This is a genomic window from Pseudofulvibacter geojedonensis (assembly GCF_042675745.1).
In the GTDB taxonomy this organism is placed as follows: domain Bacteria; phylum Bacteroidota; class Bacteroidia; order Flavobacteriales; family Flavobacteriaceae; genus Pseudofulvibacter; species Pseudofulvibacter geojedonensis.
This window is the reverse complement of record NZ_JBHTJM010000003.1, coordinates 1-57,671: the sequence shown is the minus strand read 5'-3', so window position 1 is coordinate 57,671 and position 57,671 is coordinate 1. Positions and strand designations below refer to the sequence as shown.

Annotated in this window: 45 protein-coding genes (1 of these 45 running past the window's edge); 28 read left to right on the top strand and 17 right to left on the bottom strand. The window is 30.4% G+C overall.

The features are described from left to right. On the top strand, positions 1-650 hold the end of the coding sequence (locus ACFQ1O_RS03340; RefSeq protein ID WP_377713330.1) for a TonB-dependent receptor domain-containing protein. 1,717 nt of this gene lie to the left of the window's left edge; 650 of the gene's 2,367 nt are visible here — the last part of the coding sequence; its start codon lies off the left edge, out of view; its stop codon occupies positions 648-650. Positions 651-734: 84 nt separating this feature from the next. On the opposite strand, the gene ACFQ1O_RS03335 is transcribed toward ACFQ1O_RS03340, so the two are convergent. Then, positions 735-1,745, bottom strand: coding sequence for a 3-oxoacyl-ACP synthase III family protein (locus tag ACFQ1O_RS03335; protein WP_377713328.1), 1,011 nt, complete (start codon positions 1,743-1,745; stop codon positions 735-737). Positions 1,746-1,898: 153 nt separating this feature from the next. On the opposite strand from ACFQ1O_RS03335, the gene ACFQ1O_RS03330 reads away from it, so the two are divergent. Then, positions 1,899-4,334: a S9 family peptidase gene (locus tag ACFQ1O_RS03330; RefSeq protein ID WP_377713326.1), complete on the top strand. Its 2,436-nt coding sequence runs from the start codon at positions 1,899-1,901 to the stop codon at positions 4,332-4,334. A gap of 64 nt (positions 4,335-4,398) precedes the next feature. Here ACFQ1O_RS03330 and ACFQ1O_RS03325 read toward each other — a convergent pair whose 3' ends face one another. Beyond that, positions 4,399-6,804, bottom strand: coding sequence for a T9SS type A sorting domain-containing protein (locus tag ACFQ1O_RS03325; protein ID WP_377713324.1), 2,406 nt, complete (start codon positions 6,802-6,804; stop codon positions 4,399-4,401). Positions 6,805-7,016: 212 nt separating this feature from the next. Between ACFQ1O_RS03325 and htpG the strand changes: the two genes are divergently transcribed. The 10 genes from htpG (at position 7,017) to ACFQ1O_RS03275 (ending at position 21,050) form a co-directional block, all read left to right on the top strand. Beyond that, the gene (htpG, locus tag ACFQ1O_RS03320; protein WP_377713322.1) at positions 7,017-8,903 is read left to right on the top strand and encodes a molecular chaperone HtpG; all 1,887 of its coding nucleotides are present in this window, start codon (positions 7,017-7,019) and stop codon (positions 8,901-8,903) included. A gap of 199 nt (positions 8,904-9,102) precedes the next feature. Then, entirely contained in the window at positions 9,103-9,501 is a 399-nt protein-coding gene (locus ACFQ1O_RS03315) for a hypothetical protein (RefSeq protein WP_377713320.1), read from the top strand. A gap of 278 nt (positions 9,502-9,779) precedes the next feature. After that, entirely contained in the window at positions 9,780-11,636 is a 1,857-nt protein-coding gene (locus tag ACFQ1O_RS03310; RefSeq protein ID WP_377713318.1) for a M61 family metallopeptidase, read from the top strand. Positions 11,637-11,767: 131 nt separating this feature from the next. Further along, entirely contained in the window at positions 11,768-13,480 is a 1,713-nt protein-coding gene (locus ACFQ1O_RS03305; protein ID WP_377713316.1) for an OstA-like protein, read from the top strand. A gap of 8 nt (positions 13,481-13,488) precedes the next feature. Beyond that, the gene (locus ACFQ1O_RS03300) at positions 13,489-14,679 is read left to right on the top strand and encodes an aspartate aminotransferase family protein (RefSeq protein ID WP_377713314.1); all 1,191 of its coding nucleotides are present in this window, start codon (positions 13,489-13,491) and stop codon (positions 14,677-14,679) included. 206 nt (positions 14,680-14,885) lie between these two features. Then, entirely contained in the window at positions 14,886-16,277 is a 1,392-nt protein-coding gene (locus ACFQ1O_RS03295; RefSeq protein WP_377713482.1) for a tetratricopeptide repeat protein, read from the top strand. Positions 16,278-16,340: 63 nt separating this feature from the next. Next, complete coding sequence (locus tag ACFQ1O_RS03290) at positions 16,341-17,270, top strand: DUF368 domain-containing protein (RefSeq protein ID WP_377713312.1); 930 nt, start codon at positions 16,341-16,343, stop codon at positions 17,268-17,270. 15 nt (positions 17,271-17,285) lie between these two features. Continuing rightward, on the top strand, positions 17,286-18,299 hold the full coding sequence (locus ACFQ1O_RS03285; protein WP_377713310.1) for a DUF368 domain-containing protein: 1,014 nt from the start codon (positions 17,286-17,288) through the stop codon (positions 18,297-18,299). Further along, positions 18,274-19,026, top strand: coding sequence for a shikimate dehydrogenase family protein (locus tag ACFQ1O_RS03280; protein WP_377713308.1), 753 nt, complete (start codon positions 18,274-18,276; stop codon positions 19,024-19,026). Before ACFQ1O_RS03285 ends, ACFQ1O_RS03280 begins: the two co-directional genes overlap by 26 nt. 113 nt (positions 19,027-19,139) lie before the next feature. After that, positions 19,140-21,050: a DUF349 domain-containing protein gene (locus tag ACFQ1O_RS03275; RefSeq protein ID WP_377713306.1), complete on the top strand. Its 1,911-nt coding sequence runs from the start codon at positions 19,140-19,142 to the stop codon at positions 21,048-21,050. Between the two features lie 192 nt (positions 21,051-21,242). Here the strand turns inward: ACFQ1O_RS03275 and mazG are convergent, their stop codons facing one another. From mazG to ruvX, 4 genes are all read right to left on the bottom strand, one after another. Beyond that, positions 21,243-22,025 carry a nucleoside triphosphate pyrophosphohydrolase gene (mazG, locus tag ACFQ1O_RS03270; RefSeq protein WP_377713304.1) on the bottom strand — a complete coding sequence of 261 codons (783 nt, stop codon included), beginning with the start codon at positions 22,023-22,025 and terminating at the stop codon, positions 21,243-21,245. A gap of 69 nt (positions 22,026-22,094) precedes the next feature. Continuing rightward, entirely contained in the window at positions 22,095-22,508 is a 414-nt protein-coding gene (locus ACFQ1O_RS03265; RefSeq protein WP_377713302.1) for a DUF5606 family protein, read from the bottom strand. Positions 22,509-22,564: 56 nt separating this feature from the next. Then, a complete protein-coding gene (gene def / locus ACFQ1O_RS03260; protein ID WP_377713300.1) occupies positions 22,565-23,155 on the bottom strand; it encodes a peptide deformylase in 591 nt (196 codons plus the stop codon). A 3-nt stretch (positions 23,156-23,158) separates the two neighbouring features. Then, positions 23,159-23,569: a Holliday junction resolvase RuvX gene (ruvX, locus tag ACFQ1O_RS03255; protein WP_377713298.1), complete on the bottom strand. Its 411-nt coding sequence runs from the start codon at positions 23,567-23,569 to the stop codon at positions 23,159-23,161. 153 nt (positions 23,570-23,722) lie between these two features. On the opposite strand from ruvX, the gene ACFQ1O_RS03250 reads away from it, so the two are divergent. Genes ACFQ1O_RS03250 through ACFQ1O_RS03240 form a run of 3 tightly spaced genes read left to right on the top strand, consistent with a single transcriptional unit; the run spans position 23,723 to position 28,358 of the window. After that, positions 23,723-24,538 carry a 2,3,4,5-tetrahydropyridine-2,6-dicarboxylate N-succinyltransferase gene (locus ACFQ1O_RS03250; RefSeq protein WP_377713296.1) on the top strand — a complete coding sequence of 272 codons (816 nt, stop codon included), beginning with the start codon at positions 23,723-23,725 and terminating at the stop codon, positions 24,536-24,538. A 53-nt stretch (positions 24,539-24,591) separates the two neighbouring features. After that, the gene (locus ACFQ1O_RS03245) at positions 24,592-26,481 is read left to right on the top strand and encodes an LTA synthase family protein (protein WP_377713294.1); all 1,890 of its coding nucleotides are present in this window, start codon (positions 24,592-24,594) and stop codon (positions 26,479-26,481) included. Positions 26,482-26,486: 5 nt separating this feature from the next. Continuing rightward, positions 26,487-28,358 carry a glycosyltransferase gene (locus tag ACFQ1O_RS03240; protein WP_377713292.1) on the top strand — a complete coding sequence of 624 codons (1,872 nt, stop codon included), beginning with the start codon at positions 26,487-26,489 and terminating at the stop codon, positions 28,356-28,358. Between the two features lies 1 nt (position 28,359). Here ACFQ1O_RS03240 and ACFQ1O_RS03235 read toward each other — a convergent pair whose 3' ends face one another. From ACFQ1O_RS03235 to ACFQ1O_RS03205, 7 genes are all read right to left on the bottom strand, one after another. Continuing rightward, positions 28,360-29,115: a lipopolysaccharide kinase InaA family protein gene (locus ACFQ1O_RS03235; protein ID WP_377713290.1), complete on the bottom strand. Its 756-nt coding sequence runs from the start codon at positions 29,113-29,115 to the stop codon at positions 28,360-28,362. 15 nt (positions 29,116-29,130) lie between these two features. Beyond that, the gene (pseI, locus tag ACFQ1O_RS03230; RefSeq protein WP_377713288.1) at positions 29,131-30,147 is read right to left on the bottom strand and encodes a pseudaminic acid synthase; all 1,017 of its coding nucleotides are present in this window, start codon (positions 30,145-30,147) and stop codon (positions 29,131-29,133) included. Then, the gene (gene pseG / locus ACFQ1O_RS03225) at positions 30,134-31,606 is read right to left on the bottom strand and encodes a UDP-2,4-diacetamido-2,4,6-trideoxy-beta-L-altropyranose hydrolase (protein ID WP_377713286.1); all 1,473 of its coding nucleotides are present in this window, start codon (positions 31,604-31,606) and stop codon (positions 30,134-30,136) included. Before pseG ends, pseI begins: the two co-directional genes overlap by 14 nt. After that, the gene (gene pseF / locus ACFQ1O_RS03220; RefSeq protein ID WP_377713284.1) at positions 31,587-32,291 is read right to left on the bottom strand and encodes a pseudaminic acid cytidylyltransferase; all 705 of its coding nucleotides are present in this window, start codon (positions 32,289-32,291) and stop codon (positions 31,587-31,589) included. The genes pseG and pseF overlap by 20 nt, the downstream gene beginning before the upstream one ends. Then, positions 32,284-33,426, bottom strand: coding sequence for a UDP-4-amino-4,6-dideoxy-N-acetyl-beta-L-altrosamine transaminase (gene pseC, locus ACFQ1O_RS03215; protein WP_377713282.1), 1,143 nt, complete (start codon positions 33,424-33,426; stop codon positions 32,284-32,286). Before pseC ends, pseF begins: the two co-directional genes overlap by 8 nt. After that, complete coding sequence (pseB, locus tag ACFQ1O_RS03210; protein WP_377713280.1) at positions 33,426-34,457, bottom strand: UDP-N-acetylglucosamine 4,6-dehydratase (inverting); 1,032 nt, start codon at positions 34,455-34,457, stop codon at positions 33,426-33,428. Before pseB ends, pseC begins: the two co-directional genes overlap by 1 nt. 96 nt (positions 34,458-34,553) lie before the next feature. Next, positions 34,554-35,558 carry a polysialyltransferase family glycosyltransferase gene (locus ACFQ1O_RS03205; RefSeq protein WP_377713278.1) on the bottom strand — a complete coding sequence of 335 codons (1,005 nt, stop codon included), beginning with the start codon at positions 35,556-35,558 and terminating at the stop codon, positions 34,554-34,556. Positions 35,559-35,665: 107 nt separating this feature from the next. On the opposite strand from ACFQ1O_RS03205, the gene ACFQ1O_RS03200 reads away from it, so the two are divergent. Beyond that, the gene (locus ACFQ1O_RS03200) at positions 35,666-37,510 is read left to right on the top strand and encodes a DUF3413 domain-containing protein (protein WP_377713276.1); all 1,845 of its coding nucleotides are present in this window, start codon (positions 35,666-35,668) and stop codon (positions 37,508-37,510) included. Between the two features lie 8 nt (positions 37,511-37,518). Here the strand turns inward: ACFQ1O_RS03200 and ACFQ1O_RS03195 are convergent, their stop codons facing one another. Then, positions 37,519-39,471 (bottom strand): LTA synthase family protein, encoded by a 1,953-nt coding sequence (locus ACFQ1O_RS03195; protein WP_377713274.1) that lies wholly within the window; start codon positions 39,469-39,471, stop codon positions 37,519-37,521. Positions 39,472-39,569: 98 nt separating this feature from the next. Between ACFQ1O_RS03195 and ACFQ1O_RS03190 the strand changes: the two genes are divergently transcribed. The 7 genes from ACFQ1O_RS03190 to ACFQ1O_RS03160 all read left to right on the top strand — a co-directional run bounded on the left by ACFQ1O_RS03190 (position 39,570) and on the right by ACFQ1O_RS03160 (position 47,605). Then, positions 39,570-40,130, top strand: coding sequence for an L-threonylcarbamoyladenylate synthase (locus ACFQ1O_RS03190; RefSeq protein WP_377713272.1), 561 nt, complete (start codon positions 39,570-39,572; stop codon positions 40,128-40,130). A gap of 27 nt (positions 40,131-40,157) precedes the next feature. Further along, positions 40,158-41,579: a CCA tRNA nucleotidyltransferase gene (locus ACFQ1O_RS03185; RefSeq protein WP_377713270.1), complete on the top strand. Its 1,422-nt coding sequence runs from the start codon at positions 40,158-40,160 to the stop codon at positions 41,577-41,579. 60 nt (positions 41,580-41,639) lie between these two features. Next, the gene (locus tag ACFQ1O_RS03180; protein ID WP_377713268.1) at positions 41,640-42,668 is read left to right on the top strand and encodes a COX15/CtaA family protein; all 1,029 of its coding nucleotides are present in this window, start codon (positions 41,640-41,642) and stop codon (positions 42,666-42,668) included. A gap of 135 nt (positions 42,669-42,803) precedes the next feature. Then, on the top strand, positions 42,804-43,466 hold the full coding sequence (locus ACFQ1O_RS03175) for a response regulator (protein ID WP_377713266.1): 663 nt from the start codon (positions 42,804-42,806) through the stop codon (positions 43,464-43,466). A 167-nt stretch (positions 43,467-43,633) separates the two neighbouring features. After that, positions 43,634-43,900: a hypothetical protein gene (locus tag ACFQ1O_RS03170; protein ID WP_377713264.1), complete on the top strand. Its 267-nt coding sequence runs from the start codon at positions 43,634-43,636 to the stop codon at positions 43,898-43,900. A gap of 158 nt (positions 43,901-44,058) precedes the next feature. Beyond that, positions 44,059-45,804 carry an ATP-binding protein gene (locus tag ACFQ1O_RS03165; RefSeq protein ID WP_377713262.1) on the top strand — a complete coding sequence of 582 codons (1,746 nt, stop codon included), beginning with the start codon at positions 44,059-44,061 and terminating at the stop codon, positions 45,802-45,804. Between the two features lie 70 nt (positions 45,805-45,874). Next, positions 45,875-47,605, top strand: a complete 1,731-nt coding sequence (locus tag ACFQ1O_RS03160; RefSeq protein WP_377713260.1) for an ATP-binding protein — start codon at positions 45,875-45,877, stop codon at positions 47,603-47,605. A 1-nt stretch (position 47,606) separates the two neighbouring features. Here the strand turns inward: ACFQ1O_RS03160 and lysA are convergent, their stop codons facing one another. After that, the gene (lysA, locus tag ACFQ1O_RS03155; protein ID WP_377713258.1) at positions 47,607-48,836 is read right to left on the bottom strand and encodes a diaminopimelate decarboxylase; all 1,230 of its coding nucleotides are present in this window, start codon (positions 48,834-48,836) and stop codon (positions 47,607-47,609) included. A 207-nt stretch (positions 48,837-49,043) separates the two neighbouring features. Between lysA and sucC the strand changes: the two genes are divergently transcribed. The 5 genes from sucC to ACFQ1O_RS03130 all read left to right on the top strand — a co-directional run bounded on the left by sucC (position 49,044) and on the right by ACFQ1O_RS03130 (position 53,444). Next, the gene (gene sucC, locus ACFQ1O_RS03150) at positions 49,044-50,237 is read left to right on the top strand and encodes an ADP-forming succinate--CoA ligase subunit beta (RefSeq protein WP_377713256.1); all 1,194 of its coding nucleotides are present in this window, start codon (positions 49,044-49,046) and stop codon (positions 50,235-50,237) included. 88 nt (positions 50,238-50,325) lie between these two features. Next, the gene (locus ACFQ1O_RS03145) at positions 50,326-50,724 is read left to right on the top strand and encodes a TerB family tellurite resistance protein (RefSeq protein WP_377713254.1); all 399 of its coding nucleotides are present in this window, start codon (positions 50,326-50,328) and stop codon (positions 50,722-50,724) included. A gap of 110 nt (positions 50,725-50,834) precedes the next feature. Beyond that, entirely contained in the window at positions 50,835-51,122 is a 288-nt protein-coding gene (locus tag ACFQ1O_RS03140; protein ID WP_377713252.1) for a hypothetical protein, read from the top strand. A gap of 119 nt (positions 51,123-51,241) precedes the next feature. After that, on the top strand, positions 51,242-52,792 hold the full coding sequence (locus ACFQ1O_RS03135) for a SulP family inorganic anion transporter (protein ID WP_377713250.1): 1,551 nt from the start codon (positions 51,242-51,244) through the stop codon (positions 52,790-52,792). A gap of 22 nt (positions 52,793-52,814) precedes the next feature. Further along, positions 52,815-53,444 carry a carbonic anhydrase family protein gene (locus ACFQ1O_RS03130; RefSeq protein WP_377713248.1) on the top strand — a complete coding sequence of 210 codons (630 nt, stop codon included), beginning with the start codon at positions 52,815-52,817 and terminating at the stop codon, positions 53,442-53,444. A gap of 255 nt (positions 53,445-53,699) precedes the next feature. Here ACFQ1O_RS03130 and uvrB read toward each other — a convergent pair whose 3' ends face one another. Further along, positions 53,700-55,691, bottom strand: a complete 1,992-nt coding sequence (gene uvrB, locus ACFQ1O_RS03125) for an excinuclease ABC subunit UvrB (RefSeq protein WP_377713246.1) — start codon at positions 55,689-55,691, stop codon at positions 53,700-53,702. A 34-nt stretch (positions 55,692-55,725) separates the two neighbouring features. Beyond that, positions 55,726-57,528 (bottom strand): gliding motility-associated C-terminal domain-containing protein, encoded by a 1,803-nt coding sequence (locus ACFQ1O_RS03120; protein WP_377713244.1) that lies wholly within the window; start codon positions 57,526-57,528, stop codon positions 55,726-55,728. Positions 57,529-57,671: the final 143 nt, after the last annotated feature.

Genomic DNA, 57,671 nt, shown 5'->3' with positions numbered 1-57,671 from the left:
AATTAGGTTCTTTAACAACAGGTGTTTTCTACAGAAATATAAATGATGAAATTAATAGATCTGTAAGTATTCACCCAACTATTACTAATAAACTAATACTAACACACGAAAATTTTGATGACAACAACGCTTTTGGTTTTGAAGCATCTGCAAATTTACGTTTTGCTAAATGGTGGAATACCAATGCTAGTTTTGATATATATCATAAAACTGTGAAAGGTGTTGTTTCTAGTGAATCTACCACAAGTGGTTTTGAAGATGTTGAAATAGACAATACTTCTTTTAACACTAGAATTAATAATAACTTTAAAGCTACAAAAAAATTACGCTTTCAATTATCTGGTTTTTATAGTGCTCCTGATTTAGGTTTACAATTTCAAAGAAATGAAATGTGGAAAATAGATGCTGGAGCAAGCTATAATGTTTTCAAAGGAAAAGGAACTGTAAGTGCTAGAGTTAGTGATATTTTTAACTCCATGAACTTTAGTTTTGAAGGTTCTAAGCCTTACAGACAAGAAGGAGAGTTTAATTGGGAAAGTCAATCAGTTTATATCGGATTTAATTACCGTTTTGGTGGAGGCAAAAACAGAGCCTTACAGCGTAAACGAAGAGATAATAATGAAAAACGTAGTAGCGGAGGAATGATGTAATCAAACCCTACTATATAGAAGCTAAAAATCCGCTTGAATAGAATTCAAGCGGATTTTTAGTTTTTACTTATATCTGTAAATTAATTACCATTTTATAATCGCACTTCCCCAAGTAAACCCACTTCCGAAAGCTGCTAAAACAACCGTATTTCCCTCTTTTATTTTTCCTTCTTCCCAAGCTTCACACAATGCAATAGGTATAGAAGCAGCAGTTGTATTACCATACTTTTGGATATTGTTAAATACCTGATCGTTATTCAAGCCAAATTTTTTCTGAATAAACTGAGCTATACGCAAATTAGCCTGATGCGGAATCAACATGTCTATTTGCTCTTTATCTAAATTGTTCGTTTGCAACCCTTCCATAATCACTTCAGAAAAACGAACTACTGCATTTTTAAATACGAATTGTCCGTTCATGTACGGAAAATAACTTTCATCATCTGGATTATTGTCCTTTATAATATCATTCACCCATCTTTTACCCATTCCTGGAGCTATTAAAGCCAATTCTTCTGCATGCTGACCTTGAGAATGTAAGTGAGTAGATAGAATACCTTTACTGTTATCTTTCTCTCTTGTTAAAACTGCAGCTCCTGCTCCATCGCCAAAAATAACAGAGACACCCCTACCTCTTGTTGTTTTATCTAACCCGTGTGAATGTAATTCAGATCCAATTACAAGTATATTTTTATACATACCCGTTTTTATAAAATTATCGGCTACAGATATGGCATACACAAAACCTGAACACTGATTTCTAACATCTAAGGCTCCAACAGTTTTTATATCTAAAGCTTGCTGAACTTGAACACCAGGACCTGGAAAATAGTAGTCTGGACTTAGGGTAGCAAAAATAATAAAATCTATATCGTTCTTATCTATACCCGCTCTATTTATAGCTTGCTGCGCAGCTTTCACCCCCATTGTTGCAGTAGTATCTCCACTACCATCTTTTACCCATCTTCTTTCTTTTATTCCTGTTCGTTCCGTAATCCACTCATCATTAGTGTCCATAATTTTAGACAAATCATGATTGGTTACTACATTTTCTGGAACATACTTTCCTAATCCTATTATTTTTGAATTATACATACTTACTTGTTTAACTTAATTCAAAAGTAAGGTTTTATTCTATAGTTTTAATGGCACTCTACAGGATTACTTGCCATATTTAACACCTTTTTAATAAACACCTATTTTGAAATTAAGTAGTTTTACTTCAATTAACTAAACCTAAAAAACAATATGAAAAACTATTTCTTTTTAATTATTTTACTCCTAAGTTCTGCGCTAGTAGCTCAAGAAAATTTAGGGTATCAAACCCCACCTTCTGAAATACTACAGTTAGTAGATGCTCCTCTTGCACCATCTATAAGAATCGATAGTAAAGGTGAAAATATTGTATTTCTGTATAGAAGTAGTTTTAAAAACATTTCTGAATTATCTGAAAAAGAAATGCGTTTAGCTGGTTTACGAATCAACCCCAAAACTAATATTAATAGTAGGCAAAGTTATTTTACCAACATTAAAGTACGAATTGGAAGAAATGGAACAGAAGCTAGCATTAAAGGATTACCAAAAAATGGTTTGCTTGCTAATTTTAGTTGGTCTCCAGACGAAAACAAAATGGCCTTTACCAATACCGTAGCAAATGGTGTAGAATTATGGGTTTTAGACATCAATCAAAAATCTGCTACAAAAATAACAGACGCTAACCTAAACGCTAATACTGGTAGACCTTTTTATTGGTTTAAAAGCAATAATTCTCTTTTAATTAAAACTATTCCTAATAATAAAAAAGAATTAATTGACACCAAAACTGCTATTCCAACTGGACCAACAGTATCTGTTAGTGAAGCAGGTAAGAAAGCGCAAAATAGAACCTACCAAGATTTACTAAAAAACAAAAATGATGAACATAATTTCGAGCAACTTGCTCATTCAGAATTATATCGTGTAGACCTTAAAGGTAATAAGCAATTATGGATGAAAAGTGATATGTATAAAACCATCTCTTTCTCTCCTGATGGAAATTATGTAATGGTTTCTACCGTTCAAAAACCTTTTTCATATCTAGTTCCTTATAATAGATTCCCTTCTGAAACTAATATATACAATACTAAAGCAGAAATAATAACAGCAATAAATAAAGTTCCTTTATTAGAAGATTTACCAAAAGGTTTTATGGCTGTTAGAAAAGGTAAAAGAAGTATTTCTTGGAGATCTGACAAACCATCTACCCTATATTGGGCAGAAGCTTTAGACGAGGGAAATCCTAAAAATGAAGTTTCGCATAGAGATCAAGTTTTTGAGTTAGATGCCCCTTTTAAAGGTACGCCAAAACCTTTGCTTAAAACTATGGGTCGTTTTTATAGAATTCAATGGGGAAATAATAAAACTGCTATTGCTCATGATTACTGGTGGAACTCTAGAAACACTAAAGCTTATGTATTTAACCCGTCTATTAACAACAGTAATCCTAAAATTATTTTTGATAGGAATTACCAAGACAGATACAATGCCCCAGGTAATTTTGTAACCAAAAGGAATGAATTTGGAAGGTATATCTTAGATCTTACTGGCAGCAATGCTTATCTAATTGGAGACGGATACAGTAAGGAAGGAAAGTTTCCTTTTATTGATAAGTTTAACTTAAAAAATAAAAAAACAACTAGATTATATCAATCAAAATTAACTGATAAAGTTGAAAATCTTAGCTCTGCTTTAGACATGAATAAAGGTGAAATTTTGGTTCGTATTGAATCTAAAAATGAGTATCCTAATTACTACATTAGAAATGTAAAAAAGAGAATAGGGTTAATACCTGTTACTCAATTTAAGAATCCATATAGTAGCATCCAAAATGTTTCTAAAGAAGTAATTAAATATAAAAGAGAAGATGGTTTAGAATTATCTGGAACTCTATACTTACCTACTAATTACGAAAAAGGAAAAAAATACCCTATGATTATGTGGGCCTACCCGAGAGAGTTTAAAGATAAAAAGAGTGCCGGACAAAGCACTTCAAACTCTAACGAGTTTACCTACCCTTGGTATGGATCTCCTATTTATTGGGTAACTAGAGGCTATGTAGTATTAGACAATGCTTCCTTCCCTATAGTAGGTGAAGGAAAAGAAGAACCTAATGATACTTTTATAAAACAATTAGTTTCTAATGCTAAAGCAGCTATTGACGCCGTAGATAATTTAGGACATATTGATAGAAATAAAGTAGCCGTTGGTGGGCATTCATATGGAGCTTTTATGACTGCAAACCTATTAACACACTCAAGCTTATTTGCTGCTGGAATTGCTAGAAGTGGCGCTTACAACAGAACTCTTACTCCTTTTGGTTTCCAAAGTGAAGAAAGAAACTATTGGGAAGCTCCAAAAGTATATTATAATATGTCTCCTTTCATGCATTGCGATAAAATGAAAACTCCACTATTATTAATTCATGGAGAAGCTGATAATAACTCAGGAACATATCCTCTACAAAGTGAACGTTATTTTAATGCCTTAAAAGGATTAGGAGCTCCAGTAAGATTAGTAATGTTGCCAAAAGAGAGTCATGGTTACAGAGCTAAAGAATCTGTTTTACACATGCTTTGGGAACAAGACCAATGGCTTGAAAAACACGTTAAAAATAAAACGGAAACTCCGGTTGAAGGAACCAATTAAAAAGAATAAAAAAACCGCCAATTGGCGGTTTTTTTATTCATTCTAATTTATCAAAATATTTACACTATTCTTTCATTATCTGCTTTACCAATTGCCCTTTACTAGAAACAATCTTAACTACATACATTCCAGTTTCTAACTCTGATAAAGATATAGTTCTTTCTAACTGGTTTCCTATAAAAGATACTTCTTGCAACAGCCTTCCATTTACATCATAGATAGTAATACTTTTAAGGTTGTTATTTCCGCTTACTATTAGATTATCTTTAACAGGATTAGGATACATTTTTAAAGAACTATCTAATATATAGTCTCCTATTCCTAAAACAGCAACAGTAGTTTGAGCTACATTGGTAATGATTGGCGAATTATAATCAAAATAAATTTCCGCATTATTGTCTAAGGTATCACCCAATACTAAACTAGATTTAGACTTTATTTTAAATGCTACATAACCATCGTTATTAGCATCATCATGAGGTAAATTAATATTCTCAAAAATAAATTCTACAATATTCGTATTTCTAATTCTGGTTACAAAAGAATGGCTACCATCTATAGGGCGTAAACTATTAATATCATATTTAGAAGTATCTATAATATCTTTAACTACAATATTTACAGCACTAGCAGATCCAGTATTTTCAAAACGAATTAAGTAATGCAAATACTCACCTACCATGCTTGGTTCTATTGTAGCTCCTTCTATACAGGTTTTATCGTTCGGATCATAAGAATTTACTACTGTTTGATTTAAAGTAGCCACATTATCTTCTGGTGTTTCATCTCCAGCTACTGGATTAACTGTAGCAACATAATTTAAAACATCTCCTTCGTTTACAGGATTTGTAGAATCTGTAGGAGTATTAATATTCATAGTAAAATCAATAGTCCTTGTTTCAAATGGTTCTATATTGGTATAGTTCCAACTTAAAACTCCTGAAGTTTGATTTGTTTCTGCTGGTGTAGCTGTAACAAAATCCATTAAGTCATCATTAAAACTTAATTCTACATTACCAGATAAGGTATTGGTTCCTTTGTTTTTATAAACTAATTTATAGTGAGCATTAAATCCAGGTCGAGCTTGATTTAACGGTAAGATTGATATTTCTAAATCATTATAAACGCCATTTGGAGTAACACAGAAATCTTGGTTGTATGGACTCACACTCGTTGGAAAATCAACCACTAAATTTGTTGGAGTAACAGAATAATACGTTGGATTTTCTAATTGAGGTGTTATCGTTGTTATACCAGAAAAAACTGGAAACGAAAAATTACCCGAATAGTTTGCTAAATAATAACCGTAATTGATACCATCTGCTATTTCAAACATTATATTTGGAAAAAATGGACCTACAATATCACATCCGTCAGCATTTAAATCTAACTTAGATTCTCCCTCCACCAAATAATACTTCCCTCCAGGCAAAAAGGTACAATATGAATTTACTTCACAATTTGTATACCCATATACACCTAATTTAGAATCTAACATTGGTACTTCATCGTAATCTGAGCAAATGAACAATAAATTTGGGTTATTAGAAAAGTTTAAATTATTACTGTCACTTATTATACTGCCATTCTTAATATTCAATAAAACTAACTGTGAATTGTTACACGATAAACTTTGCAAATTAACACTTTGACTCAAATCCAAATTAGAAAGTTGAGTATAATTACATTGAATACTTTCTAAGTTAATATTCATACTCAAATCAATATTAGAAATTGATGTATTATCAAAATATAATTCTTTAAGATTAGTATTTTGTGTTAAATCTATATTACTAAATTGACACATACTCATATCTAAAACCTCAAGATTAATATTTTGAGTCACATCTAGAGAACTTAAACTCGTCATACCACATCCTAACTCAATTAGTTCTATATTATTACTCACATCTAGATTATTTAATTGCTGGGCACCACACTGTAACACATTCAAATTAGGTAACTGACTTATATCAAAGCTTACTAAATTATTAGCCTCACACTCTATTCTTCTCAAGCTATTCTTTTGCCCAATAATCAAGTTATTAATATTTCCATTACTACACTTTAACTCTTCAATATTAAGATTATTACTAACATTAATACTGCTCAAATTATTTGAATTAACGCAAGTCAACTTTTTTAAATTTAGATTGCTATTTAAATTTAAATTATAAAAAGAATTACTAGAACAATTTAATACCTCCAAATTTATGAATTCCTGGATTCCATTAAGATCAAAAATATTTTTTGAACTAACATTTAATCCTAATACCAATTCTGCTTCACTCTCTTGTATTTCGCCATCATTATTAGTATCCACATCTCCATCAGAAGCACCATCACCATCAAAATCTGCGACAATATCATTCACTAAAGCATTTTTTAAATTTGCATCAGGTATATTTACAATCTGAGCTTGGATAAAAGTAACTGCAAATAATAATAATAACGTGTAAGTTTGTTTCATTTTTTCTTTTTTCATAGTGCTGCAAAGCTATTATTCTTAATATACTTTTCCTACAATTACGCCTGAATTTACTTTATTAATTTTCATCACTATTAATTATTCTTTCTGCCATCTTGACACATATATTAACTTGGTATTTTATTTGACTAAAGACAAACAATAATTAAGAACTAATTTCCACCTAAGTGGATGTAATTAAATAAAAAATAAAAATGGCAACAGGAAACATTAATGTATCGGTAGAAAATATTTTTCCGTTAATTAAAAAGTTTTTATACTCAGATCATGAAATCTTTTTACGTGAGTTAATTTCTAATGCAACAGATGCTACTTTAAAATTAAAGCACCTAACCCAAATTGGAGAGTCTAAAGCAGAATATGGTAATCCGATTATAGAAGTAAAAATTGATAAAGAAGGAAAGAAGCTTCATATTATAGATCAAGGTTTAGGTATGACTTCAGACGAAGTAGAAAAATACATTAACCAAGTAGCTTTTTCTGGAGCTAATGAGTTTTTAGAGCAATACAAAGAAAAGGTAGAAGATGCAGGAATCATTGGTCACTTTGGTCTAGGTTTCTACTCTGCTTTTATGGTAGCAGAAAAAGTAGAGATTATTACCAAATCTCATAAAGATGAACCAGCTGCTCATTGGACTTGCGATGGTTCTCCTCAGTTTACTTTAGAAGCACACGATAAAACAGATAGAGGTACAGAAATTATCTTACACATTGCAGAAGATTCTTTAGAGTTTTTAGAAGAAGGTAGAATTTCTAGTTTATTAACTAAGTACAATAAGTTTATGCCTGTTTCGATTAAATTCGGAACCAAAACAGAGACCTTACCAAAACCAGAAGGTGCTAAAGAAGAAGACCCTGCTCCTACCCAAGAAGTAGACAATATTATTAACAACCCTAATCCAGCGTGGACCAAGCAACCATCTGAATTAGAAGACGAAGATTACAAAGGTTTCTACAGAGAATTGTATCCTATGCAATTTGAAGAGCCTTTATTCAATATTCACTTAAATGTAGATTATCCGTTCAACTTAACGGGGATTTTATACTTCCCTAAAATGACGAACGATATGAACATGCAAAAAGATAAAATTCAGTTATACCAAAACCAGGTTTTTGTAACCGATAATGTGGAAGGTATCGTTCCTGAATTTTTAACTATGTTACGTGGAGTTATCGATTCTCCAGATATTCCATTAAACGTATCTCGTTCGTATTTACAAGCAGACGGAAATGTAAAGAAAATTTCTTCTTACATTACTCGTAAAGTAGCCGATAAATTAAAATCGTTGTTTAATAACAATCGTGAAGATTTCGAAAAGAAATGGGATGACATTAAAATTGTTATTGAATACGGAATGCTTTCTGAAGAAAAATTCTTTGAAAAAGCAGATAAATTTGCTTTATACCCTACAGTAGACGGAAGTTATTTAACTTATGAAGAGTTAGAAGCTAAAATAAAAGACAGTCAGACAGACAAAGATGGTAAAACCATTATTCTTTACGCTTCGAATAAAGATGAGCAACACGCTTATATAGAAGCTGCTAAAGGCAAAGGGTACGAAGTATTGCTTTTAGACTCTCCTATTGTTTCTCACTTAATTCAAAAGTTAGAAACTACTAAGGAAAATATTTCATTTGCTCGTGTAGATGCAGATCATATCGATAATTTAATTAAGAAAGATGAAGAGCAGATTTCTAAATTATCTGATGAAGAAAAAGAAACCTTAAAGACTTCTTTAGAAGCTGTTGTTCCTAAAGACAAATACACAGTACAGGTAGAAACTATGTCATCAGACGCTACTCCTTTCATGATTACACAACCTGAGTTTATGCGTAGAATGAAAGAAATGCAACAAACTGGCGGTGGAGGAATGAACATGTTTGGCAACATGCCAGAAATGTACAACTTAGTAGTAAACTCTAACCACAGCTTAGTATCTGACATTTTAAACGAAAAAGACGATACTAAAAAGGAAGCTTTAATTAACCAAAGTTTAGATTTAGCTCGTTTATCTCAAGGTTTATTAAAAGGAGAAGAGTTAACCAACTTTATTAAGCGTAGTTACGAGATGATAAAATAACCTGACACAGTCAGATTCAATTCAAAAGCCACTTCAAAAAGAAGTGGCTTTTTTTTTATATGTGTAGGATACTCTCTTTATTTTTTTTGAGGCTAATCAAATAATCTAATGTCCACATAACGTACACACTTAAATAATAGTCAAATTTGATGCCAAAAATAACTTTTAGAGCCGGTTCATTTTTTGTATCTTTATTATAATGAACACTTTAGCTAAAAAACTACAATTACCTAAAGCAGAAGAAGTGGTTGTATTAAACAAACCAGATGCTTTTACTAACGATTTTAACAACAGTCGTTTTTCAGAATCTTTAGTACATACTTCTTGTGTAAACAATGCTATTGTTTTTGTTCAATCTAAAGAGGGGTTTATCAATCAAATGCTTACACTATTCCCTAGACTTTTAGACAACTCGGTTCTTTGGATTATTTATCCGCAAAAAACAACTAAAAAAGAATTAGCTAGTTTACACATTGAATTTGATTGGGATTTTCTGGGTGACTATCGTTTACAACCCACTCGCCAAGTAAACATTAATTCTGATTGGAATGCAATTAAGCTAAAAAAAACAATTTCAGACACTTTTTTAAGTATATAAAAAAGCCCGATGAAAAATTATTATATCTTGTTCAACAGGCTTTCCAACTTAACTTTTGTAATTATTAAAATTACTTTTTACATCACTTTTAATCTGCTTTTATAAATTAATCACAAACAAAAGTTGCTATTAGTGGGTTAATAAGCATATATAAAACAGGTAAACTTTGTATTACCCTACTTATCATGTTAAAGAAATATTAAAGTTTGTATAAAATGTAACAAGCTTACTATTTCATAGTCTTATCTTGCACAAAAAATCTAAACGTTAGAATAAAAATGAAAAAAATAGGATTAGCTGTTTTAGCTTTAGCTTTTATGGCAAGTTGTAAAACACAAAAAACCAGTTCTACTACTAGCCCTAAAGAAACAGTAGTAAGCATTGATTTAGTAAATGTAATAAATGACAAAGTTGCTGTTACAATTACTCCACCAAATTTCACTTCAGAAACAACTTCTTTTTACATTCCTAAAACAGTTCCTGGAACCTACTCGACAGATAATTACGGAAAATACATAGAAGGTTTTAAAGCTCTAGATAGTAACGGGAATGAACTTTCTGCAACTAAAACAGATGATAACACCTGGAAAATAAACAATGCCAAACAAATAGCTAAAATTAGTTATTTAGTTAATGACACTTATGATATAGAAAATACTCACGACGTATTTTCTCCAGCTGGAACTAATATTTTAAAGGACAAAAATTTCGTTTTAAACCTCCATGGATTCGTTGGGTACTTTAAAGAGTTTAAGCAAGTTCCTTTTAAAGTAACTATTAATCATCCCGCAAATTTAACAGCAAACACTTCTTTAGTTGATACTGATGCTAGCAATGACAAAGATATTTTTGTTGCAAAACGATACTTTGAGTTGGTAGACAATCCAATTATGTATGCTGAAGGAAACAGTACTAGCTTTAAAATTGGTGAAATGGATATTTTATTAAGTGTATATTCTCCAAACAACACTATTAAAGCAGAAGCTCTTAAAGATAATGTTGAAAAAATGATGGCTGCTCAAAAAGCTTTTATGGGTGATATTGATGCAACTAAAAAATATAGTATTTTATTATACATGTCTAGTATGAGTGATGAAGATGCTCAAGGATTTGGAGCTTTAGAACACCATACTTCTACAACTGTTGTTTTACCAGAAATGATGCCAATGCAAGCATTAGCAGAGTCTATAAAAGATGTTGTTTCACATGAGTTTTTCCATATTGTTACTCCATTAAGTGTACACTCTAAAGAAATACATTATTTTGATTACAACGATCCAAAAATGTCTGAACACTTATGGATGTACGAAGGTGTAACAGAATATTTTGCAAATTTATTCCAAACTAATCAAGGTTTAATTGATGATCAAGAATTTTATGGACGAATTTTAGGTAAGATAAATGGATCTAAACGTTATGATGATAACATGTCTTTTACAGAAATGAGTAAAAATATTTTAGAAGATCCTTACAAGCCTAACTATGCTAATGTATATGAAAAAGGAGCTTTAATAGGTATGTGTATCGATTTAATTATACGAGAAGAAAGTAACGGAGAAAAAGGTATTTTAGACTTAATGAAAGCTTTAACCAAAAAATACGGAGTTGAAAAACCATTCTTAGATGCCGAATTATTAGATGATGTTACGAGTTTAACATACCCAGAAGTAAGAACTTTTATAGATACTCATGTTGTAGGGAACACCCCTATAGATTACTCTGTTTTCTTTAACAAATTAGGTTTAGCAATGCAGAGCAAAGAAACCAAAACTGGTTATTTAATGAAAGATATGCAAACACCATACATTTCTGCAGATCAAAAAACAAAAGAAGTTTTCTTTTTAACAGACACCAATTCTTTTTTAAGAGATCTAGGTGTAAAACCTAATGATAGATTAGTTTCTATTAATGGTACAGATTATAACCTTACCAATATTCAAGCTTTGGTTATGGGTTCTTTTAGCTGGCAACCAGGAAATGATATAACAATGGTTGTAAAAAGACAAGGAGAAGAAATTACCCTAAAAGGTAAAATTACCGAACCAATGGGTGTTGAAAAGACATTAGCTCCTGTTGAAGGTTTAACCGATTCTGACAAAAGAGTTCAATTAAGAAAAGCTTGGATGAAAGGTTAAAACATATTTAAAATCTATTTATACAAGGCAACTAATTATAGTTGCCTTTTTTTATTTAAAGCTAAATTCATCTTAAATAATACATAACTTTCCCTTTTTTAGCTATTTTTGAGCTTATAAATACTTTTAATTTGAAAGCAACTCATTCTAAATATTTACTGATATTCTTCATGCTTTTTGTGAGCATATCTATCGCTCAAGAAAAAAAGAAAATCAAAGTAAGTGCTCCATATTACGATAAAAATGAAAATACTCATCCTGGAGCTACTATATTAACTCGTAACAGAGCTAAACAAATTTATATTGAGCATGAAGGAATTGAGATGTGGTGTGATAAAGCTTATCATTATGCTAAAGAAGATTCAATTTCTGCTTTTGGTAACGTTAAAATTAAACAAGGAGATACGATTCAATTAACTAGTAAAACTGCTAACTATAGTGGGGCTACAAAATTAGCATTTACTGCAGGTAATGTATTGTTAACCGAACCTAAATCTACTTTACAAACAGATACTTTATATTTTGACAGGATTAAGCAACAAGCTTATTATAAAACAGGAGGTGTAGTACATCATGAGCAAAGTACTATAAAAAGTAATATTGGAAGGTATTTTATGGATGACGGCAAATATCAATTCGTATCTGCCGTAGATATAAGAAACCCTGAATACACCTTAAAATCAAGTCAATTAGACTTTTACTCAGATTCTGGTCTGGCTTATATGTACGGAAAATCGGTTATTAAACATACTAACACTACTATTCATTGCGAAAGAGGTTTCTATGACACCAATGCTGACTTAGGATATTTTGTTAAAAACTCTAAAATTTACTACAGCAACAGGATTTTTGAGGGGGATAGCATGTATTTTAATCAAAAACGAAATTTTGCCTCTGCCACCAATAATATAAAAGTCACAGATACTGTTAACCATAGTATTATAACTGGGCATTATGCAGAAGTTTTTAAAGCAAAAGACTCTGTATTTATCACCAAAAGAGCTTTAGCAAAAACACTGCAAGAAAAGGATTCAATATACATTCACGCAGATACATTAATGATTACTGGTAAACCAGACAAAAGAATTATTAGAGGTTTTCACAAAGCCAAACTCTATAAACTAGACATGAATGGCAAATGTGATTCTATTCATATTAATCAAGCTACTGGTGTAACTCGATTAATTCGCAAACCGGTTCTGTGGTCTGGTTACAATCAAATAGTAGGGGACTCTATTAACTTATACAATACCCCTAAAACAAATAAACTAGACTCATTAAGAGTATTTTACAATACGTTTATTACAGAAAAAGATTCATTAGCCTTAGATGACTATAATCAAATAAAAGGTAAAGAACTAACGGGGTATTTTAATGAGAATAACAAACTTCATAAAATTATAATTGATAAAAATGCTGAACAGCTCAACTATACTAGAGATGATGATAAACCCATAGAAGAAAATTTAATTGGTATCAACAAAATACAAGCTAGTAAAATACATATTACTTTGGTTGATAATGTGATTGAAGAAGTAATATATCCAGGAAATCCTGAAGGATCACTAACCCCAGATAGTATGCTTCCTAAAAATGCCAGAAAACTTAGAGGTTTTAATTGGAGAGGAGACGAAAGAATACTGTCTGTAGACGATTTGTTTAGTGAAGACCCTCCTTTAGAATTAGTTAAAATTAAAGGGTTAGAAGATAGAAAGCTACAGGAAGAAGATATAGAAACTATTAAAACTCTTGATACAAATCAAAAAATAGAAGTTGACCCTGATTTTTTAAAAAAGCCTAAACCTACTAAAAATCAACCAACAAAAGACAAAGAAAACGAATAAATACTCTCTTGAAAAAAGACTTTTTTAAATACCAAGCTCAAACAACACCTCATCCGTTAGCTATGGAAATATCTCATGCTAAAGGATCTTACATATACGATTCTAAACAAAAATCTTATTTAGATTTTGTAGCTGGTGTTTCTGCATGTAGTTTAGGACATCAACACCCTAAAGTAGTTACCGCTATAAAAGAGCAACTAGATAAGTATTTACACGTTATGGTTTATGGAGAATATATTCAAGAACCAGCAGTAGAATTAGCAAAACTATTAGCTCAACAACTTCCAGAATCGCTTGAAAAAACCTATTTGGTTAATTCTGGTACCGAAGCTATTGAAGGCGGTATGAAATTAGCCAAACGTGCTACTGGCAGAAGTGAAATTATTAGTGCTAAAAACGCTTATCATGGTAATACTCAAGGCGCTATGAGTATTATGGGCTATGAAGAGCGTAAACAAGCATTTAGACCATTATTACCCAATGTAAATTTTATTGAGTTCAATAACTTTTCTGATTTAGATAAAATCACCTCTAAAACAGCTGGCGTTGTATTAGAAACTATTCAGGGTGGAGCTGGATTTATAGAACCAACAAATAACTATTTAAAAGCAGTAAAGCGAAAATGTGAAAGCGTTGGTGCTTTACTTATTTTAGACGAAATACAACCTGGGTTTGGCAGAACAGGTAAATTATTTGGATTTGAGCATTATAACATTGTCCCTGACATTTTAGTGATGGGTAAAGGTATGGGTGGTGGAATGCCTATTGGAGCTTTTTCATGTTCAACAGAACTAATGAACTTATTACAAGACAAACCCAAATTAGGACATATTACTACCTTTGGCGGACATCCTGTCATAGCCGCTGCCGCCTTGGCAACACTACAAGAAATAACATCTAGCAACTTAATCCCTGAGACTTTAGAAAAAGAAGCCCTAATCCGTAAACACCTTCAACACCCTCTTATAAAAGAGATTAGAGGTAAAGGACTTATGTTGGCCGCTTTGGTTGATTCTGCTGAGGTTTGCAACGAAGTTATACTACAAAGTCAAGATAAAGGACTAATTCTTTTTTGGTTATTATTCGAGCCTAAAGCCATTAGAATAACCCCTCCTTTAACCATTTCTAATGATGAAATTATAGCTGGTTGCAACATAATTATAAACCTTCTCAACAATATTCAAGCTAAAATGGCTTAATTTTTGTAACTTTTAATTACGTAAAACCCAAACTACTAACTTATTAACTAATAGGAAAACTTTACGCATGAATTATTCATTTGTTAATTAATTTGTGAATAACAATTCCTACTAACAAGTTATCTCAACTATAGTTAATAGTAACTTTAGTAATGTAATAAGTAATGCTATACATATATAGCAATACTTTGCTAAAAAAAGCGCCTATGCAATTGAGTCACAATGATGAACCCAACTTCTCGATTACCAAATTCGAAAAAATGTTGAAGACCAATAATGTTTTCTTTTTCGATTCTATTGAATTCGAAGGCATTATTAATCATTATCTTGAAATTGGTAAAGTAGCATTAGCAAAAAAAGCTATCAAAATCGGTTTAGAACAACACCCATCTTCTATTACTTTAATGTTGTTCGATATAGAAGTAATGGTTTTTGAAAACAAGTTAGACATTGCCGATAAGAAATTAGAAGAACTATATCAGCTAGAGCCTAATAATGATGAAATATACATTCAGAAGGCAACCATTCTTTCTAAAAGAGATTTGCATCAAAAAGCTATTGATGTATTAAAAATGGCATTAGAATTTGCTCAAGAAAAAGCTGATATCTACTCTTTAATAGGTATGGAATATTTATATCTAGAAGATTTTGAACTCGCCAAAACTTTTTACCAAAAATGTTTAGCTGAAGATAACTTAGACTACGCTGCTTTGTATAATATTATATACTGTTATGATTTTCTAGAGCAACATGAAGAAGCTGTAGATTTTATCAATTCCTTTTTAGATAACAACCCCTACTCTGAAGTTGCTTGGCATCAATTAGGAAAACAATATTTAAAGATAAATGATCTACCTAAAGCTTTAGCTGCATTTGACTTTGCAATTATCTCAGATGACACTTTTATAGGAGCCTATTTTGAAAAAGGTAAAGTATTAGAACAACTTGGTAGATATCAAGAAGCTATAGAAAATTATTTACTCACATTAGAATTAGACGACCCTACTTCTTTTGCATATTTAAGAATTGGTGTTTGCTATGAAAAGTTAAATGATTCCGAAATGGCTTTGCAGTACTACTACAAAACAGTACACGAAGACCCTTTATTAGACAAAGGATGGCAGGCTATAACAGATTATTATTTAAAACTAAAGAATTATCAAAAAGCACTATACTATATCAACAAAGCCATAGATATTGATGGCCAAAATATATCTTATTGGAAACGCTACTCGCAAATAAATTTCAAGCTCAATTTTTACGAAGAAGCCGAAAAGGGTTACCGAAAAATTATAGAATTAGGCAACTACGAATTGAACACTTGGCTAGACAGGTCTGATTTATTATATAAAATTGGTGAACTAGATGCTGCTATTCAAAATCTATTACAAGGTTTAGAGTTTTATCCTAATCATGCAGAAATCGAATATAGGTTAGCTGGCCTTTACTATTGCGTAAATGAACCTCAGAAAGGTCAATATCACTTAGTAAATGCATTACAGAATGACAAAGAATATATTATCATTCTAGAAGAATTATTTGGTAATATTTATAACAGAAAATCTATTCAAGAATTAATTAAAAAACATAGTATTTAATTAATTCTTGAATCATATAAATCAATTAATTTCCGTTACTTTGTTTACGATAAAATTTAATGTATGCAACGTAATTTAGTTGACTATCTCATTCTAATGCTAAAAGGAATGGCTATGGGAGCTGCAGATGCGGTTCCTGGAGTATCTGGAGGAACCATTGCTTTTATAGCTGGTATTTATGAAGAGCTTATCAATACCATCAACCAAATTAACTTCTCACTAATAACTACATTAAAAAACGAAGGATTTAAAGCTGCCTGGAAACAAATCAACGGAAACTTCTTATTAGCTTTATTGTTAGGTATTGGAATTAGTTTTGTTAGCTTCATGCGGTTGGCCAAATATTTAATTGAACACCAACCTATCCTTATTTGGTCTTTCTTTTTTGGATTGGTACTTGCCAGTATCTTATTTGTTGCCAAACAAATAACTAAATGGTCTATAACAAATATTGTGCTATTAATTTTAGGAGCTTTTATTGCATACTACATAACTACTCTACCAGCTCTAGCCAGTAATGGCAATCCTATTTTCTTCTTCTTTGCTGCTGCAATTGCGATTTGCGCAATGATTCTTCCTGGTATTTCTGGGTCATTTATACTAGTTTTATTAGGAGCTTATAAAACTTTAAGTGATACCATACATGATTTAGATATTAAAAAACTACTCATTTTTATTGCAGGTGCAATTGTTGGTCTGTTAAGTTTTAGTAAATTACTTAAATGGTTATTTACTAATTACAAAAATGCTACTCTAGCTATTTTAACAGGATTTATTACAGGTTCTTTAAATAAGATATGGCCATGGAAAGAAGTTATGACTTGGCGCACCAATTCAAAAGGCGTAAAGGTTCCTCTTTTAGAAGAAAGCATATTACCTCAATATTATATAGAACTCTATAATAAAGATGCTCAAATTAGTTTTGCCATTAGCTTAATGGTTATAGGATTTTTAAGTATTTTTATACTAGAACGAATTGGTTCTAAAAAATAATACCAACTTAAACTTATGCACATAGAAAGAAATGCTTTAGATAAATTTCTTTTAGTTCTTAAAGGATTAGCTATGGGAGCTGCCAATAAAGTTCCTGGTGTTTCGGGAGGTGTAGTAGCTTTTGTTGCAGGTTTTTATCAAGAATTTATTTACTCATTACAAAGAATTAATGGTACTGCTTTTAAACTACTTTTTAATGGCAGATTTAAAGCTTTTTTTAAATACATAAACGGATCTTTTCTTTGTTATTTAATTTTAGGAATGTTGGTAAGTTACTTCTCCATTTCTAAAGTCCTAGATTATCTAATTATACATTATGAGCTTTATGTTTGGAGTACCTTTTTTGGACTCATATTAGGTTCTATCTATTCGATCAGTAAAAAATTTGATCAATTCAACCTCAAAGCATTATTATTTTTAATAGCTGGTGTCGTAGTAGGCATTAGTATTAGCTTTTTAGACCCTGCTAGAGAAAATGACAATCTACTTTTTGTTTTCTTTTGTGGAGTTATTAGTGTTTCAGGAATGACATTACCTGGGTTATCAGGGTCGTTTATATTAATCATAATTGGCAACTATGTTCTATTATTAGTCGATTCTGTAAATGCCTTGTATGATACTTTTGCAAATATCTTCACTGGTGATTTTAGTTTCACTAGTGATCCTATTAGAATGAGAATGTTACAGGTTTTAGCAGTTTTCACCCTAGGTTCTCTAGTTGGAATGGTAACTTTTTCTCACCTTATCAATTATTTACTTCATAAATTTAAACTACCTACTATTTCTGTAATAGCTGGTTTTATTATAGGTTCATTAGGAGTTGTATGGCCTTGGAAAGAAACACTTTTTAAAACCAAACCAGATGGATCTTTTATTTTTGACTCAAACGGAAGAGAGATTATAACTAATTATAGAAGATTTATACCAGAATTAAATCAAGAAACTTCAATTGCTATAGGCTTTATTAGTCTTGGTGTATTAATAATTTTATCCCTAGAATGGTATGGAAGCAAAACAACCAAAAACTAAATTATTTGGTTTGATAGGAAAAAACATTTCCTATTCTTTTTCGCAACGTTATTTTTCAGAAAAATTTAAAACAGAAAAATTAGAAAACTATCAATATCAAAACTTTGATATTCAAAGTATTTCTAAATTCAATGATATCTTAATTCAAAATCCTAATCTTAAAGGTCTTAACGTTACTATACCTTACAAAGAAACTATCCTTCCGTTATTAGATAAAATTAGTAGTAAGGCACAACGCATAGGAGCAGTCAACACAATACGAATTACCAAAAAAGGAAACCTAAAAGGTTATAATACAGACGAGTACGGATTCAGGAAGTCACTCACTCCCCTACTTACAAAAGACCACAAAAAGGCTCTAATATTAGGAACCGGTGGAGCTTCTAAAGCTATTGCTTATAGTTTAAAAAAACTAAACATCCCATATCAGTTTGTTTCTAGAAAAGACGGATCCGATTTTATATATGACTCTCTTACTTCAGAAATTATTTCCGAACATCAAATTATTATCAACTGTACTCCATTAGGAACGAGTCCGAACATAAATGATTGTCCAGATATTCCTTATGAAGCAATAACTAACAAACATTTGTTATACGATTTAATTTACAACCCATCGGAAACTTTATTTCTAAAAAAAGGGAGAGAACAAGGGGCTATTACTAGTAATGGATTGAACATGTTAGAACTACAAGCAGAAAAAGCATGGAAAATATGGAATAAGTAAACTATATTCATACCATGCAAAAACCCCTTAGCAAACATTAAATATGGGTATATTTCAACTTTTTTAGTATATTTCGACTTGATTTTGATTAACCAACATAATTACAAATTGTTATGTCTGAAATAGATAACCTGCAAGAAGCAGATGGATTAGAAAAAAACACTCCAGTAGTACAAAGAACAGAAGCTACAGAAAAGGATGTCGTTCAAGAAATTGAAAATGAAAATGCAGAAGATGCAGAAGACAACGAAAATGCTAAGCGACATGAAATAGAAGCTAAAGACTACCATGCCATGAATATGGAATCTTTGGTTAATGAGTTTTCTGAATTAGTTCAAAAGCACCCTATCCAAGCTATTAGCAAACATGTTAATCAAATAAAAGAAGAGTTTAATGCCAAATATAGTGAGCTAATTGAAGCTAAAAAAGAAGAATTTTTGGCAGAAGGTGGAAATGAAATCGATTTTAAATACCACTCAAATACTAAAGCTCAATTTAATACTATTTACGCCGATTTTAGAAGTAAAAGAAATGCATATTACAAAAACCTTGAGGAAAGCTTAAAAAACAATCTTAACAAGAGAAATGCTATTATAGAAGAAATTAAAGGCTTGGTAGGTATTGATGAAAATATAAACACTACTTACAAGCAATTTAAAGACTTACAGGAAAGTTGGAGGAATGCTGGACCAATTCCTAGAGATAGATATAACACTGTTTGGAACACATACCACCACCATGTAGAACGTTTTTACGATTTTTTACATTTAAATAGAGATTTAAGAGATTTAGACTTTAAACACAATTTAGAATTAAAGCAGAAAATGGTAATTCGTGCCGAGGAACTTTCTAAAGAAGAAGATGTCATGAAGGCTTTTAGAGAATTGCAATTGTTACATAAAACTTGGAAAGAAGACATAGGTCCTGTAAGTAAAGAACATCGAGAAGAGATTTGGACTCGCTTTAGTAATGCTACTAAGGTTTTACATGACAGAAGACAAGAACATTTTAATGAGTTAGATAAACGTTATGAAGTTAATTTAGCTACAAAAAATGAAATTATAAATAAAATAAGAGCTATTGCTGCAGATACTAACAATAATCATAAAGCTTGGCAAGAAAAAATTAAATCTATAGAAGCCTTAAGAACTTCTTTTTTTAATGCAGGAAAAGTTCCTATTAAAGTAAATGAAGAAACTTGGGCAAGCTTTAAACAAGCTGTTAGAGATTTTAATAAAAATAAAAATGCTTTTTACAAGAACATCAAAAAGGACCAGCTAGAAAATTTAACCAAAAAATTAGCTCTGATTGAAATAGCAGAAGCCAATATGGATAATGATGATTTTCAAGCTACTACTCCATTAATGAAGAAAATTCAAGCCGATTGGAGAAAAATTGGTCATGTTCCAAAAAAAGATAGCGACAAAATTTGGAAACGATTTAAAACTGCTTGCAATGCATACTTTGACAAGCTTCACGCCAAAAGAAATGAAGCTAATGAATCAGAATTAGAAGCTTTAAAAGCTAAAGAAGCATATATAGAAACTTTAAAACAAGTTTCTTTAGAAGGTGAACATCAAGATAAACTTAATACAATTAAGGAACACATTGCCCATTGGAAGACATTAGGTAAAGTACCAAGAAATAAATTAAGTATAAACGATTCGTTTAATGCTGTTATTGACAATTTATTTAATCAGTTAGATATTGATAAAAATGAAGCTGAAAAAATTAAATATCAAAATAAATTAAGTAGCTTAGAAGGAGATAATCGTGCTTTAGAAAATGAGCTATTGTTTGTTAAGCGTAAAATTGATGAGATCAAATCAGAAATCAATCAATTAGAAAACAATTTAGCCTTCTTTTCTAATGCTAAAAAAGATAATCCTTTAGTTAAAGATGTTTACAAAAAAATAGACCAGCAGAAAAACAACTTAAATAGTTGGAAACAAAAAATTCAACAAGTTAAAAGCATGTTTACTTCTGATGAAAAAGAAGAAGAAAACAACACTACAGAAGAATAAATTGTATACTGTTAAAAAAAGCCTCTAGAAAACTAGAGGCTTTTTTATTTGGAATCCACTTCGCTTCTTCCCAATAGTTTAGTTATTTGGAATCCGCTTCGCTTCTTCCCAATAGTTTAGTTATTTGAAATCCGCTTCGCTTCTTCCCAATAGTTTAGTTATTTGAAATCCGCTTCGCTTCTTCCCAATAGTTTAGTTATTTGAAATCCGCTTCGCTTCTTCCCAATACAAATCCATTTCAGCTAGAGTCATATCTTGTAATTTCTTCCCTTTTTCTGTTGCTTTACTTTCTAAATACTGAAAACGATGTATAAACTTTTTATTAGTCCTTTCTAGGGCGTTTTCTGGATTGATCTTTAAGAATCGTGCATAATTAATCATCGAAAACAATACGTCTCCAAATTCTGCCTCTATCTTATTAGAATTTCCTTCGTGAATCTCTTCCTCTAATTCTGCTAATTCTTCTTTTACTTTTTCAAAAACCTGATGTGGTTCTTCCCAATCAAAACCAACTCCAGCTACCTTTTCCTGAATCCTATTTGCTTTTACTAAAGCTGGTAAACTTTTAGGAACTCCCTCTAATACACTTTTCTTACCTTCTTTTAATTTTAATTGCTCCCAATTACGCTTAACATCTTCTTCATTATCAACTTCTACATCTCCATATATATGCGGATGCCTATGTATTAGTTTATCACAAATATCATTAGCAACATCGGCTATGTCAAAATCGTTAGTTTCACTACCTATTTTTGAATAAAATACTATGTGCAACAATAAATCTCCCAATTCTTTCTTAACCTCAACTAAATCTTGAGCTAAAATAGCATCGCCCAATTCATAGGTTTCCTCTATTGTTAAATGTCTTAAACTCTCTAAAGTTTGTTTTTTATCCCACGGACATTGCTCTCGCAATTCATCCATTATGGTTAATAATCTATCAAAAGCTTTTAATTGTTCTGCTCTATTATTCATATAATAATCAATAAGTATAAAAAAATCCTACGCTAAAGGTAGGATTTAATTTTTATGCTATAAAAAGGTTTATTCTTCTTCAGAATTTACTACATCTTCTTCTAACTGTAATAAATCTTTCTTCTGTAATAAGTTATACCATTGTACTACTTTCTTAATATCAGAAGCATATACTCTATCTTCATCATAATCAGGAAGTATCTCAGAAAAATATGATTCTAACTCATTTTTAGATACTTTATGACTAATTGTCTCTCCTCCATTCTCTTTATCCTTTATCTTTTGAAAAACTTCTCGTAAAGGAACTTCTTCAGAATACGTATAAATAGCTATCTCATTTAGCATGCTCACATTATGACGCATACCTATTGACATTTTCTTTCCATCTAATAATGACTCAGCTAAAAATCCTGCTCTAGTCTGTGTTTTTAACTCATACAATCCTGGTTTTCCAGAAATGGCTAAAATTTTCTTTAAACTCATATTCGTTTCTTAAATTTTATCTCGCAAAAATAACAGTTTGCACTAAATATTAATGATTATCTTTTCTTTTTTAATTGTGGAAATCTCATTCGATAATCTATTCGAACTTTTCCTTTAGAAATATTAGCTAATTTACCTTTAATCAATCGTTTTTTTAATGCCGATAATTTGTCTGTAAACAATACTCCTTCTATATGGTCATATTCATGTTGCACAACCCTTGCTGCAAGTCCGTTTAAAGTTTCTGTTTGCTTTTTCCAGTTTTCATCAAAATATTCAATAGTTACTTGCTCTTGTCTAAAAACATCTTCTCTTACATCTGGAATACTTAAACACCCTTCATTAAACGCCCATTCATCTCCTTCTTCTTTTACGATCTTAGGATTGATAAAAACACGTTTAAAATCTTTCAACTGTTCCTGCTCTGCTTCTGGAAGATCCTCATCATCTCCAAAAGGAGACGCATCTATAACAAATAATCTTATTGGCAAACCTATTTGTGGTGCTGCAATACCAACACCAGAAGCCCCATACATGGTTTCCCACATATTATCTATTAGCTCATTCAACTTAGGATAATCTTTATCTATCTCTTTTCCTACTTTTCTTAAAACTGGATCTCCGTAGGCAACAACTGGTAAAATCATAACTTATTTATTATATAAATACGATTGTAAAATTAAAGTCGCACTAATTTCATCTACTAGTGCTTTATCTCGGCGCTTCTTTTTAGACATTCCGCTATCTATCATAGTCTGGAAAGCCATTTTAGAAGTAAATCGCTCATCAACTCTAACTACAGACATATCTGGAAACATTTTTTTAAATTGAACTAAAAATTCCTGAATATATACCTCACTCTCTGAAGCTTCAAAATTCATTTGTTTAGGTTCTCCTACTATCACTAATTCTACCGATTCTTTTTTGAAATAATCAGTTAAAAAAGCAATTAAATCTTCAGTTAACACAGTAGTTAAACCCGATGCTATTATTTGCATCTCGTCTGTAACTGCAATTCCTGTTCTTTTATATCCGTAATCTAAAGCTAAAAGCCTAGCCATTATTCAAATATTATAACTACTTAAAACCCTTTCTACTTTTATAGATTGAATTTTAAATTTTGCCAAAAATACCATTAAATATGTTAGGATTATAAAATAGAGCAATTAAATAGCAATAAAGCCCGTATATTTACCAAAATTTTCAAAAAAATCATGACTGAAATTCAGCAAATCATAGAAAAAGCTTGGGATAATAGAGCTTTACTACAAGAACAGGAAACTCAAGACACCATAAGAAAGGTAATTGACTTATTAGATCTAGGCACTTTACGTGTTGCTGAACCAACTGCAAATGGCTGGCAAGTAAACGAATGGGTAAAAAAAGCTGTTGTTCTATATTTCCCAATTCAAAAAATGGAAACCTTAGAAGCGGGTATTTTTGAATACCATGATAAAATACCTTTAAAAAGAGGTTATCAAGAAAAAGGTATTAGAGTAGTACCAAATGCCATTGCACGTCATGGAGCTTATGTTTCTAAAGGAGTTATTATGATGCCTAGTTATGTAAATATTGGTGCTTATGTAGATGAAGGTACTATGGTAGATACTTGGGCTACTGTTGGTAGTTGTGCTCAAATAGGTAAGAATGTTCACTTATCTGGAGGTGTAGGCATTGGTGGGGTTTTAGAACCGCTACAAGCTGCACCAGTAATTATAGAAGATGGTGCTTTTATTGGTTCTAGATGTATTGTAGTGGAAGGTGTTAGAATAGAGAAAGAAGCTGTATTAGGAGCTAATGTAGTACTAACAATGAGCACAAAAATTATTGATGTTACTGGAGATGAACCTAAAGAAATGAAAGGTGTTGTTCCTGCTAGATCTGTTGTTATACCAGGAAGTTACACTAAAAAATTTGCAGCTGGCGAATACCAAGTACCTTGCGCATTAATTATTGGAAAACGTAAAGAATCTACTGATAAGAAAACATCTCTTAATGATGCTTTAAGAGAATATGATGTAGCTGTCTAATTTAATTCATAAATCGTATGTTTGCAAACTAGTTAAAAACTGCCTTCGCGTTAATGAATCTATATTACAACAGCATACTATTATTACTAAAAAGATTAGGCTACTTAACAGTAGCCTATACTCTTTGTAGATTACTTTTTTTATTCTTTCAATGGAATAGTTTTACCAATATTGGTGTATTAAGTTTTATTGGTGGTCTCCGATTTGATTTGTCTGCAATATTTTATACCAATGCATTAATTATTGTTTTACATACCGTTCCTGGAAATTTCAAGTATAACAGAAATTATCAAAAAGGATTAGAAATACTCTTTTTTGTAGTTAATCTGTTATTTTTATCTACTAACTTTATAGATTTTATTTATTACAACTTCACCGGAAAAAGAAGCACTTATGGTTTGATAACAGCTTCTGGAATGGAGCAAGAAATTGGAGGACTTCTACCCTCTTTTATAAAAAGTTATTGGTATGTTTTTCTTTTTTTCATTCTTTTTGGTTTTCTTTTTTGGAAGTTTATCCCTAAACATACATTTAATAAACCCAATAATTTTAGCTCTTCAAAAAACTATATATTTCAACTACTTATTTTTTTATGCTCCGTAGGTAGTTGTATTTTAATAGGTCGAGGTGGTTTTCAGAAAAAACCGTTAAAAAGAGTAGATGCTATTAAATACACATCGCCAAATAACACACCAATTGTACTCAATACACCATTTTGTATTTTAAAAACTATTGGAAAAAAGAAAGAACTTAAAGAACATAGTTTTTTTAAACCTACTAAGCTTAACAAATTATATTCTCCTGTTAAACATTATAAAAACAATAAAGGTTTGCAGAAAAAGAATATTGTTTTAATCATTGTTGAAAGTTATGGAGACGAAAATGTAAGCTTTTCTAACAAAAAAACAGGCAATACTCCTTTTTTAGACTCTTTAATTACTCAATCTCTTTACTTTAAAAACGGATTTGCTAATGGTCGTGTATCTATAGATGCAGTTCCATCAACTATATCAGGTATCCCTAGTATTATTGGAGAGCCTTATATTGCATCTACCTATGCATTTAACAATGTAAATACTCTACCTAAAATATTAAAACAAGAAGGCTATAATACTTCCTTTTTTCATGGAGCTTTTAATGGTAGTCAAAACTTCGATCAATATTCATCTATTGCTGGTTTTGATAAGTATTATGGTAAAGATCAATATCCTGACAACAATCCTGAGCATGATGATGGTAAATGGGGGATTTTTGACGAAGAGTTTCTGCAATTTTTTGGAAAGGAATTAAACACATTTAAAGAACCTTTCTTTTCTAGTGTTTTTACTATTTCCTCTCACGTACCTTTTATTATGCCTAAAAAGCATCTTAATAACTTTAAAAAAGGGAACACCCGTTTTTACCAAACAGTTGGTTATACAGATTATTCGTTAAAAAAATTCTTTAACTATGCCAAAACACAAAAATGGTATAAAAACACCTTATTTGTAATTACAGCCGATCATTGTTCGTCTGTTAATCACGGAAAGTATAAATCTAAATTAGAAGAATACGAAATACCTATTATTCTGTTTGACCCTAACAATAATAATTTAAAAGGAGTTTCAGATAAAAACCTTCAACAAATAGACATTCTACCATCTATTTTAGACTATCTTGGTTATAATAAAAAATTCATAAGCTTCGGAAACAGTTATAAAAACGATGAAAATTTAATTATTAATTACGTTAACAACGTTTACCATGTTGTTATTGATGATTATTATTTTATTTTTGATGGTAAGAAAATAATTGAATTGTATAATTTTAAAACAGATCCATACGTTAAAAATAATTTATTAAACAATTCTAAAGAGGTCATTAAAAAATTAGAAACCCATATAAAAGCTTACTTACAATCGTTTAATCATCGTACCATAAATAATTCTTTATCTATTAAATAACCAACATGAAGGTATTAGTAATACAACAAAAGATGATTGGCGATGTGCTGACTAGTACCATCTTATGTGAACGAATAAAAAAAAGACTTCCGAATTCTGAAGTTCATTTTTTAATTAATACCAACACGGTTCCTGTTGTAGAAAACAATCCTTATATAGATAAGATAGTTTATTTTAAACCAGCTTACAGAAGTAGTAAACTAGCTCTGTTAAAATTTTTATTTTCTATAAGAAAAGAAAAATACAATGTTGTAATTGATGCTTATTGTAAATTAGAAAGTAATTTAATTTCATTATTTAGTGGTGCCAAAACCAAAATATCCTACTCTAAATATTATTCTAAATCAATTTACACACATCCTATAAATCAAGCTAAAAAACCTAGATATAATTTAGGTTTAGCTATAGAACATAGGTTACAATTAATCGAAGCGCTTGGTCTATCGTCCAATTATAAAACATATCCTAAACTATATGTTTCTGAAAAAGAAAATAAAGAAGCATTAAATTTATTAGTTTCTGATGGTATAGACACCACTAAAAAGACCATTATGGTTAGTATTATTGGTAGCTCTGAGAACAAGACCTATCCGCTTAACTATATGGCTAAAATTGTTGACTATATAGCCGAAATTGGAGATTGTAATTTATTATTCAACTATATTCCCAATCAAATAGAACAAGCAAAAGAAATATATAGTTTTTGCAAAAAATCTACTCAAGAAAAGATTTACTTCAATACTTTAGGTAAAAGTCTTAGATCATTTATAGCCTTAATGAATCAATGCGATTATATTGTAGGTAATGATGGTGGTGCTATAAACATGGCCAAAGCTCTTAACAAACCTTCTTATATTATTTTTTCTCCTTGGATAGAAAAGAAAATATGGGCAACTTTTGAAGATGGTATTTACCATAAGTCAATTCATTTAAAAGATGTCAAGCCTGACTTATTTATCAATAAATCTGAAGCATACCTAAAGAAGAATTCAATTAATCTTTACCAATATTTTAAACCTGAATATATTAAAGATGATTTACAGCAGTACCTTAAAAAAATTAACACGTTAAATCTTGACAATTACAGTCTAAGTCAATCCGTTACTCAGTTTAAACACACTCCTATATCTGCTCTAGTTATTACTTATAACGAAGAAAAAAACATTGATGACTTGATTGAAAACCTGAGCTTTACTGACGAAATTATTATTGTAGACTCTTTTAGTACAGATAAAACTATTGAGAAGATAAAATCTCATGATAATGTAAAGCTTATTACAAACAAGTTTCAAAATTTTTCAAACCAGAGAAACTTTGCTTTAGAGCATGCTAGTCATGATTGGGTACTATTTATAGATGCAGATGAAAGAGTTACTCCTAATTTAAAACAAGAAATTATTGAAACGGTAAATAGTAGCTCTAAAGAAATAATTGCATATGAAATGTATCGAAAGTTTTTCTTTAAACGAGAATTAATTCGTTTTAGTGGATGGCAAACTGACAAAGTATTTAGGCTTTATAAAAAACAAGCTGTTACTTATAAAAAAGACTTATTGGTACATGAGTTGCTAGATATTAAAGGTAGTACAGGAATATTTAAACACAAACTTTTACATTATTCATTTGATTCTTATGAAGAATACAAATCTAAAATGACCCAATATGCTAAGTTAAGAGCTAAAGAATTATATATTAAAAAGCTTAGACCTAATGCGTATCATTTCTATTTCAAACCTTTTTACAGGTTTGTAAATCACTTTATAATAAGACTTGGTTTTTTAGATGGAAAAAAAGGAGCTATCGTTTCTTATTTAAGTGCTTATTATGTAAAGCAACGCTACGTAGAATTAAAGAAAATGTATCGAAACGAAAAATAATTTATTTCCAGAATTTTATTTGCTTTTTTAAACGTCTCCTTCTATGAAATTTTTCTTGAAACTTATTGGTTTCAGACCACATTAAATCAAATATTCGAGCATAATCGCTATTGGTACACTTTGCATATTCATCACTCATTACTTCAATCATAGATTTATGAGTAGTTAATTTAGCAAAGTTCTTAACACGCTCTGAAAGGTTCAAGTTTTTAAACTCCATCCTATTTAAATCTACTAAATAAAACTTATACTCATCTCCTTCTCTTCTAATTAAAGTGTTTCCTGGCGAGTGATCTAGAAAATTTACTCCCTGTTCATGCAGATTGAATGTAAATCGAGTAAATGCTCTTAAAATTTCTTCATGATTAGGATAATCAAAATCCGTAGTAAGCTCTCTATAAGTTAATTCATAATCTAAATGTTCGCTTATATAATAGCTTTTATTGAATAAAAAAATACTTTTAAACTCATAGAAACCTATTGGAGTTGGTGTCCCTATACCTAGATTTGTTAATCTATTTGCATATTCATAAGATCTTTCTGCTTTACTCTTTCTAAAAAACCTATAAACAATTTGATTGATGATATTAGGCACCTTAAATGACTTAACATTTATGGTTATTCCTTTAAAATCAAATAACTTTAAGGAATTTCTATTTTGATTGCCATAGTCTTCTCCTTTTGATGAATAATTTTCTATAATATCTGTAAAAAAATCAGTATCTGGTTTAAACTTAGGATGTAAAGTATAGTTCATCAAAATAGAGCTAAATTATTTAATAATATCTAAACTTAAAGGTGTTCCTTTTATTGCATTAGTTGTAAAAGTTTTTCCTAAAACGTCGTTATAATACTTAGGATGAAGTCCATAGTTAGGCCTAACAGATTTAATATTATGCTTTGTAATAATATCTCCTTTTTTAACATCTTCACTAATAAACAATGATCTAGAAAAGGTTCTACTAGATTGTTTTTTATCATTCATTTCATAATCTACTTTACCCATTAATCTTTCTGTCAATCTAACAGCATTAACCATTTGAGTAAACTCTTCCTCATCTAATGAAAAATGTGCATCTGCTCCGCCTATTTCTTTATTCAATATAAAATGCTTTTCAATTACTGTTGCTCCTAAAGCTACAGCTACTGTTGGGGCTTCTGTACCCATAGTATGATCTGACAAACCTACTTTTACATTAAATTTCTCTTTTATATCTGGTATAGTTAATAGGTTAGCATCTTCTGGAGAAGCAGGATAAGCAGAAGTACATTTAAGAATTGTAATATCATTATTCCCCTCTTTCTTACATGCAGATATTGCTAATTCTATATCTTCAATAGTTGCTATACCTGTAGAAATAATAATTGGTTTTTGTTTAGAGGCTATGTATTCTATTAACGGAATATCAGTAATCTCAAAAGAAGCTACTTTATATATTGGGGTTTGTAGCTTTTCTAAAAAATCTACTGCTGTAAAATCAAAAGGAGAAGAAAAACAAACCAATCCTTCTTCTTTAGCTAAATCATATAGCTCTTTATGCCACTCCCAAGGCAAAGAAGCTTGTTTATATAAATCATGTAAATATTGTCCATCCCAAGCGGTTCCTTGGTCTATTTTAAATAAATCTGATCGGACATCTAATGTTATTGTATCTGCTGTATAAGTTTGTAATTTAATGGCATCTGCTCCAGCTCTTTTAGCTGCTCTTACCGTTTCTTTAGCTATTTCTATATCTCCACCATGATTCGCAGATAACTCGGCAATTATAAAACATTTATCTAATAACATTATATTTTTCTAATTTATACACAAAGCTACTATTTCCCTCTATATTTTCTTCTTTTAAATATACATATTTTGCTTTTTCAAAAGCTTTTACAGAGGCAATATTTTCTTTTTTAATATAAGCATATATAGGTTTATCACTCATTTCAAAATACTTTTTAGAACCTTCCTCTAAAAAAGCACTTGATAATCTTTTACCTCTAAAGTCGTTTGAAACAATCACGCCAACTACAGAATTAGTCTTATTTAATTTATAACGCACAACACCAGCTGGTTTATTATTTACTTCGATAATTAAAAAAAGTACTTCTGGGTCTTTAATCTTGTCTAAAAACCACTTAGTGTGACTTTCTAAGTTTATTGGGGCTGATTGAAATGAATTTTGCCTTACTAAAATATCGTTAGACCAATTATATACCAACATTACATCTTCAGCAGTAGCTTTCCTACTTGTAATTTGAAACTGTTCCATTAAATTCAAAAAACGCTGTTTGCTTTTACCATCAAATAAGTTTTGTTGTTTTAAAAGACAACTATTAATTTCTTTACTATATAAAACTTTATCTATTTCAATTTCAAAATCAGTTACAGCGTATTTACTAAAATCTCCTCCATTAAAAATAACTCCTCTTTTAGAAAGGTCTGAATTTATGTTCTTTTGATTATCAACAAAATATCCGCTTAGTATTGGCATTTTAACAGAACATAATTCGTACAAAATAGTACTTGATGGGGCCACAGCCATTTGACATCTAGCCATTAAGTTATATAATAAATCTTCACTTAAATTCTTATACAAGAACAACTGAGGGTTTTCATTAGCTAAATTATAAATCGATTGATGAGAATATGCTCCTCCCAAAACAACGTGAATCGTTTTTATTTGTTTTTTTTTCAATAATGCCTTAGCAGCCTTTAAAGATAAATCATATTGATCTGCCCCTCCAAAACACACAAAAGCATCTTCTATACTTGAAATATTACGATTTAATTTTGCTGCTTGACAAAATTTAGGGCGTAACATGGCAAAGTTGGTACCCAATCCATATTGAGTATACTCTTCTGCTTTAAAAAGCTCAGGAGTAAAATGCAAAGAATGATTAATTACTACATCGGCGTACATATGTTCTACTGCTAAATCGTCTATGTAAAATAATGTATAGCCTAATTCTTTGAGTGCCTTTTGATAAGCACTTACAAATTGATAGCCATCTGCAATAACTATATATTTAGACGATAAATAGTTAGCAGACAACCATTGTGGTTCTAATTCTATAGTAATATTTTCTGGAATGAACTGTAGATTGTATTCTTTAGGAATAATTGAAGCTATTGAAGACTGTTTAGTTAAAAAAATTAATTCGTAATCTTCCTGATAGAACGCAGCTATAGCTAACATTCTGTATAAGTGTCCTAAACCAGTTTTAGCATTACCATCTGCCCTACAAATTATTTTTTTCATTCTTAAGCATCATTTGGTATTTAATTTCTGCTAACTTCCAATCTGTAATAGTATCTATATCTTGAGCCTCAAGTTCTGATATTACAATGGCTCCTGAATTAGCCGTAAACATTTTTTTTTCTAATAAAAATCGCTCAACATTTATCCAGTAAAACTGACCTGAATCATGATATCTTGCTTCTAAATCTTGTGATCTTGAGTTCAAGTACTTTTCTTCTACCATTTCTATATTCTCTCCTTCAAATCTCAAAGCTCTCTGAATTGGATATGAAAACTCTAATACCGGAAAAACAGTATCAAATTTTTCTTGCTGGTAAATTTTAAAAGATTTAATAAGTTTTTCAGAATTTACAAAGGGCGCTGTTGGCAATATACAACAAACACTTGTAAACTCTTTTCCCTCTTCTTTATAACATGCTAATACTTCTTGAAGTACGTCTGCTAAAGTTGCAAAATCATCAGAGTTAGAATTACCTCTTAAAAATGGGACCTTAGCATCAAAAGATTCGGCTATATTTTTTATCTCTTCATCATCAGTAGAAACCATAACCTCATCAAAAAGTTCAGAATTAATTGCTGACTTTATAGAGTATGATATAATTGGAACGCCTAAAAAATCTTTTATATTTTTTTTAGGTATGCGTTTGCTTCCTCCTCTTGCAGGTATAATTGCTAAACTAGCCATTAATAAACTCTAAAACTTTTTTTATTACAAACTCTTGTTCCTCATTTTTTAAACTTGGGTACATTGGTAAACTAATACACTTACTATAATAATTTTCTGCATGTATTAAATTTGCATTATCATAACCGATCTGTTTATAATAAGGCAAAGTATGCACAGGTATGTAATGTATTTGTGCAAATATTTTATTCTCTCTTAAAAAGTCGTATAGTTCCTTTCTCTTAGTTACCTCTATAACAAATAAATGATGAGCATTATATGCATTCTCAGGTAAGCTTTGAAATTTTACAATTCCTTTAAAAGCTTCCTTATATTTTTTTGCAATCTCGTTTCTTTGAATTACTCCTTGATCATTTTTATTTAGCTGTGTTATTCCTAAAGCTGATTGAATATCTGTTAGTCTATAATTATAACCTAATTCTTGCATTTCATAAAACCATCCTCCATGGTTTTCTTGCATAGCTTCCTTGGTTATACCATGGGTTCTAAATAAAGACAACTTTTTATAAAGTTCTTCTGAATTGGTAGTTACCATTCCTCCTTCTCCACAAGCTATATGTTTAACGGGATGAAATGAAAAAACACCAATATCTGCATAGTTACCATTTCCGCAGCGCTGTTTAGTATGATTAGAGTCTATAAAATATCCACCTGGTGCATGACAAGCATCTTCTATAATCCATAAATTATGTTTATCTGCTAAGCTTCTAAATTTCTCTAAATCTACTGGTAATCCTGCAAAATCTACTGGAATAATTCCTTTAAAAAAACCTTTTGGCTTACTCTTTATTAGTTTCTCTACACTTTCTAATGAAAGTAAATAAGTGTCTGGATCAATATCTGCAAACCACACTTCTCCTTTCTCAAAACGAACACAATTGGCACTGGCGGCAAAAGTTATAGGAGTTGTAATTACTCTATCACCCTCTTGTAAACCTAAAGCTAGTACCGACAAATGCAATCCAGAAGTAGCATTATTTACAGCAACAGCATATTTAGCACCTACATAAGCAGCAAATTTCTCTTCAAACTCTTTAACTTTTGGTCCCTGAGTTAAAAAATCAGCCTTTAAAGTAGACACTACTGCTTCTATATCATTATCGTCTATGTATTGTCTTCCGTACGGTATTGCCATTATGCCTTAAAGTTTGGATCTACATGTATTTTAATTAATTCTTCTAGGCTTTCAACCGTTTCCCATTCTGTATTTGAACCAGAATCATACGAAAATCCTTTAGGCACAGAAACAGCATTAAATGCTTTTTTATAGTCTTCTATTGAATATGTTGAATATGGTGACTGTTGAGGTAATATTGCATAATATTTACCCAAATCTACTGTATTATACGAATCTGAAGAAGTAATCATTTCTTCATGTAATTTCTCCCCAGGTCTAACACCTACAACTCTTTGCTCTAATTCTGGAGCAATAGCAGTTGCCACATCTACAATATTGTAAGATGGTATTTTGGGTACAAAAACCTCACCTCCCCATGCCTTTTCAATTGCATAAAAAACCATTTCGCAACCATCTTGCAAAGAAATATTAAAACGTGTCATTTTTTTATCTGTAATAGGTAAAAACAAATCTCCTGCTTTCTTCTTATTTAAAAAGAAAGGCATAACAGATCCATTAGACCCCATAACATTACCATAGCGAACTACAGAAAACTTAATGTTTCTTTTCCCTTTTATGTTATTTGCTGCTATAAACAACTTATCTGATGCTAATTTAGTTGCTCCATATAAATTAATTGGTGCAGCAGCTTTATCTGTGGACAAGGCAACCACACTCTCTACACCACATTTTAAGGCCGCGTCTATTACATTTTCTGCTCCATTAATATTCGTTTTAACACATTCCATTGGGTTGTATTCTGCCAAATGAACATGTTTCATAGCCGCAGCATGTATAACTACATTAATCCCTTCAAAAGCACTTTCTAAACGCTTTAAATCTCTTACATCTCCAATAAAATAACGTATTTGAGGATATTTTGATTCAGGAAACTCTTGAGCCATTTGAAAATGTTTTTGCTCATCTCTAGAAAAAATAACTAATCGATCTACTTTTGGAAATCTTTCTAAAATTAATTTAGTAAACATTTTTCCAAATGACCCTGTCCCTCCTGTTATTAATATTGATTTGTTGTTTAAATCTAGCATACATCTATGTTTTTTTCCAGATACAAATGTAGTCTTTATTTTAATTATTGAATTTGATTCATATTTTAATTTTAGGCATTCAATTAGAGAATTGCACTACTTTTTTAAATAATCAAAACCTAAGCTATTTTTGTTCTTAACATTAATTAAATTATCTATAGACCCCGAACATATTGTATAAGCTTCTTGAAACTTAATACTATTATCTAAGTTTATCAATTCTATAGGCAATAGTTTAGGTAATACAATAACCTTCTCCTTCTTAAATGCTAGATTATAATCTATCTCTTCTCTAGGATGCATTTTTAAGTATACTTTCAAGCCCTTTTCTTTTGCATCATTAATCATATCTTGGTAAATGGCAATCATTTCTTCTTTTGTCACCTTAAACCCCGCTTCTATCAACGGTTGTGTAAGTATAATTGCTTTTTCTTGATTTTTATCTGTTAGTTCAGAAGTTAACCCAAAACACTTAGAAATATTGCTTATCTCTTCCTCTGTTAAGCTGCTTTGTAAATAATTTAAATCTAGTTTTACTGACTTTGCTCTTAAAAAAGGATCTTGCATATCTGTTGGTTGTTGAACCAATACCTCTTTTACCTGTTTATCATACCCCATTAATAATGGGTACCCCATCAAGGTTCTTTTTAACTTTCTTGAAAAAGGCATTTTATGCCTGTATGTTCCAGTACCTTCTTCAATCATTCTAAAGCTATTTTTTGGGTAATTAATTAAAAAATACGCCCTAGAATTTACTATATGATATAGATTGATTTCTGATTCTAAAATAAACTCATGATACTTTTGCAGCTGAGGGTTTTCATCTTCAAAACTTTTCTTTAAGGAATTAGCCCTGTTAAATATGTAATTAAAAGCTCCTGATTTTTTCTTTAAATTCTTTACAACCCCATAACTTCGTACTGCTACAACATCTTCAAAGGCTCCTAATGCTTTTAAGGGTTCTATATAATCTTGAATACCTTCAGTTCTATCTTCAATAACTACCAATAATGATTTATGATCTGACTTTTTATATTGGAAAGCCAAAAGCATAGACAGATAAATATGGTACATAGAGCACCCAACAAAAGTTTGATTCATATTTATTTTAATATTAGTCCAACAAATTTACATTATTAAATTTTAGAACTAGTACTAGATTTTTTTTTTACTGGTTTATCAGTTAATTTTGCTGATATTTTATTTTTATGCTTGTAGAAAAGACAAACCATTATAAAACATTACTATTTTCTTACCTACTCAACTTAGTAGTAATTTTGTTGATTGCTTATTCTTACTTCGAATATGTTAACAACATTTCATATACATTAGCCATTAGCTATTATATCACTACTTTTATTAGTCATTTTGCAGTTTTAAGTGTTTTACCATTACTTTTATCTTTTCTAGCATTCTATATTACAAAAAAACAAAAATTAAGTAATGTTATTTTCATCCTTCTAGCTACCATTAATATTATAGTTTTAAAGCTAGACACGCTAGTTTATTCTCAATTTAGATTTCACATTTCTCCTTTTGTATTAGAAATGGTATTTGGTAAAAATGCTGGAGATATTTTTCATATTGATAGCTCAAACATTATAAAAGCAATTGCCTTTATAATATTAATTATATTAATTCAAGTTTTTATTTTATTCATTGCTAAAAAACTAACTGAAAAAAAAATAAAAACCAAGCTCATTCTTTACACTCTTTTAAGTTCTTTAGTTTTTAGCCATATTACTTTTGCTTGGGCCGACGCTGGGTTTTATAGACCTATTACACAAGCTAAAGAGGTATACCCTCTTTTCTTTCCATTGACAGCTAAGTCACTTCTTGCTAAAATGAATTTAATAAATAAAGAGCTTATAGAAAAAAATCAAAAACTATACAAGTTAGATAATAAAGGAGCCATAAAATACCCCCTTACAGAACTAAGTTATACAGCTCCAGAAAAAAAGAAGAATTTTTTGTTATTGACTATAGACTCTTGGAGATACACATGTATGGATAGTATTGTAACTCCAAATTTATATAAACTTTCTAAACAGTCACAAGTATTCAACAATCATCATAGCGGATCTAATGCTACTGCCGATGGAATGTTTACTCTATTTTATGGTGTTTCTGGATTGTGTAACGATTCTTTTACCAACCACGAAATACCACCTGCCTTCATGTCTGTTTTAAAAAGTCAGGGATACGATATGAATATTTTAGGTAGTGCTACATTAGAAAACCCTCCTTTTGACAAAAATATTTTCTTAAATGTAGAAAACTTAAGACTTAACTCTAACGGAGATAGTCCTTACAAAAGAGATATAGACATCACTAAAAATTGGACTGCTCATTATAACAAACGAGATAAAAAAACACCTTTTTTTGATTTTTTATTTTTTGATGCAGCTCATGGATATGATGTTCCAAAAGACTACCCAAAAATATTTAGCCCTGCTTTAGATATAGTAGACTACACTGCTCTAGACAATGATTATAATCCAGATAAAATGTTGAATCTATATAAAAACTCATTGCATTTTATTGATAGTTTAATTGGAGAAGTAATTAACACCCTAACAGAAAACAATCAATTGGAAAATACTATAATTGTTGTTACTAGTGATCACGGACAAGAATTTAATGATAATAAAAAAGGATTTTGGAATCATGCAGGTAACTATACTAAATATCAGACTAAAGTTCCTTTTTACATTTTTGATGCAGATAAAGATCCTCAAGAATTCAATCACTTAAGCCTACATTATGATGTAACACCTACATTAATGAATAACTATTTAGGTGTTAAAAACAAACCTTCTGAAATAAGTATTGGTAAAAATTTATTTAACACTTCTAAACGCGAATGGTTCCTTTGTGGATATAAAAATTCTTACGCAATTATAGAAGAAAATAAAATTACCCGAGTAGTTAAAAATTCAGGTATTTTTACTATTACCGATAAAAGTTTAAACCCTTTAGAGTCTGAAAATATTGACTATCCAATTTTTGAAAAAGCAATTGAAGATATTAATAGGTTTTATGTAAAAAAATAATCTATTTTTTAATCTTTTACTCTATTTTCTTTCATTATATATTGCCAAGCAATACCTATTAAGCTATCGTGTTTTTTCTTAGCAAAGGATTCATTAATTGAAGGAACTCCTTTTCCTTTGATTTTTCCTTTTTCTACCAAACCGTTTTTTGGAAAATAAAAAATATCATCATTGTACATGATCTTCTCATGCCCTATTGCTACCCCTACACTCTTATCTAGTAAACTTTCACCAAAACTATAATATTCAAAATCTTGAGGTGCTATCATTTCTATAAGCGTTGGCATAATATCGATATGAGACCCCAAAGTCTTCTCTTTACTTGGCTCTATACTCTTACCATACATAATAAAGGGTACCGATGACTTTTCGTATAAATTGGGTTTATGATTTACAAATCTTCTTCCAAAATGGTCTCCTGTAAAACAAAACAATGAATTAGTAAACTTACCTTCTGCCTCTCTAACAAAATCCCCAATAGCCTTATCACTATACCAAAGGTGTCCTAACTGCTTTAAGTTCATTGTATTTTTAAAATACAATTTAGTGGCTTCGGGAAGATCTTTTTTCTTTTTTATGGGAAAACCTTCTTTATAAATGTCTACAGCAAATGGAGTGTGATAACTCAAGGTCAAAATAATATTTAATGTATACTCTTCTGTGTTGACTTTGTCTAAAACTAAATCGAATAATTTATCATCCTTAATCCCCCATTCTCCTGTTGTTATATTTTCGTCTGTATAGGCGCCAGAATAAACTTTATCTGCTCCCATAAAATCTGAAAAATCTCCAATATTTTGCCAGGTTAAAAAGCCTCCGTAAAACACATTTATTTTATACCCTAGCTTTTTAAACTGAGTAAACATTGATGATTTAAAAGATTGGTTTACACTACCTATACTATTAATGTTTACCCCTGTATAAGGCACATTTCCAACAATAGATGCATAAGAGTTAAATGTTGAATGAGAAGCTGGTAAGAAATTTGTAAAATGTTTACCTCTTTCTGCTATACTAGTTAATTCTGTAGCAACTCCTAAATCTTTATATTTATTTAATAGAGGCCAAGAATCATAACTTTCCATTACTACCAAAAACAACTGTTTAGGTTTATCAATTCTAGGTCCTTTAGCTTTTTTGTACAACAATGAATCAATCGATTGGCCTTTAAGAATGCCTTTTAATTCCTCTTCTTGTAAAAAAGGATTCACATCGTTTAGTAAGTTCAATTCTTTAAAATCATCAATTGCATACTTTAAAGATCGATAAGGGTTTATAATTATTTTATTTAGAAATAAATCTTTAGAAATAGCTGTGTACTTTCTTATTACTGGAATTTCTCCAAATGAACCTCTTAAACTCCCAACAAACAAGCCTATTGTTATAATAACCAATAGTATTTCATGTCCTTTAAAACTTAATCTGTTCAAGAAACTATATAATCTTCTCTTCTCTTCAAAACGAGAAAGTACTAAAAAGCTACTTAAAATAAGCAACACCAAGATCACTCCATTAATAATTGGGTGAAAATCTTTAATAATAGAATCTAGTACCGCTTTCTGATCATCGTACAAACCAACAAACAAGAAATTATTAAATTGGTTATTATACTCTTTAAAATAGTTGATAGTTACTACACATATTGTTGAAGATAGAATTACAAACAATACTTGATGTATTTTTCGAATAACCTTAATTATTGTAAACTGATTAAATAATGATAAAATTAACAACGAAGCTAATGGTAAAATCAAAAAATAAGATACCGCAGTGCAATCAAACCTAAAACCTAAGAAGAATACTTTAAATAATTCTATTGCATCTGGAGTTTCTGTTATCTGTTTTCTAAAAAATAGTATAAAAACAAGTCTGAACAATGTAAAAAACAAAACTCCAAAAAGCCAAAAAAAACAAAAATTTGCTAGTTCGACTAAAAATTTATCCCACTTTCTTAAATTCATCAAATTATTTTTTTGCAAATCTAAATTTATTTTTGAGTTAAATATAAGTTCGTTTTTCAAAGCTTCTATTTTACAATACTTAGATTTATATTTGCACTATGCAAAAAGAATTAAAAAATTGTATTGAACACTTAAAAAACGGAGGTTTAATCTTATATCCTACAGATACTGTTTGGGGTATTGGGTGTGATGCTAATAACTCTAAAGCAGTTCAAAAAATATATCAGTTAAAACAACGTGAAGATAGTAAAGCTTTAATTTGTTTAGTTGCCGATGACAGAATGTTAAAAAAATACGTTACTGAAATTCCACAGGCAGCTCAAGACATCATCGATATTACAGAAACCCCTACTACTATTATTTATGATGAAGCAAAAAATTTGGCTAAAAATTTAATTGCTTCAGACAATAGTATTGCTATTAGAATTCCAGATGATGAATTTTGCTTTCAATTATCGAGAAAATTTAATGGAGCCATTGTTTCTACATCGGCTAATATATCTGGAGAGCCCACACCAAAAAGCTTTTCAGAAATTTCTCCAGCAATTTTAAAAGGTGTAGACTATATTGTAAATTTGCATCAGCAAAAAAGAAACGAAAAATCTTCATCAATTATTAAAATTAGTAATAACGGAGAAGTAAAGGTTATTCGTTATTAATATTCAGCCTATAGAATTAAACATTGCATGTTACAAACCAATTATCAAGAAGCACTAGCACACCCCATATTTAAAACCATACAACAAGCTGCTAAGGAACTACAATTAGACACATATGTTATTGGTGGCTTTGTTAGAGATTTCATTTTAAAAAGAGGTTCTGCAAAAGATATTGATATTGTAGCTATAGGAAGTGGCATTGCTTTAGCAGAAAAAGTCGCTTCATTACTACCTAACCAACCAAAAGTTCAAGTTTTTAAAACTTACGGAACGGCTATGTTACGTACCGAAGACATTGAAGTAGAGTTTGTTGGAGCTAGAAAAGAGTCTTATACAAAAGATAGTAGAAATCCAATAGTAGAAAACGGTAGTTTACAAGACGACCAAAATCGAAGAGATTTTACCATTAATGCTTTAGCTATATGCTTAAATGAAGATCGATTTGGAGAACTTCTAGATCCTTTTAATGGTATAGCTCACTTAAAGGAACAAATCATAAAAACGCCATTAGAACCTAGCATTACTTATTCTGATGATCCGTTAAGAATGATGAGAGCTATTCGTTTTGCTACACAATTAGATTTTAAAATAGAATTAGAATCTTTACAGGCAATTACCAAAAACAAAGACAGGATAAAAATCATAACTAAAGAGCGAATTGTTGATGAGCTAAACAAAATTATGATGAGTCCTAAACCATCTATAGGATTTTTACTTTTAGAGCAAACAGGTTTATTAAGTTATATTTTACCAGAATTAACAGCATTAAAAGGCGTAGAAGAAGTCGAAGGCCAAAAGCATAAAGATAACTTTTACCATACTTTAGAAGTTGTTGACAATATAGCTTTAAACACCAATAATTTATGGTTGCGTTGGGCTGCTTTACTGCATGACATTGGCAAAGCACCAACAAAAAAATTCAGTAAAAAAGTAGGTTGGACTTTCCATGGGCATGAATTTGTAGGCTCTAAAATGGTTTACAAACTATTTAAAAGACTTAAAATGCCGTTGAACGAAAAAATGAAATTCGTTCAAAAAATGGTTTTAATGAGCTCAAGGCCAATTGTTTTAGCTCAAGAAGTTACTGACTCTGCAGTAAGAAGATTGGTTTTTGATGCTGGAGAATATGTTGAAGATTTAATGACTCTTTGTGAAGCTGATATTACAACCAAGAATCCTAAAAAATTTAAGCGATACCATAATAACTTCAAGTTAGTACGAAATAAAATAGTTGAAGTAGAAGAACGTGATCGTATCCGTGACTTCCAACCACCTGTATCTGGAGAAGAGATTATGGAAGCGTTTAACATTAAGCCTTGTAGAGAAATTGGAATTATAAAAGAAGCTATAAAAGAAGCTATACTTGAAGGAGAAATAGCTAACGACTATGAAGAAGCTAAAGAACTCATGCTTAAGAAAGGAAAAGAACTCGGTCTAACAATTACTTAGTTATGATTTAAATCATATTTATTTTTTAATAACCCATATACATTTACAAAAAAAATGCTCATGCAGAAACATTTCCATAAACTAGCTAAAATATCTATTGTATGTGTATACTTAATTATAATTGCAGGTGCAGTTGTTAGAATGACTGGATCTGGTATGGGATGCCCAGATTGGCCTAAATGTTTTGGATACTACATACCTCCTACAGAAATTAGCGATATCCAATTCAAGCCAAACCATTCTTATAAAGAAGGTCATGTAATTCAAGTTAACGATTTATTCTATTTTGCTAATAAAGATTTTACTACTGGCGACTCACTAAATCTTAAAAATTGGCAAAAAAACACAAAACATGAATACAATAGTTTTAACCCAACCCATACTTGGATTGAGTTTATTAATAGACTATTTACAGCGGTTGCAGGTATTCCTATACTCATTCTATTCATTGTTTCTGTTTTTCTTTGGAAAGACAAAAAATACCTTACCATTGCAGCCTTTTTGGTTATACTAGGAATGGGGTTTGAAGCGTGGTTAGGTAAAACTGTAGTAGACTCTAACTTGCTTCCATACAAAATAAGCATTCATATGGCGGGGTCTTTCTTTATTATTGCTATGTTATTGTATTGCATATATAAATCTAAAGAAATCAAAAGTAGCTTTAAACCTGTAAGCCTTTTTAAAAACGTATTAATCTTTAGCTTATTACTAACTCTAATTCAAGTGTATATAGGTACGCAGGTAAGACAATTTGTAGATGAACAAGCCATGGTAAACAGCAACGCTGCGCTTTGGTTAGAAAATCCAAATCTAGCTTTCTATATTCACAGAACACTTTCTATTTTGGTTTTTATTGTAAATGCTTGGTTATTTATTCAATTAAAAAAACAAAGGGTTCCTTACAAACTGCTCAATTATATTATGATTGTGCTTGGTCTAGAAATTATAACTGGTATTGTTATTTACTATTTTAATTTTCCATTTACTACACAACCATTACACTTATTACTTGCTGCTGTATTATTTGGTTTGCAGTTTTATATAATGCTTCAAGTTATGTCTAAACCTAAATCACAAACAACAAACTAATTTTCTACTTATAGAACTTATTCTATGTAGGTTTCTACATCCTCACCAAAAAAGGTTAGTTTTCAATTTCATTGTTTTACGGTATTGACTCCTATAAAAAGATTAACTACATTTGGTTAAACTAACTAATTAATCATGGGGGAAAAAATTAGAATTCACTTAACAGACGATCATCAAATAATAATTGACGGACTTTTAGCTGTTTTAAAATTAGAAGACGATTTTGAAGTAGTTGGTTTTTCTTTAAATGGACATAATCTATACGAAAGGTTAACAAGTAATAAAGCAGACATCTTAATTATGGATATAAATATGCCAGATATAGATGGAATCGATATTTTAAAATCTTTTCAAGCAAAGGGTTTGCCTTGTAAAACTATTATCCTTTCTAGTTACGATGATTTAAAAGTTATAAAAGAGGTATTAAAACTAGGTGTTTCTGGGTATTTATCTAAAAAATGTGCTGGAGAAAATATAACAGATGCCATTAGAGCTGTTTATAGAGGTGAGCAATATTTTAGTGATACGATTAAAAATAAAATAGTCAACTCTTTTTCTGGTATAGAAAACAATGGTTCTACCGATGGAGAAACGGCTCCAATACCTTATAATATTACCAAACGAGAGTTAGAAATATTACAACTTATTAGTCAGGAATTTAGTACTAAAGATATTAGTAAAGAATTAGCTCTAAGTCCTAATACAGTAGATACACATAGAAAAAAACTCATGCGCAAACTACAAGTTAAAAACTCTATTGGCCTAGTAAAGTTTGCTATTAAAAATAACTTAGTATAATACTCACTTTATTACTGTTAGTATTGAAGTTAGAAATGTTTTTCAGTATTAATTATTGTTTTTTTTAACAAGTAAATAAAACAATAATTAACAACTTATTTCGTAAATTATTAAACACATGTAATGATTTAAATTATTTATTAACTATTAACCAAATTTTAAAAACTATGGATTTAGTACAAGGTTATTGTGTAACTCGCAATCAAGATGGAACTTATTTTATTGAATTTAACACTACAGCACCTGCTAGTGTAACTTACACCACTGAAAAAGATGGTACAAATGTTATTATGGTAAATGCAGACCCTAAAGGAAAAAGTAGCTTTAAATCCAACAACTACAAAAGCTTAAATGGTGAGTTTAAATATGTTTTTGATCAACTAGGTGATACAGCTAGAAGACGAAGAATTCCTAGTGGTACGGCTCAACCATAATAATTTAATTCTAAAAAACGCATTAAGCATTTGTTAATGCGTTTTTTAGAATTATCTAACCAGCTACTTTATTTCATCAAAAAAGTTATTTTTAATTAAAAATTACTCAAAAAACTAATCTATTTGGGGTATATTACTTTTTTATCTATTTTAGATGAGTGCTAACTAACTTACTAAGAATAATACTTTTTTACTTCATTTTTTGTTATATATCTTACGGACAAAAAACAAAAGACTCTTTATACATACATACTGAGCAACTTACAGAATTAAATCGAACAGAAGAGGCACTCAAAACCAGTTTACAACAAATAGAACAGGCCCCTAAAAACAGTTCTCAAAAAGCCAAATGGTTGCAACTAGCTGGCATCATTTTTAAAAATAATGGTGAATTAGATACTAGTTTAAAGTATTTCAAAAAATCATATCACATAAATATCAACTTAAAAGATTCATTAGCTTTAATGCTTAATCATTTGTATATCGGTCAAATAAATTATTATAAATTTAACAAACTATATGATGATCGTTTTTCTAAAGAAGCCATCCAGTTAAAAGATTCAGCTTTTTTTTATTACAAAAAAAACATTACTACCCTAAAAAACACTAAAAACAATTCAGTTTACATTGCACAAACATATAATAACTTGTATTTGTTAGAATCTGACATAGGTAATTATGATAAAGCCGAAAACTACATTACAAAAGCCATTAACATATACAAGACAATAAATAAACCTTATTTATTAAACTCATCAATCAACAATCAAGGTTTACTATACATATATCAAAAAAAATATGAAGAAGCGGAGAAGGTTCACTTAAATGTATTGCGAAAAAAGTTAGATACTAGTCAACAAAGAATACTTGGAGTTAAACTAACTGCAATAGGAAACTTACAATACATTTACCAACAAACCCAACAATATAAAAAAGCTCTAGAATACTCTATTAAATACAATGAATTATCTGAACAAATTGCAGACAAGCAAAAAGCCACCGAAATAAGACGCATAGAAGCTAAACATAATGTTGCTACTGCTAGAAAAGAAGAGCAATTGAACACCTTAAAAGAAAAAGAAGCTAAAGAACGTATCTATTTATGGTCTGGTGTAGGTGGAATAGCTGCTTTAGGTATTATTTTATTTGGCAGTATACTCTATAGAAACAGCAAATTAAAAGAAAAAAATCTTTCGTTAAGTTTAATACAACAAGAACTTAACAAACAACAAGAACTTAAACAATTACAAATACAAAACCAGAGTAAAGTGTTAAGTGCTACTTTAGATGGTCGAGAAAAGGAACGCAAAGACATTGCTCAAACTTTACACGATAGTGTTAGTGCTTTACTATCCTCTGTTAGCATGCACATACAAGTTGCTAAAAAGAAAGCCACTACAGAAATTGAAGAATTAGATAAATCACAACGTATTCTAGGAGAAGCATCCGATAAAGTTAGAGATTTATCTCACCAATTACTGTCTGCTATATTGGTAAAATTCGGATTGGCTTATGCAATAGATGATATGTGTGATAAATACAGTAATTCTGATTTAATTTTTGAATTAGAATGCGATGAAGTTATACCCAGGTTTGATGTAGACTTAGAAGTTACACTAAAAAATATTGTAGAAGAATTTATTAATAATATTATAAAACATAGTAAAGCCTCTAAAGCTACCGTTAGCTTAGATTACCAAGGAGAGAACTTAGATATTGTAATTATAGACAATGGTATTGGATTCAATACAGATATTATTTCTACCAAATCTAGTGGTGTTGGTTTAAATCAAATAAAAGCAAGAATAGAAAGTTTAGGAGGTACTATTGGTATTAAATCTGAACCAAACAAAGGAACTTCTATTCATATTTCTGTTCCTATTCCTCTAAATGTAAAAAAATAAAGTATTCTTTTGAATTGTTATATACCTATATTTTTCACTATTTTTACTATAAAACTAATCCTTACCACTCTTGTACCATAAGTATTTATCATACTTCTTTTTAGTAGTTACCTATTTACTATGTAACTCAAATTTGCATGCTCAAAAATCTGAAAAAAGAGATTCTTCAAAAATTCAAGTTGAACAATTAATAAAAGATAACAATACAGAAAAAGCTATTGTATTAGCCTTAGAACAGCTAGAAAAAGCTTCTATTAAAGACTTGAACGAGCAAATTTATTGGAATGCCAAAGTGGGAAAAATACTCCGTATTAATCAAAATTACTCCAAATCATTAGTTTATTTAAGTAAGGTTAAAAAGTTGAGCGATCAGAGTAAAGATTCTACTAAAATAGCTAATGCTTTATTTGAAATAGGATCGCTTAATTTACTAATGTACTCTTTAGAAGTTACCAAAAAGCAAAAATTTGATGTAGCCTTAAAAGAAAGAGATTCTGCTTTTAGCATCTTTAAAAACTTAATAAAAAACTATAGTCAAATCCCTAATACAGAAGCTATATTAGGTAAAACATACGCCAATTTAACCGGGTTATACTCTTACATACAAGACCATGAAAGTGCAGATAAAATGGGTGAAAAAGCTATAGAATACTTTACTAAAATTAAAGATACTATGTCTGTTATTGGAGTTAGAAGTAATTTAGCTATTAGTCAAGTTTATAGACAAGAATATGAAAAAGCTGAACAAAATTACCTTGAAGCCATTCCGTTATTAAAAGACACTTCCAATCTTAAAATATTAAATATGAAAGCTATTCAATATAGTAATCTTTCAGATTTATATGAGCGACAAGGAAATTATAACAAATCTTTAGAGACGCTTAAAAAAGCACATTCCTTATACAATATTCACAAAGAAAAATACCTCAATCATACGGTTTCAGAAATAGAGGCAAAATACAGTAAAGAAAAGGCTATTGCTACCGAAGTAAAAAAACGAAAAGAAATGCAACTCTTCTTTAGTATTATTGGAGCCATTGCATTAATTATTTTAATTTCTGGACTCATCCTTTATAGAAACAGCAAACTCAAAGCGAAAAACTTAGCTTTAGTTTTAGAGAAGAATAAATTAGAAAAACTAAATGAAATTGAAAAAATTCAAAATGAAAATAGCAACAAGGTAATTGCTGCTACATTAGACGGAAGGCTAAAAGAAAGAAAAAACATCTCTCAAATATTACACAACAGCGTTAACTCCTTATTATCGTCGGCTAATTTACATTTACAAGTTGTTAAGAAAAAAAGCAGCGACTCTATTGATGAATTAGAAAAATCTACTAGAATAATTAATGAAGCATCTGATAAGGTTAGAGACTTGTCTCATACCCTAATTTCAGATGTACTTATCAATTTTGGTTTGAGTTATGCTTTAGAAGATTTATGCGAAAAATATTCTAACGATCAATTAACTTTTTCCTTTCATAAAGGAACCTACCTAGTTAGATTAGAACAGGATTTTGAAATTAAAATTAATAATATTGTTGAAGAAATAGTCAACAATATTATTAAACACAGTCAAGCTACTAAAGCTTCCATTAATCTTAACCAAGACCAAAACCAATTAATTATTAACATAACTGATAATGGTATTGGATTTGAGTCATCGAATGAACTTCATGAAGGAATTGGCATCAATCAAATAAAAGCTAGAGTTAAAAATTTAAAAGGAACAATTAGTATCAATTCTTCAAATGAAAATGGTACTAATGTTATTATAAAAGTACCTATAGTTAATAGATAACTTAGTTTAACTCTGTTACCAGATCTGGTATTTCTACTTTACACTGTTTTTGCAACAAATCGTTTAAAGTTTCTCTCTCCCGTATTAAAAAAGCTTTATTATTTATCCATAAAACTTCTGCCGGCTTGTATCTAGAATTATAATTAGAAGACATAGAAAAACAATAAGCCCCAGCATTTTTAAAACATAAAATATCTCCTTCTTTTATTTCTTTAATTCTTCTATTGCTCGCAAAGGTATCTGTTTCACAAACATAACCCACAACCGAATAGAACCGCTCGTTTCCATTTTCATTAGACAAATTTATAATATCATGAAATGATTGATAAAACATGGGTCTTATAAAATGATTAAAACCTGAATCTACAGCTGCAAATACAGTTGAAGTAGTTTGTTTAACAGTATTTACTCTAGCTAAAAAATATCCAGCTTCACTCACTAAAAATTTACCTGGCTCAAAAGCCAAGGTTAATGGTTTACCATACTCTAATTGAAACGCATTAAATCTTTTGCTTAGCTTTTTTCCTAACTCTTCTATATTGGTTTCAATATCATTTTCTGTGTATGGAACTTTAAAACCACTACCAAAGTCTAAAAAATCAAGATTAGTAAATTGTTTTGCAGTATTAAATAGAATTTCAGCAGCATGTAAAAAAACATCTATATCTAATATATCTGACCCTGTATGCATATGAATACCATTTATATGCATGTTTGTGTTAGAAACTATTCTCAATACATGGGGCATTTGATGAATTGATATTCCAAACTTAGAATCTATATGCCCTACAGATATATTTCTATTTCCTCCGGCCATTACATGCGGATTAATTCTAAGACAAACTGGTATTCCAGGGTTTCTACTTCCAAATTGCTCTAAAACAGACAAATTATCAATATTTATTTGACATCCTAGTTGAGCAACTTCTTCTATTTCCTGTAATGAAACTCCATTAGGGGTATAAATAATATCTTTTGCTTTAAAACCGGCAGATAAGCCTAACTGTACTTCTTGTATTGAAACCGTATCTAAACCTGCTCCATAGTATTTAAACAATTTTAAAATTGAAATATTAGACAATGCTTTAACTGCATAATTTATTTTTAACCGTTCAACCTTTTTAAAAGCTTTAATTAATCTGTTGTATTGATTTTCTATTTTTTGAGCATCATATATATATATTGGTGCATCATACTCATTTACTATGGCTAACAAATCAGTTGTATTCATTGCTATCTTCTATTTTAAATTCAGCGCAAACCTAAAACAAGAATATTATATAAAAAAGCTAGAATAACAAATTTAATATTTTTACAACTTATAGTTACAAATAAAACAATTAAAATGTTTTGACTAAAAAAATAGCCCTCTAAAAAACAAATAATTAAATGGTAATTATTACATTTGCTCAGCTTTAAAAAGATAACACATAGTACTATGAATTTACACGAATATCAAGGTAAAGAAATATTAAACAGCTTTGGAGTAAGAATCCAAAGAGGTATTGTTGCAACTACAGCAGATGAAGCAGTAGCTGCTGCAAAAAAGTTAACGGAAGAAACCGGTACAGGTTGGCACGTAATTAAAGCACAAGTTCATGCTGGTGGTCGTGGTAAAGGTGGCGGAGTTAAGTTAGCAAAAAACTTAGACGAAGTAAAAGAAATAGCTGGACAAATTATAGGAATGGACTTAGTAACTCCTCAAACTTCTGCAGAAGGTAAAAGAGTTCACCAAGTATTAGTAGCTGAAGATGTATACTACCCAGGAGAAAGTGAAACTAGTGAATTTTATGTATCTGTTTTATTAAACAGAGCTACTGGTAGAAACATGATTATGTATTCTACAGAAGGAGGTATGGATATTGAGACCGTAGCTGAGGAAACTCCACATTTAATATTTACAGAAGAAATAGATCCAGCAACAGGATTATTACCTTTTCAAGCTAGAAAAATAGCTTTTAACTTAGGTTTATCAGGAAAAGCTTTTAAAGAAATGACTAAGTTTATTGCTGCTTTATATACAGCTTATGTTCAGTCAGATTCTTCTTTATTTGAAATCAATCCGGTATTAAAAACTTCTGATGATTTAATTATGGCGGTAGATGCTAAAGTAACTATCGACGATAACGCTTTATACAGAAGAAAACAATATGCTGAGATGCGTGATTTAAGAGAAGAAAACGCAATTGAAGTAGAAGCGAATGCTTTAGGGTTAAATTATGTTGACCTAGACGGTAATGTAGGATGTATGGTAAACGGAGCTGGTTTAGCAATGGCTACAATGGATTTAATTAAAATGTCAGGTGGAGAACCTGCAAACTTCTTAGATGTTGGTGGTACTGCTGATGCAAAACGTGTAGAAGAAGCTTTTAGAATTATCTTAAAAGACCCTAATGTAAAAGCTATTTTAATTAATATTTTTGGTGGTATTGTTCGATGCGATCGTGTTGCTCAAGGTGTTGTAGATGCTTACAAAAACATGGGAGATGCTATTAACGTACCTATTATTGTTCGTTTACAAGGAACAAATGCAGATATCGCTAAAAAATTAATTGACAATTCAGGGTTAGATGTACAATCTGCTGTAGCTTTTAAAGAAGCTGCCGATAAAGTAAAAGCTGTTTTATCTTAATTAGATAATAAGAAATTTATATAAAAAAAGCTCAAACTTAGGTTTGAGCTTTTTTAGTATCTTTAAACAACTTATTAAACTACTATTGATGGGCATTGATGAAAAACTAAGCATTTTAACTGAATTAATAGGTTTTGCAAAATCTGATGGAAAAATAAAAGACGTTGAATATAATTTTTTATTAAGTATTGCACAACAAATAGGTGTAAACAAAGATACTTTTGACAAACTGTTTAAAAACCCCGCTCCAAAAGTTGTTTTGCCTTCAGAGAGTCAACGAATAGTTCAATTTCACAGACTCTTACTTTTAATGAATGTTGATCAAGTAATTGAAGACGAAGAATTAGAAAAAATTCATCAATTAGGTCTAAAGATGGGATTAAATATTCAAGCTATTGATAAAACGTTAGATGTTATGCCTCAGTACAAGAATAATATTGTTCCTCCAAACGTATTACTAGATATTTTTAAAACGTATTACAATTAAGCTAGTTCAAAATTCACCTCTAACATATTGCAACTTAAATTTTCGTTAAAAACACATAAGGTTATTCAAATAATATTATTTTTGTGAATTAACAATTTCATACATTTTTCTTGAAATCATTATTCAGTATATTATTCATCATCACCATGCTTACTAGTCCTGTACTAGAAAAGTTATCTTGTGTTTATGAAACTGAAACTACTGAATTAACGGATATAGATTCCGATAGCGAAGTAGAAGAAGAAAATATTGAATTAGAAAGTAAAATTTTAGATGTTACCTTTTCTATTATTCATATCGGATCTCAAAAAATAGTTGTTTTTGATTTTTTACATATTCAAAACTTCATTAACAACCATAGTAGAGAAATTAACACTCCACCTCCTGAATTAACTTAGAGTTTAAATTATTTCCCCCTCTATCAAATTCATAAAATTGATTTTGATAAATTAAATCGGTTAATAGCATACTGCTAATAATCAATAAAATTATTTTATAAATTTTAAGTTAAATTATAATGTTTAAATATTTAAAGAACGATATTCCTTCTAGTATCGTAGTATTTTTTGTAGCATTACCTTTATGTTTAGGTATTGCTTTAGCCAGTGGAGCTCCATTATTTAGTGGTCTAATTGCTGGTATTATTGGAGGTATAGTTGTTGGTGCTATTTCAGGATCTAAAATTGGAGTTAGCGGACCTGCAGCTGGTTTAGCTGCTATAGTATTAGTAGCTATTCAAGAACTAGGTTTTGAAAGCTTTTTAGTTGCAGTTGTTTTAGCTGGTGTTTTTCAAATTCTTTTAGGAGTTTTAAAAGCTGGTATTATTGGTTATTACTTCCCTTCTTCTGTAATTAAAGGTATGTTGACTGGTATTGGAATTATTATTTTTACTAAGCAAATTCCATTTTTCTTTGGTCATGCAGAAGCTAAAACAAAAGGATTCAACTTAATAAAATTCTTTGGTAGTTTAGATCAAGTAGAAACTTCTTCTATCATTATTGGAGTTGTTGGACTATTGATCTTATTATTGTGGAGTTCTGTACTTTCTAAAAAAGGAAGAATCTTTCAAATCATACAAGGGCCTATTGTTGCAGTTGCTGTTGGTATTATTTATTATTTAACTACTAAAGGGGGAGATTTAAATATTGTAACTGGAAATTTAGTAAACGTACCTGTTCCTGGTAATTCAGATGAGTTTTTAGCTCAATTTACTTTGCCTGACTTTTCTGCAATAACTAATCCTGCTGTTTTATTAACAGCTTTTACTATTGGTTTAGTAGCAAGTTTAGAGACTTTGTTATGTGTTGAGGCTACAGACAAATTAGACCCTCATAATAACGTAACCCCAACCAACCGTGAGTTATTTGCACAAGGGGCTGGAAATATTGTTTCTGGTTTAATAGGTGGTTTACCAATTACTCAGGTAATTGTTCGTAGTTCTGCTAATATTAATTCAGGTGGTAGAACCAAATTATCTGCTATCGTACACGGATTCTTATTATTAATTTCGGTTATTATTATTCCTACTTTATTGAATAAAATTCCTTTAGCTGTTTTAGCAGCTATCTTATTAATTGTTGGATACAAATTAGCTAAACCAAAGTTATTTTTAGAAATGTTTAAACTAGGTTGGCAACAGTTCTTACCATTTATAGTTACTGTAGTTGGTATTGTTGGTTTAGATTTATTAAAAGGTATAGCCCTAGGTTTATGTGTAGGTATAGTTGTTATCTTGATAAAAAGTTACAGGAACTCACACTTCTTACATAAAGAAGACAAAAGTAATGGAGAGCAAAAAATGAAGATGACTTTAGCAGAAGAAGTTACTTTTATTAACAAAGGAGCTATCTTAAAAGAATTAGATAGTTTACCAGAGAACTCTTATTTAGAGTTAGACGTAAGAAAAACTCGCTATCTAGATTATGATATTATTGAAATTTTAGAAGATTTTGTTATCAAAGCCAAAGAAAGAAACATTAACATTAAGTTAATTTCTGAAAGAGGTACTGTAGAAAATCCTCCGAGTTATATAGAGTTTTTTAAGTTAAGACCACAAATTCAAAATTAATAATCAATTAAAAACTATTACAATGAAAAATATAGCAATAACTCAAGAAGCTCAAGGAGCTATGACACCTGACAGTGTATTACAAGATTTATTAGACGGAAATGCTCGTTTTACTGGTTCTCAATCACAAGCAGTAGATAACAGTGCCTTAGTTAGTCAAACTACTGGAGGACAGTTCCCTAAAGCAGTAGTTCTTTCTTGTATAGATTCTCGTGTACCAGTAGAAACTGTTTTAGACCAAGCAATTGGAGATATTTTTGTAGCACGTGTTGCTGGAAACTTCGAAAACGTAGATATCTTAGGGAGCATGGAGTATTCTTGTAAGGTAGCTGGAAGCAAATTAGTATTAGTTATGGGACACGAGGCATGTGGAGCTGTAAAAGCTGCTTGCGATGGTGTTGAATTAGGAAACATTACTGCTATGCTAGATAATATTATGCCTGCAGTAAAAAAATCTGCTGATGAAGTAGAAGGAGAAACTAATTCTTCTAACAAATCATTTGTAGCAGCTACTGTAGCTAACAATGTACGTTTAACTATGGATCGTATTCGTGAAAAATCTCCTATCTTAAAAGAAATGGAAGATAACGGAGAAATTAAAATTGTTGGTGGCGTATACAGCTTACAAACTGGTAAAGTAGAAATGTTATAACATAACCAGTTCTAAAAAAACACAAGGCCGTATAGTTTAATTATACGGCCTTTTATTTTAATCTCTTTTTGCGTTTTTTTTATTCATTTTTATTTTCTTCTTTCAACGCGCTAGGTAACAAGTTAGGAGTTAGCTTAAGTAGTAAAAGCAATAATAGTCAACAGATAACATAAAAACCGTAAAGACAGGTATACTTTGACATAAAAAAATAAAGATTAAATAGGTATCGATTGAGCTCGACCTGAAAAAATACAACTACTCCTTTTTACTTTGGAGTAACTTCAACTCATCGCGCAATTTTGCTGCTCTAATAAAGTCTAGCTCCTTAGCTGCTTGTTCCATAGCTTTTCTGGTTTCTCTTATCTTTTTATCTAACTGATTAGGTGTCAAGTATGCAATTTCTGCTTCTGCTACTAAACGTTCCTCTTCTTCTTTTATTTGATAAGCAACTGTATCTTTAGCTAAAGGATTTTCAATCTTCTTGTTTAACGGCTTAGGCACTATTCCGTTCGCTGTATTATAATTCATCTGCTTTTCACGCCTATAAGCTGTTTCATCTATTGTTTTTTGCATGCTCTTAGTCACTTTATCTGCATACATAATAGCCTTTCCATTTACATTTCTTGCTGCTCTACCAATAGTTTGCGTTAACGATCTATGACTACGTAAAAAACCTTCTTTATCAGCATCTAAAATAGCCACCAAAGATACCTCTGGCAAATCCAAGCCTTCACGAAGTAAATTAACTCCAATCAATACATCAAACAAACCTTTACGCAAATCTTGCATAATTTCTACTCGTTCAAGTGTATCAACATCAGAATGTATATAACGACAACGTATCTGAATCCTCGTTAAATACTTAGTTAACTCTTCAGCCATTCTTTTCGTTAAAGTAGTTACCAGCACCCTTTCATCTTGTTCTACTCGTTGCTGAATCTCTTCTATCAAGTCATCAACTTGATTCAAACTAGGACGGACTTCTATCTCCGGGTCTAACAATCCTGTCGGACGAATAACTTGTTCAACATAGATGCCTTCTGTTTTTTGCAATTCATAATCAGCTGGTGTAGCACTAACATACAACACCTGATTTTGCAAACTTTCAAACTCTTCAAATTTTAAAGGCCTATTATCTAAAGCCGCAGGTAACCTAAATCCATATTCTACTAAATTCTCTTTCCTACTTCTATCTCCCCCGTACATGGCATGCACTTGAGAAATCGTAACATGACTCTCATCAACCACCATTAAATAATCGTCTGGAAAATAATCTAACAAACAGAATGGTCTCGTACCTGGATTCCTTCCATCTAAATACCTTGAATAATTTTCTATACCTGAACAATAACCTAGTTCACGTATCATTTCTAAATCAAACTCGGTTCTTTCTTGTAACCTTTTTGCTTCAAGATGTTTACCTATTTCCTTAAAATAGTCTACTTGCTTTACCATATCATCTTGAATGAGAGTAATGGCATTTTGCAACACATCAGGCGAGGTTACAAACATATTTGCAGGATAAATATTCAATCTATCATAACGCTCAATTACTTCATTGGTTTGAACATCAAATGCTTCTATTTCTTCTATTTCATCTCCAAAAAAATGAATTCTAAAAGCATTATCTGCATAACTAGGAAATACATCTACGGTATCTCCTTTAATCCTAAAATTACCGTGATAAAACTCCCCTTCAGTTCTTGCATATAAACTTTGTACTAACTTATGTAACAACTTTGTTCGAGAAATTTCCATATCTCTTTCTAATGTTATTACATTTTTTTGAAACTCTATTGGGTTACCAATACCATACAAACATGAAACAGAAGCTACTACTAAAACGTCTCTTCTTCCAGACAATAAAGAAGAGGTAGTACTTAAACGTAACTTTTCGATTTCATCGTTAATAGATAAATCCTTTTCTATATATGTTCCAGATGTTGGAATATAAGCTTCTGGCTGATAATAATCGTAATAAGACACGAAATACTCTACAGCATTGTTAGGAAAAAATGCTTTAAACTCAGCATATAATTGAGCTGCTAATGTTTTATTATGAGCCAATACCAAAGTTGGCCTTTGAACCTCCTTTATTACATTAGCTACCGTAAAAGTTTTACCCGAACCGGTTACCCCCAATAAAGTTTGATATTGTTCATTATTAACAATTCCATTTACTAGTTTATTGATTGCTTGAGGCTGATCTCCTGTTGGAGAAAAATTGGATTCTATTTGAAACTTCACAGGTCTTTTTATAATTACGTGTCTACAAAAATACCTAATAATTAAGATACACCCAACCTACTAATGGTTCAGAATAATTATCATCGTTAAGATCTATAATATAATAATAAGTGCTAACAGGAAGTAATGAGCCCGTATGATTAATACCTCTATTAGCTTTTCCTGACCAAGGGTGATTGTAACCTCCTTCAAAAATTAAAGTTCCGTATCTATTAAATATTTTTATCACATGATTCTCAAAAACATCTGTAACACCAGGTATAACCAAAGTATCATTAGTGCCATCGCCATTAGGAGAAATACCATTAGTACTAGAAATAGTATCAGACAAACAATTAATTATATTCAAATTAAAAGATCCTATCTGAAAACAATCTGGATAATTAACTCTAATATATATGGTCTCTGGATTAATTGAATTAACATACTCACTAGGAGTTTCAATTTCATTGATCAACAATTCTGCCTCATTTTCAGAATTGAAATATTGAACAGACACAGCAACATTTGACAATTGACTTTCTATACTTGTTAAATCAAAAGTGGCTTGATTGTTACCTTCATCACATAGTTCTAATGTTGGTAAATCTCCTATTGGCGGATTCAACAACAAACTAATTTGTTGAGTTACAGAATTATTTCCTTCATCAGTTTCTTGTACGATCCCGGTACCATTTCCAATATCATCTGCTACTATTGTTAAGGTAAAATCATTAGGAATATTTGTAGGGATATTTAAAACTATATTATTAGACTCTTGTTCACCAATTAAAATATCATCAATTGTAGAAGCCGTTCCTACTAACACACCATCTGCGTAAAAAGCTATTGGTGTATTCGCTGGCAAAACTTCTGTACTATTAACATTAAATATTGTATAATCAATCCACACATCTCGATTATCACACGAAACACTTAAATCATTTATAACAACTGTTGCATCTGGCAATTGACTATTTAAAACAGTGACTATATTATTAATTATAATTAAATCTGCTTGAAAAACACCATTCCCATCTATACCACCTGTGGTTAATTGTATTGTTGCGGAAGTATCACCAACAGTAATATAGTTTTCTATATCATATACATCTAAATCCATATTATAAGAAGTATTACTTCCCATAAATGTATTAGTACCATTAAATGCATTATCACCTGGGTTTAAAGGTAGATTTTCTAATACATTTCCATTAAAAACTAAAGACTCTCCGTAGTTAAGAGTATTATCACCTTCCCACGCTAAAAAACCAATTTTTGCTCCATCATTATCTAAAACATTTAAATTATCAATGGTTATATTAATTTCAGGAACATTTCTATTAATTATCTCTAACCCATGATATATAGACACCTGGTTTAAAGGCAAAGTATCTTCTTCATAAACTACTATAATTGCCCAACCAGCAAAGTTAGTTCTAAAAGCACAATGATAAGGATTAGATGCTAAGGTATCTGATATATCTAAATCTGAAAGTGTGTAATCTCCATTTCCTGTCATTTGAATTACATCTGTAACATCTTTAAAACAAGAAAAGTAATCCAGTGTAATACTTCCTTGTTGGTATACAACATTTAATGTATCATCTGCAACAACAGGATCTCCGTTTAAACTCACTTCCGTATCTCCTAAGCCAGAACCTGCCCAATATAAATAAGCAGCTAAAACCGTTTGATCTGCAGACATATTCAAGTTAGCAGTTGATTGAGGTAATATTTGACAAAAAGTATTTGGATTATTCTCTGCAGGGTTTAAAGTATTTCCTATTGCTGTATAACTATAACGCCCATAAAATTGCTGAAAAACATCTATATCTTGTGCATAGATATTACTCAATAGAAAGCATAAAAAAAGGGGTAAATATTTTTTCATCATATTTACCCCTAATTTAAACATTTTTATTTAAAGTTTACCTCTTTAACGAGAAGTGTGCTCTAAATTCTTTTTGTTGATTGTTTTCTATATAGATAATTTTGAAC

Coding starts and splice junctions, on each gene's coding strand:
- pseF (WP_377713284.1), bottom strand. CDS start 32,291: ATGGCTAGTTTAGCAATTATACCTGCAAGAGGAGGAAGCAAACGCATA.
- ACFQ1O_RS03235 (WP_377713290.1), bottom strand. CDS start 29,115: ATGAACTATACTTTACATCCTAAGTTTAAACCAGATACTGATTTTTTT.
- ACFQ1O_RS03180 (WP_377713268.1), top strand. CDS start 41,640: ATGCAGAAACATTTCCATAAACTAGCTAAAATATCTATTGTATGTGTA.
- ACFQ1O_RS03135 (WP_377713250.1), top strand. CDS start 51,242: ATGTTTAAATATTTAAAGAACGATATTCCTTCTAGTATCGTAGTATTT.
- ACFQ1O_RS03265 (WP_377713302.1), bottom strand. CDS start 22,508: ATGAGTTTAAAGAAAATTTTAGCCATTTCTGGAAAACCAGGATTGTAT.
- ruvX (WP_377713298.1), bottom strand. CDS start 23,569: ATGGCTAGGCTTTTAGCTTTAGATTACGGATATAAAAGAACAGGAATT.
- ACFQ1O_RS03335 (WP_377713328.1), bottom strand. CDS start 1,745: ATGTATAATTCAAAAATAATAGGATTAGGAAAGTATGTTCCAGAAAAT.
- mazG (WP_377713304.1), bottom strand. CDS start 22,025: ATGAATAATAGAGCAGAACAATTAAAAGCTTTTGATAGATTATTAACC.
- ACFQ1O_RS03290 (WP_377713312.1), top strand. CDS start 16,341: ATGCAACGTAATTTAGTTGACTATCTCATTCTAATGCTAAAAGGAATG.
- ACFQ1O_RS03170 (WP_377713264.1), top strand. CDS start 43,634: ATGGATTTAGTACAAGGTTATTGTGTAACTCGCAATCAAGATGGAACT.
- ACFQ1O_RS03240 (WP_377713292.1), top strand. CDS start 26,487: ATGAAGGTATTAGTAATACAACAAAAGATGATTGGCGATGTGCTGACT.
- ACFQ1O_RS03250 (WP_377713296.1), top strand. CDS start 23,723: ATGACTGAAATTCAGCAAATCATAGAAAAAGCTTGGGATAATAGAGCT.
- ACFQ1O_RS03325 (WP_377713324.1), bottom strand. CDS start 6,804: ATGAAACAAACTTACACGTTATTATTATTATTTGCAGTTACTTTTATC.
- ACFQ1O_RS03200 (WP_377713276.1), top strand. CDS start 35,666: ATGCTTGTAGAAAAGACAAACCATTATAAAACATTACTATTTTCTTAC.
- ACFQ1O_RS03280 (WP_377713308.1), top strand. CDS start 18,274: ATGGAAGCAAAACAACCAAAAACTAAATTATTTGGTTTGATAGGAAAA.
- ACFQ1O_RS03295 (WP_377713482.1), top strand. CDS start 14,886: ATGCAATTGAGTCACAATGATGAACCCAACTTCTCGATTACCAAATTC.
- ACFQ1O_RS03310 (WP_377713318.1), top strand. CDS start 9,780: ATGAAAAAAATAGGATTAGCTGTTTTAGCTTTAGCTTTTATGGCAAGT.
- htpG (WP_377713322.1), top strand. CDS start 7,017: ATGGCAACAGGAAACATTAATGTATCGGTAGAAAATATTTTTCCGTTA.
- pseC (WP_377713282.1), bottom strand. CDS start 33,426: ATGGCAATACCGTACGGAAGACAATACATAGACGATAATGATATAGAA.
- ACFQ1O_RS03175 (WP_377713266.1), top strand. CDS start 42,804: ATGGGGGAAAAAATTAGAATTCACTTAACAGACGATCATCAAATAATA.
- sucC (WP_377713256.1), top strand. CDS start 49,044: ATGAATTTACACGAATATCAAGGTAAAGAAATATTAAACAGCTTTGGA.
- ACFQ1O_RS03315 (WP_377713320.1), top strand. CDS start 9,103: ATGAACACTTTAGCTAAAAAACTACAATTACCTAAAGCAGAAGAAGTG.
- ACFQ1O_RS03330 (WP_377713326.1), top strand. CDS start 1,899: ATGAAAAACTATTTCTTTTTAATTATTTTACTCCTAAGTTCTGCGCTA.
- pseB (WP_377713280.1), bottom strand. CDS start 34,457: ATGCTAGATTTAAACAACAAATCAATATTAATAACAGGAGGGACAGGG.
- lysA (WP_377713258.1), bottom strand. CDS start 48,836: ATGAATACAACTGATTTGTTAGCCATAGTAAATGAGTATGATGCACCA.
- ACFQ1O_RS03190 (WP_377713272.1), top strand. CDS start 39,570: ATGCAAAAAGAATTAAAAAATTGTATTGAACACTTAAAAAACGGAGGT.
- def (WP_377713300.1), bottom strand. CDS start 23,155: ATGATTTTACCAGTTGTTGCCTACGGAGATCCAGTTTTAAGAAAAGTA.
- ACFQ1O_RS03245 (WP_377713294.1), top strand. CDS start 24,592: ATGAATCTATATTACAACAGCATACTATTATTACTAAAAAGATTAGGC.
- ACFQ1O_RS03285 (WP_377713310.1), top strand. CDS start 17,286: ATGCACATAGAAAGAAATGCTTTAGATAAATTTCTTTTAGTTCTTAAA.
- ACFQ1O_RS03205 (WP_377713278.1), bottom strand. CDS start 35,558: ATGAATCAAACTTTTGTTGGGTGCTCTATGTACCATATTTATCTGTCT.
- ACFQ1O_RS03275 (WP_377713306.1), top strand. CDS start 19,140: ATGTCTGAAATAGATAACCTGCAAGAAGCAGATGGATTAGAAAAAAAC.
- ACFQ1O_RS03195 (WP_377713274.1), bottom strand. CDS start 39,471: ATGAATTTAAGAAAGTGGGATAAATTTTTAGTCGAACTAGCAAATTTT.
- ACFQ1O_RS03145 (WP_377713254.1), top strand. CDS start 50,326: ATGGGCATTGATGAAAAACTAAGCATTTTAACTGAATTAATAGGTTTT.
- pseI (WP_377713288.1), bottom strand. CDS start 30,147: ATGTTATTAGATAAATGTTTTATAATTGCCGAGTTATCTGCGAATCAT.
- ACFQ1O_RS03185 (WP_377713270.1), top strand. CDS start 40,158: ATGTTACAAACCAATTATCAAGAAGCACTAGCACACCCCATATTTAAA.
- pseG (WP_377713286.1), bottom strand. CDS start 31,606: ATGAAAAAAATAATTTGTAGGGCAGATGGTAATGCTAAAACTGGTTTA.
- ACFQ1O_RS03130 (WP_377713248.1), top strand. CDS start 52,815: ATGAAAAATATAGCAATAACTCAAGAAGCTCAAGGAGCTATGACACCT.